We start from the raw sequence: 48,905 nt of genomic DNA on the forward strand, positions 1-48,905 counted from the left end.
CTGCATACGAGCCAGTGCGTGTATTGCAGTACGCACTACCTTGTGGCTAGGTTCGCCTTCTATGTGGGCGATCAGGCCGAAACCACAGTTATCCCTCTCAAGGGATTTATCGTACAACATATCGTGAACCTCCCCCAGGCTCTGCGGGAACCCCACTACCGAACCGCTGCGCACGGGCACAGAAAGAGCATGGCGACGGGGTTTGCGTTTCATACGCTTACCTCGCATTCGCCCCCTTTTTTGTCCTTTTCGCATCAGTTAATACGGTGAAGAGGGGAACTCAATTACTGCATAAATATGATGAGCAGGCTGCTCATCCAGAAAGCTTCCAGCGGATTTCCAACTTATCGGGAAAGCTGATACAGGTCAAATGGCAAGCTTATTGGTCTGGAAATGTGCTTTAGCGCAAAAATCTTTATTAAGATATTGAAATTAAACTAAATTTGTTATTCTTAATTAATGGAAAGAGAAAAAGGAAAACGTTGAGTGCCTGACTACTTTAGCGGCGAGTTAACCCTTATCCTGCCTTGAATTGACGTTTGAAGCAGTGTTTTATACTGCCTTAAGAGGAAAAGGCATTTCATGCTACTGTTTTTGTTTAAAATCCATTAGCGGATAAAAAAATCCGACGCAAGATAAGCAAAAGTAATTTATGTGCTATTGCATTAAATTTCAGTAATTGTGATTTATTATGCAGTTGGTATAAGCAGGTCGGGACGATTGATCCAGGTCATCGCCGAATTGAGCTAAAAATGGCAGGCTTTGGCCTCTTTTCAAGGCGCGGTCTATCAGATTATGCAGTTACAGAAATTAGTCAATATGTTTGGTGGGGATCTTACCCGTCGTTACGGGCAAAAGGTGCATAAACTGACGCTGCATGGCGGTTTTAGCTGCCCGAATCGTGACGGAACCATCGGACGCGGCGGATGCACATTCTGTAATGTTGCTTCGTTTGCCGACGAAGCGCAGCAACACCGCTCCATTGCTGAACAGCTGGCGCATCAGGCGAATCTGGTTAACCGTGCGAAACGCTATCTGGCCTACTTTCAGGCTTATACCAGCACCTTTGCGGAAGTTCAGGTGCTGCGTTCCATGTATCAACAGGCGGTGAGCCAGGCCAATATTGTCGGTTTGTGTGTTGGTACGCGCCCGGACTGCGTGCCGGATGCGGTGTTGGATCTGCTTTGTGAATATAAAGACCAGGGCTACGAAGTGTGGCTGGAGCTGGGGTTGCAAACCGCGCACGACAAAACACTGCATCGCATCAATCGCGGACATGATTTTGCCTGCTATCAGCGCACGACCCAGCTGGCGCGTCAGCGTGGGCTTAAGGTGTGTTCTCACTTAATTGTCGGCCTGCCTGGCGAAGGGCAAGCGGAATGTTTGCAAACACTGGAGAGAGTGGTTGAAACCGGCGTGGACGGCATAAAGCTGCATCCCCTGCATATCGTAAAAGGCAGCATTATGGCGAAAGCCTGGGAAGCGGGGCGTTTGAACGGTATTGAACTGGAGGATTACACGCTCACTGCCGGAGAAATGATTCGCCATACGCCACCGGAAGTGATCTACCACCGCATTTCCGCCAGCGCCCGTCGCCCGACGCTGCTTGCTCCGCTGTGGTGCGAAAATCGATGGACGGGAATGGTCGAGCTGGATCGCTATCTGAATGAACATGGCGTACAGGGATCGGCGCTGGGACGTCCGTGGCTACCTCCAACGGAGTAGGTCATTGAGGGGGATTCCGCATTTCTCACACAATTTATAACGTAACTGTCAGAATTGGGTATTATTGGGGCAGGTTGTCGTGAAGGAATTCCCTAATGAAGCAAATTCGTCTGCTGGCGCAGTATTATGTTGACCTGATGATGAAGTTAGGTCTGGTGCGCTTCTCAATGTTGTTGGCGCTGGCCCTCGTCGTTCTTGCCATTGTGGTACAAATGGCGGTAACCATGGTGCTGCATGGTCAGGTCGAAAGTATTGATGTTATTCGTTCTATCTTCTTTGGTCTGCTGATTACGCCGTGGGCGGTCTACTTTCTTTCGGTGGTCGTTGAGCAACTGGAGGAGTCACGACAACGTCTGTCACGGCTGGTGCAAAAACTGGAGGAGATGCGCGAGCGCGATCTGAGCCTCAACGTTCAGTTAAAAGACAATATTACCCAGCTTAATCAGGAAATCGCCGTTCGTGAAAAAGCTGAAGCTGAATTGCAGGAAACCTTCGGTCAGCTGAAAATTGAAATCAAAGAGCGTGAAGAGACACAAATTCAGCTCGAACAGCAATCCTCTTTTTTACGTTCCTTCCTTGACGCCTCTCCAGATCTGGTTTTTTACCGTAACGAAGATAAAGAGTTTTCCGGCTGTAACCGTGCAATGGAATTGCTAACCGGGAAGAGCGAAAAACAACTGGTTCACCTGAAACCTGCTGATGTTTACTCGCCGGAAGCCGCCGCGAAAGTTATTGAAACCGATGAGAAAGTGTTTCGTCATAATGTGTCACTGACTTATGAACAGTGGCTGGATTATCCGGACGGACGCAAAGCCTGCTTTGAAATCCGTAAAGTGCCGTACTACGACCGCGTGGGTAAACGGCATGGTTTGATGGGCTTTGGTCGCGACATTACCGAGCGTAAGCGGTATCAGGATGCGCTCGAACGCGCCAGCCGCGACAAAACGACGTTTATTTCCACCATCAGTCACGAATTGCGTACACCTCTGAACGGTATCGTTGGTTTAAGCCGCATTCTGCTGGATACCGAACTTACTGCCGAGCAGGAAAAATATCTCAAAACCATCCATGTTTCCGCCGTCACTTTGGGGAATATTTTTAACGATATTATCGACATGGATAAGATGGAGCGCCGCAAGGTTCAGCTTGATAATCAGCCGGTTGATTTCACCAGCTTCCTTGCCGATCTGGAAAATCTTTCCGCATTGCAGGCGCAACAAAAAGGGCTGCGCTTTAATCTGGAACCGACGCTACCATTACCGCATCAGGTCATTACCGACGGTACGCGTTTACGGCAGATCCTGTGGAATCTCATCAGTAACGCCGTCAAATTTACCCAGCAAGGTCAGGTTACCGTGCGCGTGCGCTACGATGAAGGCGACATGCTGCATTTTGAAGTGGAAGATTCAGGCATCGGCATTCCGCAGGATGAGCTGGATAAAATTTTTGCCATGTATTACCAGGTGAAAGACAGTCACGGCGGTAAACCTGCCACCGGCACCGGCATTGGTCTGGCCGTTTCTCGTCGGCTGGCGAAAAATATGGGCGGCGATATTACTGTTACCAGCGAACAGGGCAAAGGTTCAACCTTTAGGTTGACGATCCACGCACCGTCGGTGGCAGAAGAGGTCGATGATGCGTTTGATGAAGACGATATGCCTTTACCGGCACTAAATGTGCTGCTGGTGGAAGACATTGAACTGAACGTTATTGTCGCGCGTTCTGTACTGGAAAAATTAGGTAACAGCGTTGATGTAGCAATGACCGGCAAGGCGGCGCTGGAGATGTTTAAGCCGGGCGAATACGACCTGGTATTGCTGGATATTCAGTTGCCAGATATGACCGGGTTGGATATCTCTCGTGAACTGACGAAGCGTTATCCGCGCGAAGATTTACCGCCGCTGGTGGCTTTAACTGCCAATGTGCTGAAAGATAAACAAGAGTACCTCAATGCTGGAATGGATGATGTGCTGAGTAAGCCGCTTTCCGTACCGGCGCTAACCGCGATGATCAAGAAATTCTGGGATACCCCGGATGATGAGGAGAGCACGGTGACGACAGAAGAGAACAGCAAATCAGAAGCATTACTCGATATTCCCATGCTGGAACAGTATCTCGAACTTGTAGGACCGAAGCTGATTACCGACGGGTTAGCGGTGTTTGAGAAGATGATGCCGGGCTATGTCAGCGTGCTGGAGTCGAATCTGACGGCGCAGGATAAAAAAGGCATTGTCGAGGAAGGGCATAAAATTAAAGGCGCGGCGGGTTCAGTGGGGTTACGCCATCTGCAACAGCTGGGTCAGCAAATTCAGTCTCCCGACCTTCCTGCGTGGGAAGATAACGTAGGTGAATGGATTGAAGAGATGAAAGAAGAGTGGCGTCACGACGTAGATGTGCTGAAAGCGTGGGTGGCAAAAGCCACTAAAAAATGACCCCGGCTAGACCGGGGTGCGCGAATACTGCGCCAACACCAGGGAAATCTTGGCTGCGCCGTAAATTATTATGATGAGTTACAAGGGCACAGCACTGTTTTTCAGGCCGCACGCAGTTAAGATAGCAAATCTTAAATGATTTGTTACATGAATCAGTTAAATGTGTGATGCGTAGCATTTTTATTAAAAAGATTAATGTGTTTCAGTTAGTTGCGAAAGGATGATCACAATGAAGAAAATTGGCGTAGTTCTGAGCGGGTGCGGTGTTTATGACGGTTCCGAAATTCATGAAGCTGTGTTGACGTTACTGGCGATATCGCGTAGCGGCGCGCAGGCGGTCTGCTTTGCACCGGATAAGCAGCAGGTTGACGTTATCAACCATTTAACCGGCGAGGTGATGACGGAATCGCGCAATGTGCTGATTGAAGCCGCGCGTATTGCGCGTGGTGAGATCCGTCCTCTGGCTCAGGCCGATGCTGCCGAACTGGATGCGTTGATTGTGCCTGGTGGCTTTGGTGCGGCGAAGAATTTAAGCAATTTTGCCAGCCTTGGCAGTGAATGCACTGTTGAGCGTGAATTAAAGGCGCTGGCGCAAGCGATGCATCAGGCCGGTAAACCGCTTGGTTTTATGTGTATTGCCCCGGCGATGCTGCCGAAAATTTTCGATTTCCCACTGCGTTTGACCATCGGTACTGATATCGATACCGCAGAAGTGCTGGAAGAGATGGGCGCAGAGCATGTACCGTGTCCGGTCGATGATATCGTGGTTGATGAAGACAATAAGATTGTCACTACACCGGCTTATATGTTGGCACAGAACATTGCGGAAGCGGCGAACGGCATTGATAAGCTGGTTTCCCGCGTGCTGGTTCTGGCTGAATGAGTAAAAGCCGCTTAACGGCGTTCGGTTTCGTTCGTCGTTTTCTTCTGCGGTTAGTGGTTGTCCTCGCCGTTTTATGGGGCGGGGGCATCGCGTTGTTTAGCATAGCGCCTGTCCCGTTCTCAGCGGTGATGGTCGAGCGACAGGTCAGTGCCTGGCTGCATGGCAATTTTCGTTACGTGGCGCATTCTGACTGGGTCAGTATGGATCAAATCTCGCCGTGGATGGGGTTGGCAGTGATTGCCGCAGAAGATCAGAAATTCCCTGAGCACTGGGGCTTTGATGTCGCTTCCATTGAGAAAGCCCTGGCGCACAACGAGCGCAATGAAAATCGTATTCGCGGCGCATCAACGATTTCTCAGCAGACAGCCAAAAATCTCTTTTTATGGGATGGGCGTAGCTGGATACGTAAAGGGCTGGAAGCAGGTCTGACATTGGGGATAGAAACGGTCTGGAGCAAAAAGCGTATCCTGACGGTTTACCTGAATATCGCCGAATTTGGCGATGGTGTGTTTGGTGTTGAAGCCGCAGCGCAACGCTATTTCCACAAACCCGCGAGCAAACTCACTCAGTCGGAGGCTGCCTCACTGGCAGCGGTACTTCCGAACCCACTACGCTTTAAAGTTTCCGCACCCTCAGGCTACGTGCGTAGCCGTCAGGCGTGGATTTTACGGCAGATGCATCAGTTGGGCGGTGAATCTTTTATGCGACAACACCAGCTGGATTAAGCTTCGCGCGAGGTGAGGGTGAGTTTCTTGTTCTCACTGAGTTGTGCGCCTTTCTTCAGGGCGACCGATAACGCGGGTTGAGCGATAAAACGTTGCCACAAACGCTCTTGCTTACGTAGACAACACCACTTCGACCAGGTCGCCAGCGGAATCCACGTGCTTTCACCAATGTTGTCACAGACGACGGGAATGATTTCTGACTCGCTGATGCGGTGGCAAAGAATATTCTGCGGCTTCAGCGACATCGTCACGATGCGGTTATCCTGCAAATAACGCTTCAGCTGCTTCAGTAACTGACGCAACTGAGCAACATCTTCTTCATAACGGCATTGTCCAGCAAATTCGGTCAATGTAATAGACGGCTTGCCATCAAAATCGGCAATGACATCGTAGACATAACCGGTTCCACAATCCGTCTCAACCGTACCGTGATAGCGTGGAATACCGCTCCAGTCTTTCAAACGACGACCAAGGTGCGCATAGTACTTTAACTCACGGCGGATCTCTTTATCACCACCGTCGCCACGGTGGTAGACAATCTTGATACAGCGTTGGGCATCTTCCGGATGCGCATAACATTTCCGATGTCTTCCGGTGCCCAGGGGACTTTGTTCAGATAAGCGAATCATGCCATCTCCTGGAAATATTTTCTGACAATCTCCAGTATGAGGACTTAACTTAAACAAAACCTAAACAGGACTTTTTAAGGTTTTCTTAATGTTTTGTTCGTACAGAAAAGAGCACAAAATGTACAAGTCGCGAAAAATGAGGACATTTTCCGCTTGTACTTTTTTCACCCCTACGGGCTGAAGGTGTATATCTGGGGGGAATTAAGCGTCAGGGTTATGAAGATTAATCTTCATCGAAACCAGAGTTAAAGAGGGCGATAACGGCGGCCAGTGCTTCCACTTCCTGTGGACCGGTCGCTTCGACTTCAATCTGCCGTCCTTTGGCTGAGTCCAGCATCAGCAGCGCAATAACGCTGTTCGCTTCAGCCTCGGTGCCTTCGTCATTACGTAACAGCACTTCAGCGTCAAAACCCTGCATTAATTCAAAGAGTTTCATGGCAGGCCGGGCATGCATGCCCAGCTTGTTTGTGATTTCAACAGTTTGCTTGACGGTCATGGTTTACGTTTTTCCAGCGTACGATGGCGTGACTGGACGTTTTTACCGCGCGAGCGGAAGTAGTCTGCCAGTTGCTCTGCAATATACACCGAACGGTGCTTCCCGCCGGTACAACCAATAGCGACCGTCAGGTAGCTACGGTTGTTGGTTTCCAGCATAGGTAACCATAGCTCAAGGTAGCTTCGCGTCTGGTAGATAAAATTGTGTACTTCTGTGTGGCGGTCGAGGAACGCGGCGACAGGTTTATCAAGACCTGTCATTGGACGCAGTTTCGGATCCCAGTGCGGGTTCGGCAGGAAGCGCACATCAAAGACGTAATCTGCATCAATAGGAATGCCGTGTTTGAAGCCGAAGGACTCAAAGACCATCGTCAGTTCACGCTCGCGTTTTCCCAGCAAACGGGTACGCAACATTTCTGCCAACTCGTGAACGGACATTTCTGAGGTATCGACAATCAAATCTGCCCGCGAACGCAGTGGCTCCAGCAGATCGCTTTCTTTGTCGATAGCACTTTCCAGCGACAGGTTCTTGCTGGAGAGCGGATGCAGACGGCGCGTATCGCTGTAACGACGAATCAGGGTGTTACGATCAGCATCCAGGAACAGCAGTTGCGGTGAGAAAGCATCAGGCAGGTTACTCATCGCCTGTTCGAATATTTCTGGTGACTCCGGCATATTACGAACATCAATGCTGACGGCGGCAGAAATCTCGCGATCGGCGAGCGTGCGAGCCAGATCGGGTAACAGCACTACGGGAAGGTTATCCACGCAGTAAAAACCCATATCTTCCAGCGCACGCAGGGCGACAGATTTACCTGAGCCTGAACGTCCGCTGACGATCATCAGTACCATGTACTGTTTCTCCTCACAACGTCTAAAAGAGACATTACAGAATAACTACGCTTCATCCGGAGTACCTTCGGTATCCGTAATGATTTGATACAGCTCTTCATCACTCTGGGCTGCACGTAAACGGCGGCAGATGGTTTTGTCCGCCAGACGTTTCGCCACCAGCGAAAGAGTATGCAGGTGCGTTTTAGTTTGGTCAGCCGGCACCAGCAGGGCAAAAAGTAAATCCACCGGTTGGTTGTCGATGGCATCGAAAGCTATAGGCGTTTCGAGCTGAACGAAAACACCAACGGCACGCAGAGTATCTTCTTCCAGTTTGCCATGCGGAATGGCAATGCCATTACCGATACCGGTACTGCCCATTTTTTCCCGCGTCAGAATAGCTTCAAAAACCACCTGAGGCGGCAGGCTGAGTTGTTTCGCAGCCAGTTCGCTGATAATTTCCAGTGCACGTTTTTTGCTCTGACAGTGGACGCGGCTTCGCGTACATTCCCTGTTAAGAACACTGCTAAGCTGTAGAGTTGTATCATTATTTGTCATAATTTCACCTAAGAACCTGACCACTCAAATCGTGGGACAGGTTCGGAGCATTAACTGTACAAATGGCCCGTTGTGTCGCACAACAGGCCGCCATGCACTTGCTAATTGCCCGGACAATTAGTGTTGTTTCAATTTATCTTTATGCTTGGTCAACTGGCGTGCCAGCTTATCAATTAAGCCATCAATGGCAGCATACATGTCCTGACCTTCCGCGCTGGCATGAATTTCGCCACCGTTTACATGCAGTGTTGCATCTGAGGTATGGGTGACTTTCTCCACTTTCAGAACAACATAGACCTGGTTGATTCGGTCAAAATATTGCTCAAGTTTGGCAAATTTTGATGTGACAAATTCGCGCAGGGCCTCGGTGATCTCGACGTTATTTCCGGTAATGTTGAGCTGCATAGTGTCTTCCTTATCGGTTGGGTCAAACGAGCTGTTTACGCTGGTTTGACGGCGGAATGGATAAAGACTCTCGGTATTTCGCAACAGTGCGGCGTGCCACCATGATACCTTGTTCCGACAGCAAAGAGGTTAACTTGCTGTCGCTCAACGGTTTCGCTGGGTTTTCCGCCGCGATTAATTTCTTCACCAGCGCACGAATCGCCGTGGACGAGGCTTCGCCGCCGCCCTCGGTATTGACGTGACTGGAGAAAAAATACTTCAGTTCAAAAATGCCTCGTGGACTATGCAGGTACTTTTGCGTGGTCACGCGAGATATCGTCGATTCATGCATTTCGACGGCCTGGGCGATGTCGGCCAGTACCATCGGTTTCATATATTCTTCGCCTTGCTCAAAGAAGGCTTGCTGCTGTTCAACAATACAGCGACTCACGCGCAGTAGCGTATCGTTACGGCTTTCCAGACTCTTAATCAACCATTTGGCATCCTGCAGATTGCTGCGGATAAACTGGCTGTCGCCATCGTTACGTGTGTTATTGCACATCGAGGCGTAGTGCTGGTTGATTTGCAGACGCGGAATGCTGTCGCTGTTGAGTTCCACCGTCCAGTGGCCGTTATGCTTACGCACCAACACATCTGGAATGACATATTCCGGCTCACCGGTCTGGATCGACTGGCCGGGGCGTGGATCGAGCGACTGGATCAGATTGACGGCTTCTTTCAGCACATCTTCTTTCAGACGCGTGACGCGCATTAAAGTGCGGAAGTCGTGATTGGCTAACAGATCGAGATGATCGCTAATGATCAGCCTGGCCTCTTCCAGCCACGGCGTGGTCTTATCGAATTGGGAGAGTTGGATCAGCAGGCAGTCACGCAGATCTTTCGCCGCCACACCGACCGGGTCAAACCGTTGGATCCGCTTAAGGACGGCTTCAACTTCGTCGATGTCGATCTCTTCATCGCCCATACTTTCGAGAATATCTTCCAGCGGGACAGTCAGATAACCGGTGTCATCAACGGCATCGACGATAGAGGTAGCAATAGCGCGGTCAGTGTCGGAAAACGGTGTCAGCTCGACCTGCCACATCAGGTAATCCTGCAAGGTCTGCGTCGTTTCGCCTTGATAGACCGGCAGTTCGTCGTCAATGTAGTCACCGCTGGTGCCGGACGGCGTACCGGCTGTATAGATGGTGTCCCAACTGGCGTCGAGCGGCAGCTCTTCCGGCATCTCTTTTTGTTCGAGCGCGTCAGCGGTGTCCAGCGTTTCGCTGTCTGGCGTTTCGTGAGTGTCGATTTCATCATGAGTGTCGATTTGCTCAAGCAGTGGATTACTCTCCAGCGCCTGCTGCAGCTCCTGTTGAAGTTCCAGCGTGGACAGCTGCAACAGACGAATTGCCTGTTGTAGCTGAGGCGTCATCGCCAGTTGCTGACTAAGCCTGAGTTGCAAACCTTGCTTCATGTTCAGAATCGTACTCTCCTGCTAAAACGTCGCGAGCTTCTACCCTATCAGAGTCTGAAGTCTTCCCCAAGGTATACACGCTTAACATGTTCGTCTTGTAAGATTTCTGTAGGCGTGCCGTGGGCGATCAAATGCCCCTGACTAACGATATAAGCGCGTTCACAAACTGCCAGTGTTTCACGCACGTTATGGTCGGTGATCAGCACACCCAGGCCGCTGTCGCGCAGGTGCTCAATGATGCGTTTGATGTCGATAACCGAGATCGGGTCAACCCCGGCAAACGGTTCATCAAGCAGAATAAATTTCGGATTCGCAGCCAGTGCGCGGGCAATTTCTACACGGCGACGTTCACCACCGGAGAGCGATTGCCCCATGCTGTCACGCAGGTGCTCAATGTGAAACTCTTCCATCAGCTCGTTCGCACGGTCTTCACGTTGTTCAGCAGACAAATCGTCACGAATTTGCAGTACCGCCATCAGGTTATCGTAAACGCTGAGGCGGCGGAAAATGGAGGCTTCCTGCGGCAGATAGCCGATACCACGGCGCGCGCGCGCGTGTAATGGCAGCAGGCTGATATCGTCATCATCAATAATGATGTTGCCTGCATCGCGCGGCACAATGCCAACAACCATGTAGAAAGTGGTGGTCTTACCGGCACCGTTTGGCCCCAGCAGACCAACAATTTCCCCGGAGTTGACGGTCAGACTGACGTCTTCCACCACGCGGCGACCCTTGTAGGCTTTTGCAAGGTTCTTTGCTGTTAATGTTGCCATAACGAATTAATTACCTTTCTTCTGCGCCGGGGTCTGGCCTTTGTTGTTTTTATCCTGCAACTGCGACGGCACCAGAACGGTGGTTACGCGCTTACCTTTATCGCTGAAGGCCTGCATTTTCTGCTCTTTCACCAGATAAGTGATTTTATCGCCCTTTATATTGCTATCGACCTGCTGCAGATAAGCATTACCGGTCAGAACGACAAAATCTTTCGCCAGTTCGTAATGCATCTGGGAAGCGTGACCTTCGACAGGTTTACCGTTGTCCTGCATCTGATAGAACGTCGCTGGCTTACCGTAGCCATCGATCACTTCTTTGCCCTGCTCGCCGCCCGGACGGGTAACGACCACTTTATCGGCATTAATTTTGATGGTGCCCTGGGTAACGATGACGTTACCCGTGAAGGTGACTACGTTGCCTTGCATATCAAGAGATTGCTGATCCGACTCAATGTGAATCGGCTGGTCAGTGTCTCCGGTAACGGCAAATGCCGGAATACTGGCGGCCAGAAGAGAGCTGGCAAGCACAAGATTAAGGCTGAGTTTGTTTGTTTTGAATTTCATAGGATGTTCTAACCTTTTCAATCAGCTCGGCGTTCTTGCTGCGTAAGTTGCCGCGCATTTTCAGACCGCTGGAGTTAAATGTTGTTCCGTATAACGTGACGAGGTCTTCAGAGGTAACATCCTGCGTCACCAGATTGATCTGCGCGTTATCCGTCGTGATTCTGCGAAGTTGAGAGTCCGGCACGAGTGCGTTGACTTCAACGTGTCCATATAAATAGAGCATCCGATCATTAGTCAGCTTGGCTTTATCCGCTTTTACGGACCATGTCGGGATTTTATCCTTATCAAACGTAGTAAGTACCGGTTGCGTAAACCACGAAACGGCCTGATCGGAATAATATTCAACGTGTTGAGCAATCAATCGATAGCTTAGCGCCCCTTCTGGGTTATAGACGAGCGTGTCCGTATGCTCGCTTTTATAGGTGGGATCATTGTTGTTGACGACCACCTGGGCGGTATCGTCTTTCTCGGTCATGTTAATACCGATCATCACCAGAACCGCCAGTGATAGCACAATGATAACCCAACGTCTGGCTTTACTCATATCGATTGCCCTTTGGCTTCATCCAGTTTGCCCTGCGCCAGGAGTAATAAGTCGCAAACTTCACGCACTGCGCCGCGACCGCCAGCAATGCGAGTCACGTAATCGGCGCGCGGGAGCAACAGCGGATGCGCATCGGCCACGGCTACGCTTAGGCCCACTTTTTCCATTACCGGCCAGTCGATGAGATCATCCCCAACGTAAGCCACGTTTTCCGGGGCGATCGCCAGTTTTTCCAGCAGATCGCTAAAGGCGATAAGTTTATTCGACTGCCCCTGATACAAGTGAGTAATCCCCAATGTGGCACAGCGATCTTCTACCAGTTTAGCCTTTCGCCCGGTAATGATGGCGACTTCAATATCAGAGGTGAGCGCACAACGAATGCCATAACCATCACGAACATTGAACGCTTTAAGTTCTTCGCCGTTGTTGCCCATATAAATCAGGCCATCTGACAGCACGCCATCGACGTCAAGGATCAGCAGACGAATATTTTCTGCTTTTGCCATAACGTCGGCACTGACAGGGCCGTAACAGGTCTCAAGTGACGCACCTGCTTTATTCATTGTTGTTTATCCTTGAATCTTTACACTACGCCAGCACGCAGTAAATCATGCATATGTAACACACCGAGTAAATGGTCGCCATCGGCAACCATTACGGAGGTGATATGGCGGGACTGCATTAAGTTCAGTGCCTCAACGGCCAGAATGCCAGGGCGTACGCGAATTCCCCCCGGCGTCATCACATCGGCAATACTTAATTGACGGACATCCACGCCCATATCGAAGACACGGCGTAAATCACCGTCGGTAAAGATGCCTTCAATCATCATATTGTCATCGCAAATGACGGTCATACCAAGATTTTTGCGGGTAACTTCCAGTAATGCATCGCGCAGGCTGGCGGTTTTTTTGACATGCGGGATCTCATCACCCGTATGCATAATATCGTTTACGCGCAGCAGAAGTTTACGACCCAGTGCGCCGCCGGGATGTGAGAGCGCAAAATCTTCGGCGGTAAAGCCGCGCGCTTTTAACAGAGCAACGGCGAGCGCATCGCCCATAACCAGCGTGGCGGTGGTGCTGCTGGTCGGTGCCAGCCCCAACGGGCAGGCTTCTTTTGCTACTTTAACACACAGATGCACATCTGCGGCACGAGCCATGCTGCTCTCCGGGCGACCGGTAATGCAGATTAACGGCACGTGAAGACGCTTAAGCACCGGAATCAAGGCATTGATTTCGCTGGATTCACCAGAGTTAGAGATAGCTATTACCACATCCTGCGGGGTGACCATGCCTAAATCGCCATGCGCGGCTTCGCCAGGATGGACGAAAAATGACGGAGTACCGGTGCTGGCAAAGGTCGCGGCCATTTTGCGTCCAATGTGTCCCGATTTGCCCATCCCCATAACCACGACTTTACCTTTACACCAAAACATCTTTTCGCAAGCGAGCGCGAAATTCTGATTGATGTATTGATCAAGCTCCGCCAGGCATTCACGTTCAATCGCCAGGACTTCTTTACCTGCTTGCTGAAAGTCAAAACCCGGTTGTAACTCTACGTGCGACATAATGCGTTTCCAGTTATTCAACGAGTATTGGCGATAACCAGTACAACATCGCCAGCCATACGATAAATCCGCCTGTTAATAATACACCTACGCCACGGCCCGGTTGCGGGGAGCGTCGCCAGCACAGCAACGCAAAAATAATGCTTACCAACAACATCACGCTGTAGTCACGGCTGTACGCCAGTGGGTTAATCTCCCCTGGCGTAATCAGCGCCGGCAGACCCAGCACGATGACGATATTAAAAATATTCGCGCCAATGATATTACCGACGGCGATGTCGTTTTCACCTTTGCGAACACCGGCTATCGCGGTTGCCAGTTCCGGCAGACTCGTGCCGATAGCGATTGCCGTCAGACCAATAGTCAATTCGCTGATGGCAAAGTAATTCGCCAGAACGGTGGCGTTATCAATCACCATCCGCGTTGCCACTGGCATGATGATCAGCGCAATGCCAAGCCATAAAAATGCGACGGGTAAACCGCCTTCACGTGGTAGCTCTGCAAGCTGCTCTCTGGTCAGGCTATCGGTTCCCTGACGTTCGGCCTGATGTGCAAGTTTAACAATGAACAGCAGCCATAGCACAGCCAGAAAAAGGAGAAAGATACCATCGCTGCGGCTAAGTTGTCCGTCATAGAGTACGGAACCGGCCACCACGCTGACGAATAACATTAATGGTAACTCGCGGCGCAGAACATCGGAATGGACGGTAAAAGGGCGCACCAGTGCGGTCAGACCGAGGATCAGCAAAATATTGATAATGTTTGAGCCAAGCGCCGTACCGACGGCTAAATCGCGTTGTTCGTGCAGTGACGCGGCAAGCGAAACAATAATCTCAGGAAGCGACGTGCCAATACTGACCACAGTCATGCCAATGATCAGCGGTGGGATGCCAAAAGTGCGGCAAAGAATGGAAGCGGCAAATACCAGACGATCGGCACTGTATACGACCAAAAGTAAACCAACAATTAACAGTGCCGTAGCTAAAAGCATCTAACGTCCTTTCTTCAGGTATACTCGCCGGTCGCTGAAGATTCTCAGAAAGCCGTAACGGATTCTTAATTTTGACTTTATGCGGCTAAAAAGTAAAACAAATGCCAGCTTTAGCTAACCACGGCGGGTAATATTCTGTAAATATGTTGGGTTCAAGGTTAAATTGAGCACCATGCTTAGAAAATCAACGCAAGACGAAGGGTGAATTATGGAGCAGTCTGTGGCGAATTTAGTCGATATGCGCGATGTCAGTTTTACGCGTGGCAATCGCTGCATCTTCGATAATATTTCCCTGACCGTGCCGCGAGGGAAGATCACGGCAATCATGGGGCCATCGGGCATCGGTAAAACGACGCTACTCCGTCTGATTGGCGGGCAAATCGCACCAGATCACGGTGAGATCCTTTTTGATGGCGAGAATATTCCGGCGATGTCTCGTTCGCGCCTGTACACTGTGCGCAAACGGATGAGCATGTTGTTTCAGTCCGGGGCGTTGTTCACAGATATGAACGTATTTGACAACGTTGCCTATCCACTGCGCGAACATACCCAGCTCCCCGCGCCATTGTTGCATAGCACGGTGATGATGAAGCTGGAAGCTGTGGGGCTGCGTGGAGCGGCTAAACTGATGCCTTCTGAGCTTTCCGGCGGGATGGCTCGTCGCGCTGCACTGGCGCGTGCGATTGCCCTGGAGCCGGATCTCATCATGTTTGATGAACCGTTTGTTGGGCAGGATCCGATCACTATGGGCGTACTGGTGAAGCTGATTTCTGAGCTGAACAGCGCGTTGGGCGTGACCTGCGTGGTAGTTTCTCATGATGTGCCGGAAGTCTTAAGTATTGCGGATCACGCCTGGATTCTGGCGGATAAAAAAATTGTCGCTCACGGCAGCGCCCAGGCGTTGCAGGCGAATCCTGATCCGCGCGTACGTCAGTTTCTGGACGGGATAGCTGACGGACCTGTTCCGTTCCGCTATCCTGCCGGCGATTATCACGCTGATCTTTTACCAGGGAGTTAAGCCACTCATGCTGTTAAATGCGCTGGCCTCGCTTGGACATAAAGGGATTAAAACCCTGAGAACGTTCGGACGGGCCGGGTTAATGTTATTCAATGCGCTGGTCGGCAAACCGGAATTTCGTAAACATGCGCCGCTGCTGGTGCGTCAGCTCTATAATGTCGGCGTCCTGTCAATGCTGATTATTGTGGTTTCTGGCGTATTCATCGGAATGGTGCTGGGTCTGCAAGGTTATCTAGTGCTGACCACTTATAGTGCGGAAACCAGTCTGGGTATGCTGGTGGCGTTATCGCTACTGCGTGAACTGGGGCCGGTGGTTGCTGCGTTGCTGTTTGCCGGTCGAGCCGGCTCGGCGTTAACCGCAGAAATCGGCTTGATGCGCGCCACAGAGCAGCTCTCCAGCATGGAGATGATGGCGGTCGATCCGCTGCGTCGGGTTATTTCTCCGCGTTTCTGGGCTGGGGTTATTTCATTGCCGTTGCTGACGATTATTTTCGTCGCCGTGGGGATCTGGGGTGGATCGCTGGTCGGCGTTAGCTGGAAAGGTATTGATAGCGGATTCTTCTGGTCGGCAATGCAAAATGCTGTCGACTGGCGTATGGATCTGGTCAACTGTCTGATTAAGAGCGTGGTGTTCGCTATTACGGTGACGTGGATTTCGTTGTTTAACGGCTACGACGCCATCCCGACTTCTGCCGGGATTAGCCGGGCAACCACTCGCACCGTTGTCCACTCGTCTCTGGCTGTTCTGGGGCTGGATTTTGTGCTGACCGCATTGATGTTTGGGAATTGAGTTCATGCAAACGAAAAAAAATGAAATTTGGGTGGGTATCTTTTTATTAGCAGCACTGCTGGCGGCGCTGTTTGTCTGCCTGAAGGCGGCAAACGTGACGTCCATACGTACTGAACCGACCTACACGCTTTATGCGACGTTCGATAACATTGGCGGCCTGAAAGCGCGCTCTCCGGTCAGCATTGGCGGCGTTGTCGTCGGTCGGGTGGCAGATATTACGCTGGATCCGAAAACCTATTTGCCGCGCGTGACGCTGGAAATTGAACAACGTTATAACCACATTCCTGACACCAGTTCGCTGAGCATTCGTACTTCCGGCCTGCTTGGAGAGCAATATCTGGCGTTAAACGTCGGTTTTGAAGACCCCGAACTGGGTACTGCTATCCTGAAGGATGGCGATTCGATTCAGGACACCAAGTCTGCGATGGTGCTGGAAGATCTCATTGGTCAGTTCCTTTACGGCAGTAAAGGCGATGACAATAAGAATAGTGGCGATGCGCCAGCTGCTGCGCCAGGTAATAATGAAACCACTGAACCTGTGGGTACAACGAAATAATTTCAGGAGAACCGACGCATGTTTAAACGTTTAATGATGGTCGCTTTGCTGGTGATTGCACCGCTGAGTGCGGCAACTGCGGCAGACCAAACCAATCCGTATAAGCTGATGGACGAGGCGGCGCAGAAAACGTTCGATCGCCTGAAGAATGAGCAACCGCAAATCCGGGCCAACCCGGATTACCTGCGTACTATCGTCGATCAGGAACTGCTGCCGTATGTGCAGGTGAAATACGCTGGTGCACTGGTACTGGGTCAGTATTACAAGAGCGCGACCCCAGCCCAACGTGATGCATACTTTGCCGCTTTCCGTGAGTACCTGAAGCAGGCTTATGGTCAGGCGCTGGCGATGTATCACGGGCAGACTTACCAGATTGCGCCAGAACAGCCGCTGGGTGACAAAACTATTGTGCCTATTCGCGTTACTATTATTGATCCGAATGGTCGCCCGCCGGTGCGTCTGGACTTCCAGTGGCGTAAAAACTCCCAGACTGGCAACTGGCAGGCTTACGACATGATTGCCGAAGGCGTCAGCATGATCACCACTAAACAAAACGAGTGGGGAACGCTGCTGCGTACCAAAGGTATTGACGGCCTGACCGCGCAACTGAAATCAATTTCTCAACAGAAAATCACTCTGGAAGAGAAAAAATAATGAGCGAGTCACTGAGCTGGGTGCAGACGGGCAACACTCTGGTATTAACCGGAGAGTTGGATCAAGACGTACTGCTACCGCTTTGGGAAGTGCGTGAAGAAGCGGTGAAGGGAATTACCAGTATCGATCTTAGCCGCGTGTCCCGCGTCGATACCGGTGGACTGGCGCTGCTGCTCCACCTTATCGATCTGGCGAAAAAGCAGGGCAACAGCGTGACGCTTCAGGGGGTAAACGATAAGGTGTATACCCTGGCAAAGTTGTATAATTTGCCGTCTGATGTCCTGCCTCGTTAAATTTTTTCAGGCTGGATAAGGCGTTAACCACCTGTCCGGCAAATCCGCCTGCAAGTCGAGCCTTGTTTGATTTATCAGCAAGGCTTTTTGCTTATTTATGCCAGCGCAACTTTGCTCTAAGATGTTTTGCTGGTTTATTAACTGATGAATGAAGATCCCATGGAAAATAATGAAATTCAGAGCGTGCTGATGAACGCTCTCTCCCTCCAGGAAGTCCACGTTTCCGGCGATGGCAGCCACTTTCAGGTTATTGCCGTGGGTGAGATGTTTGATGGCATGAGCCGGGTTAAAAAACAGCAGACGGTTTATGGTCCGCTGATGGAATATATTGCGGATAACCGCATTCATGCTGTGTCGATCAAAGCGTATACCCCTACGGAGTGGGCGCGAGATCGCAAACTGAACGGCTTTTGAGCTATGGGCGATTTGCCGGTAGCGGATATGAATTGTTAACTGAGAACAAACTAAATGGATAAATTTCGTGTTCAGGGGCCAACGAAGCTCCAGGGCGAAGTCACAATTTCCGGCGCTAAAAATGCTGCTCTGCCTATCCTTTTTGCCGCACTACTGGCGGAAGAACCGGTAGAGATCCAGAACGTACCGAAACTGAAAGACGTTGATACGTCAATGAAGCTGCTAAGCCAGCTGGGTGCGAAAGTAGAACGTAATGGTTCTGTGCATATTGACGCCCGCGACGTTAATGTATTCTGCGCACCTTATGATTTAGTCAAAACCATGCGAGCCTCTATCTGGGCGCTGGGGCCGCTGGTGGCACGTTTCGGTCAGGGACAGGTTTCGCTGCCAGGCGGTTGTACGATTGGTGCGCGTCCGGTTGATTTGCATATTTCCGGGCTTGAGCAATTAGGCGCGACGATCAAACTGGAAGAAGGTTACGTAAAAGCTTCCGTCGATGGGCGTCTGAAAGGCGCGCATATCGTGATGGATAAAGTCAGCGTCGGCGCAACCGTGACCATCATGTGTGCTGCAACCCTGGCGGAAGGCACCACGATTATTGAAAACGCCGCGCGTGAACCGGAAATTGTCGATACCGCGAACTTCCTGATTACGCTGGGCGCGAAAATTAGCGGTCAGGGCACCGATCGTATCGTCATCGAAGGTGTGGAACATTTAGGCGGCGGTGTCTATCGCGTGCTGCCGGATCGCATCGAAACCGGCACGTTCCTGGTGGCAGCGGCAATCTCTCGCGGCAAAATTATCTGCCGTAACGCCCAGCCAGATACTCTTGACGCTGTGCTGGCGAAACTGCGTGACGCAGGAGCGGACATTGAAGTAGGTGAGGACTGGATTAGCCTGGATATGCATGGCAAACGTCCGAAGGCCGTTAATGTCCGCACTGCGCCGCATCCGGCGTTCCCGACCGATATGCAGGCTCAGTTCACGCTGCTGAACCTGGTGGCAGAAGGCACCGGATTCATCACCGAAACGGTCTTTGAGAACCGCTTTATGCACGTGCCAGAGCTGAGCCGTATGGGCGCGCAAGCCGAGATTGAAAGCAATACCGTTATTTGTCACGGTGTCGAAAAACTTTCCGGCGCACAGGTCATGGCGACCGATCTGCGTGCATCAGCAAGTCTGGTGCTGGCTGGCTGTATTGCGGAAGGGACTACGGTTGTTGATCGTATTTATCACATCGATCGCGGCTACGAACGCATTGAAGACAAATTGCGTGCATTAGGTGCGAATATCGAGCGTGTGAAAGGCGAGTAATCGTCTGAAAGCTGGCAGCCCCGTTCGCGGGGCTACCGCCAGACCACTCATTTTTTCGGTTTAGTGTAGCTGCGCATTAACTGCGTTCTGTCGATAAACTCATGGGTCTGCGGATCATGGTAGCGTGATGGCCATATAACCCAGGGGTCAGTACCCAGGGCTTTCGCAATAATCATCTCTCCCTTTGGCCACGGACGCGATAATGCATTTGCCAGCGTCGAGGAACTCAAACCATTTCTGCGAGATTCCGCCGCCATTGACGTTCCCTTCTTGCGCAAACCCGCAATGATGTCAGCGGGATGCCAGTCAATGAAATTATTCTCCATCTTGCCTCACTCCTTAAGTTAGTCGCTTTCATTCAGAACATGTGTTCTATCGAGCATCACTATACTCCTGATGGCGCATTGCTCTAAAAAGTTCATGTAAATAGTGTGAAGATTCAGAATATATAAAGACAAAAAGCTGATTATTCAGATGGTATTGCACTGAATAAGTGTTTTTATGGAACTTACTGGAGTTATCCCGCGCAATGCGCGGGATAAAGGGAAGGAATTAACGATCGCGTTGAACCGCGATATGTGCAAGGCCGATTAACGCCTCTCGCCACGGGGTATCCGGGAGTATCTGTAACGCTTCGATGGCTTTGTCTGCCTCTTCCTCGGCACGCTGACGCGTCCATTCAAGAGATCCACACGCGTTCATTGCTTCCAGAACCGGTTCCAGAAGATGACGCCCGTTGCCTTGCTCAATAGCAGTACGGATCATTTGCGCCTGCTCCGGTGTACCATTATGCATCGCATGTAGCAGCGGCAGCGTCGGTTTACCTTCGTTCAGATCGTCCCCGACGTTTTTACCTAACTGTTCACCATCGGCGCTGTAATCGAGCAAATCGTCGATGAGCTGAAAAGCGGTGCCGAGGTAACGTCCATAATCCTGCAGGCCTTTTTCCTCTTCCGGTGTACATCCTGCCAGAATCCCGGAACACTGCGCAGCAGCCTCAAACAGACGTGCAGTTTTGCTGTAGATAACGCGCATGTAGTTTTCTTCGGTGATATCCGGGTCGTTAACGTTCATCAGTTGCAGAACTTCACCTTCTGCAATGACGTTTACGGCTTCGGACATCACTTCCAGCACTTTGAGCGAGCCGAGGCTGGTCATCATCTGGAACGCGCGGGTGTAAATAAAATCGCCTACCAGCACGCTGGCGGCATTGCCAAACGCGGCGTTGGCGGTAGCTTTACCACGGCGCATATCTGATTCATCCACAACGTCGTCGTGTAGCAGAGTCGCTGTGTGGATAAACTCGATCAGAGCGGCAATGGTGACATGCGCATTTCCCTCATAGCCAACAGCTCGTGCAGCCAGTACAGCAATCATCGGACGAATACGTTTACCGCCGCCGCTGACGATGTAATAGCCTAACTGATTGATCAGTTGGACGTCGGAATTAAGCTGCTCAAGGATTGCCGCATTAACACCCGCCATATCTTGCGCGGTTAACTCATTGATTTTTTCTAAATTCATCGCAAAAGCCGGGCTTTTCGCCCCGATTACCTTACTGTGAACAAAGGCAACTTAGGGTTTATGGTTAGGAATATAGGGTGATTGTACTGAAAAAATGGCACAGATAAACGTTACCGTACAAGTTGTGTTTTTTTTCTTCGTGTATTGACTGTAGCACTTGTCAAAGGCGTGCGTTTTGCGTAATATTCGCGCCCTATTGTGAATATTTATAGCGCACTCTGAATCATTGAAAAGGTGTGCGCGGAAGCGGAGTTTTATATGTACGCGGTTTTCCAAAGTGGTGGTAAACAACACCGAGTAAGCGAAGGTCAGACCGTTCGCCTGGAAAAGCTGGACATCGCAACTGGCGAAACTGTTGAGTTCGCTGAAGTGCTGATGATCGCAAACGGTGAAGAAGTCAAAATCGGCGTTCCTTTCGTTGATGGCGGCGTAATCAAAGCTGAAGTTGTTGCTCACGGTCGTGGCGAGAAAGTTAAAATCGTTAAGTTTCGTCGTCGTAAACACTATCGTAAGCAGCAGGGCCATCGTCAGTGGTTCACTGATGTGAAAATTACTGGCATCAGCGCCTAAGACCTGAGGAGAGATTTCAAATGGCACATAAAAAGGCTGGCGGCTCCACACGTAACGGTCGCGATTCAGAAGCTAAACGCTTGGGCGTTAAGCGTTTCGGTGGCGAATCCGTTCTGGCGGGTAGCATCATCGTTCGTCAACGTGGCACCAAGTTCCACGCTGGCACTAACGTAGGTTGCGGTCGTGACCACACTCTGTTTGCTAAAGCAGACGGTAAAGTGAAATTCGAAGTTAAAGGCCCGAAAAACCGTAAATTTATCAGCATCGAAGCTGAATAAGTTTTTCGCGTCCCGGTAACGGATGAAAGCCCCGCAACACGTTGCGGGGCTTTTTACATTCGATAGCCGGTAAAAATGCGCATCGTGCGGCGTTAATCCGCAAATGCGTTTTGCAGGGAATACGGTATGAAGCAGCAGGCAGGCATTGGCATTCTTTTGGCGCTCACCACAGCAATTTGCTGGGGGGCGTTGCCAATCGCAATGAAGCAGGTGCTGGAGGTGATGGAACCTCCGACAATTGTGTTTTACCGTTTCTTGATGGCGAGTATTGGCCTTGGTGCCATTCTTGCGGTGAAGAAGAAGCTGCCGCCATTACGCGTGTTTCGTAAGCCACGCTGGTTGATATTACTGGCGGTGGCGACTGCCGGGCTGTTTGGGAACTTCATCCTGTTCAGCTCATCCTTGCAATACCTGAGTCCGACCGCTTCGCAGGTGATTGGGCAACTCTCGCCGGTTGGCATGATGGTTGCCAGCGTATTTATCCTGAAAGAGAAAATGCGCAGCACCCAGGTTGTGGGAGCATTGATGCTCCTGAGCGGCCTGGTGATGTTCTTTAACACCAGTCTGGTCGAGATATTTACAAAGCTCACCGATTACACCTGGGGAGTTATCTTTGGGGTCGGTGCGGCGACGGTTTGGGTGAGTTATGGCGTGGCGCAAAAGGTTTTATTGCGTCGGCTGGCCTCACCGCAGATCCTGTTTTTACTGTACACTTTATGTACAATTGCGCTCTTCCCTCTGGCAAAGCCTGGGGTGATAGCGCAGCTTAGCCACTGGCAGCTCGCATGTTTAATTTTTTGCGGACTGAATACATTGGTAGGATATGGCGCCCTGGCGGAAGCGATGGCTCGCTGGCAGGCAGCGCAGGTGAGCGCGATCATCACGCTCACCCCACTGTTTACGCTGTTTTTTTCAGATCTTTTATCACTGGCCTGGCCCGATTTCTTCGCCAGACCGATGTTAAACCTTTTAGGTTATCTCGGTGCGTTTGTCGTGGTTGCGGGCGCGATGTATTCCGCCATTGGTCATCGTATTTGGGGCGGATTACGTAAGCATACAACGGTGGTATCGCAACCCCGCGCAGGCGAATGATTTACGGAGAATAAAATGAAGTTTGTTGATGAAGCATCGATTCTGGTCGTTGCAGGTGATGGCGGTAATGGTTGCGTGAGCTTCCGCCGCGAAAAATATATTCCGAAAGGCGGCCCGGATGGCGGCGACGGTGGTGACGGCGGTGACGTATGGATGGAAGCCGACGAGAACCTGAATACGCTTATCGATTATCGTTTTGAAAAATCTTTCCGCGCCGAGCGTGGTCAGAATGGCGCAAGCCGCGACTGCACCGGTAAGCGTGGTAAAGACGTGACGATTAAAGTACCAGTAGGTACGCGTGTTATCGATCAGGGCACCGGTGAAACCATGGGCGATATGACCAAACACGGTCAGCGTCTGCTGGTTGCTAAGGGCGGCTGGCACGGTCTGGGCAATACTCGTTTCAAATCGTCCGTTAACCGTACACCACGGCAGAAAACCAACGGCACGCCGGGCGATAAGCGCGAGTTGCTGCTGGAGCTGATGCTGCTGGCTGACGTCGGTATGCTGGGGATGCCAAATGCTGGTAAATCGACATTCATTCGCGCTGTTTCGGCGGCTAAACCGAAAGTAGCGGACTATCCGTTTACCACTCTGGTGCCAAGTCTGGGTGTGGTACGAATGGACAACGAAAAGAGCTTCGTTGTTGCCGATATTCCAGGGCTGATTGAAGGCGCTGCGGAAGGCGCAGGTCTGGGGATTCGCTTCCTGAAGCACCTGGAACGTTGCCGCGTCCTGTTGCACCTTATCGATATCGATCCGATTGACGGCACCGATCCGGTTGAAAACGCGCGTATTATTATCAGCGAGCTGGAAAAATACAGTCAGGATCTGGCGGCGAAACCGCGTTGGTTAGTCTTCAACAAGATCGATCTGCTGGATAAAGCGGAAGCCGAAGAGAAAGCGAAAGCGATCGCTGAGGCACTGGGCTGGGAAGATAAATATTATCTGATCTCTGCGGCAAGCGGACTGGGCGTGAAAGATCTCTGCTGGGATGTGATGACCTTTATCATTGAAAACCCGGTCGTGCAGGCCGAAGAAACGAAACAGCCAGAGAAAGTCGAATTCATGTGGGATGATTATCACCGTCAGCAGCTTGAAGAAATTGCTGAAGAGGATGATGAAGACTGGGATGACGACTGGGACGAAGACGACGAAGAAGGCGTTGAGTTCATTTACAAGCGTTAATTACTGATGACAAACGCCAAATAGCCTGATGCGCTACGCTTATCAGGCATAAACAAAGCGCACTTTGTCAATAATCTGAAACCCCGACCATGCGCCGGGGTTTCTTTTTGACTAATTGTTCTGATAAATATCTTTATACAAGCGGCTTTCAAAGCGCACTAACGGAATACGGCGATTACGCTGATCCGCCGGTTCTACTGCATAGCCAGAAAGATATTGCACAAACGCCATTCGTTGCCCGCTCGCTGTGGTAATGAATCCCGCCAGGTTATATACCCCCTGCAACGAACCGGTTTTCGCTGAGACTTTGCCATCCACGCCCGCCTGATGCAGGCCCGCACGGTACTGTAACGAGCCGTCATAACCCGCCAGCGGCAGCATAGAGATAAAGTTAAGCTCATTGTCATGTTGGGCGATATATTGCAGCACCTGCATCATGGTGGCAGGCGCAATCAGGTTATGGCGTGAAAGTCCCGAGCCGTCGGCAATAATCGTGTTGCCAATATCGACACCGGCTTGCTGACGCAGAATTTGGCGCACGGCGTCCGATCCGGCCCGCCATGTTCCAGGCACATTGAAGCGCGCATGGCCTATCATGCGGAAAACCGTATCGGCGATCATGTTGTCTGATTTTTTCAGCATAATCTTAAGCAGATCATGCAAAGGAGCCGATTGTTTACTGGCCACCACCGTTCCCGGTTCGTTAACCTGCGTTTGTCGCAGCAGTGTTCCGCTCCAGGTGATACCCGCTTGTTTTAACTCATCTTTCAGAATCGCCCCGGCATAGCTGGCACCATCTTGCACCGCAAAGGCTAACGGTAGAGGTTCGGAACGTTGTGGCAGGCATCCGGTCAGCGTAAAGCGGTTCAGGTCGCCTGGCACGACATCCAGCTCGCAGTATTGCGCTTCGGCAGAACCACGGGGGAGGGTGCGTACCTGGCTGAACATCGTAACGGGGTAATAAGATGCCACGCGTATAAAAGCCATATCACCGGGTTTTTGGGCGCTGTAGAGCGAGACGGAGAAGCAATTGCGGTCAACGATGGCAGCGGCGGGTGGTGCGCTAAAGCATTGTGTCATGTCATTCCATGGCCAGCCGGGAGCTTTATCATGGCTGGCAAAAATGGAGGTATCTATGAGTACATTACCATCGATTTGTGTGACACCAGATTTTTTCAGAGTCGCGACCATATTGCGAATATCCTGACGTTTTAACGTCGGATCGGCACCAAATCGCGCCACTAAATCGCCTTTAAGCACTCCGTTTTCCACATTACCTTTGGTTTCAAGCGTAGTGGTAAAACGAAAATCGGGGCCGAGTTGAATCAACGCAGCCAGCGCAGTGATTACTTTTTGCGTACTGGCGGGCAGCGCCATCTGCTGACTGTGGTAATCAATCGTGGGGGCAGACGCGCCGACTCTTTGCACCATCAGGGCAAGGTTGGCACCAGCGGGAAGTTGAGTAATGTACTCATCAACATTCGCAGCCTGAACACTGAACGCTATACAGCTGGTCAATCCGATGATAAATCTGGAAAATCGCATAATCTCGCGCTAACAACCTGGAATCGAGCCGTCATACTACGGCGCAACGCCCTATAAAGTAAACGATGACCCTTCGGGAACTTCAGGGTAAAATGATCATCAAAATGTGAATTGTAGCTGACCTGGAACCTGTTTCCGGGTCGGTATTTTTTTGCTTCTGGCCTGGTGAGGAGTTATGCCGGGCTGACCGAACAGCCGGGGTGTGTGGAGACTCGCCCCATCAGGAATATTCAAGAGGTATAACAAATGCAAGCTATTCCGATGACCTTACGCGGCGCTGAAAAATTACGCGAAGAGCTGGATTTTCTGAAATCTGTGCGCCGTCCTGAAATCATTGCTGCTATCGCGGAAGCGCGTGAACATGGCGACCTGAAAGAGAATGCTGAATATCACGCTGCGCGTGAACAGCAGGGCTTCTGCGAAGGCCGTATCAAAGACATCGAAGCCAAGCTGTCGAACGCGCAGGTGATTGATGTCACCAAAATGCCAAACAATGGCCGCGTTATTTTTGGTGCTACCGTAACGGTGTTGAATCTGGATTCTGATGAAGAACAGACTTATCGCATCGTAGGCGATGACGAAGCTGACTTTAAACAAAACCTGATTTCTGTAAACTCACCTATCGCTCGTGGCCTGATCGGCAAAGAAGAAGATGATGTTGTGGTCATCAAAACGCCAGGCGGCGAAGTAGAATTTGAAGTAATTAAGGTAGAATACCTGTAAGAATTACCCAATACTCAAAATGTTGATGTATTGTAAAGAAAGGAAAAAGGCCGCTATGCGGCCTTTTATCAACGAACAGAGCGTGGCATTTTGCTCTCCTGCCTGCGGAAAATCCCTCGTTTTACACAGAAAATGTGTGTAACTTTAGGATAATCTTAGCGTGGCAGCGAGATTTTACGTTCTTTAGTTGGGCGATAAAGCACCAGCGTTTTACCGATGACCTGTACATTACAGGCGCCGGTTTCGCGCACGATAGCTTCCACGATCAAGGTTTTAGTTTCGCGATCTTCTGTGGCGATTTTCACCTTGATGAGTTCATGGTGCTCTAACGCTTGTTCAATCTCGGCCAGCACCCCTTCGGTCAAACCATTACTGCCAAGCAGAACAACTGGCTTGAGCGGATGTGCCAGACCTTTCAGGTGTTGTTTTTGTTTAGTACTTAGATTCATCGTATTTTTTTGCTTACGTTGGGATTGAAAACGGGTCATTCTACCGCCATCTCCCATATATCACCAAACAGGCGCGTAAAAATTTACGCAATTGGTTACGATGAGTTATCCCAATGGGAAAGTTAAATGACAGGTAAGAAGCGTTCTGCCAGCTCCAGCCGCTGGCTTCAGGAACACTTTAGCGATAAATATGTTCAACAGGCACAGAAAAAGGGGTTACGTTCCCGTGCCTGGTTTAAACTTGATGAAATACAGCAAAGTGACAAACTCTTTAAACCGGGAATGACGGTTGTCGACCTTGGTGCTGCCCCGGGTGGTTGGTCACAATATGTGGTCACCCAAATTGGCGGCAAAGGCCGCATCATCGCTTGCGATCTTTTACCTATGGATCCTATCGTTGGTGTGGACTTTCTTCAGGGCGATTTTCGTGATGAACTGGTGATGAAAGCACTGCTGGAGCGCGTTGGCGACAGCAAAGTCCAGGTTGTCATGTCCGATATGGCACCAAACATGAGCGGAACACCGGCGGTGGATATCCCCCGTGCCATGTATCTGGTGGAACTGGCGCTAGAAATGTGTCGTGATGTGTTAGCGCCGGGTGGCAGTTTTGTAGTGAAGGTGTTCCAGGGCGAAGGTTTCGATGAGTATCTAAGGGAAATTCGCTCCCTGTTTACGAAGGTCAAAGTTCGTAAGCCGGACTCTTCTCGTGCACGTTCGCGGGAAGTGTATATTGTAGCGACCGGGCGTAAACCCTAACCGGGAGATTTCAGACGAAAGTTTGAAAGATGCTGGATATAGAGTATCCTGACGCTGTTTTTAACACAGTTGTAATAAGAGGTTAATCCCTTGAGTGACATGGCGAAAAACCTAATACTCTGGCTGGTCATTGCCGTTGTGCTGATGTCAGTATTCCAGAGCTTTGGGCCCAGCGAGTCTAATGGCCGTAAGGTGGATTACTCTACCTTCCTACAAGAGGTCAATAACGACCAGGTTCGTGAAGCGCGTATCAACGGACGTGAAATCAACGTTACCAAGAAAGATAGTAACCGTTATACCACTTACATTCCGGTTCAGGATCCGAAACTACTGGATAACCTGCTGACCAAGAACGTCAAGGTTGTCGGTGAACCGCCTGAAGAGCCAAGCCTGCTGGCTTCTATCTTCATCTCATGGTTCCCGATGCTGTTACTGATTGGTGTCTGGATCTTCTTCATGCGTCAAATGCAGGGCGGCGGCGGTAAAGGCGCGATGTCGTTCGGTAAGAGCAAAGCGCGCATGTTGACGGAAGATCAGATCAAAACGACCTTTGCTGATGTTGCCGGTTGCGACGAAGCAAAAGAAGAAGTTGCCGAACTGGTTGAGTATCTGCGTGAGCCGAGCCGCTTCCAGAAACTGGGCGGTAAGATCCCGAAAGGCGTCCTGATGGTCGGTCCTCCGGGTACGGGTAAAACGCTGCTGGCGAAAGCCATTGCAGGTGAAGCGAAAGTTCCGTTCTTTACCATCTCCGGTTCTGACTTCGTAGAAATGTTCGTCGGTGTGGGTGCATCTCGTGTGCGTGACATGTTCGAACAGGCTAAGAAAGCGGCACCGTGCATCATCTTCATCGATGAAATCGACGCCGTAGGTCGCCAGCGTGGCGCTGGTCTGGGTGGTGGTCATGATGAGCGTGAACAGACCCTGAACCAGATGCTGGTTGAGATGGATGGCTTCGAAGGTAACGAAGGTATCATCGTTATCGCGGCGACTAACCGTCCGGACGTTCTCGACCCGGCACTGCTGCGTCCTGGTCGTTTCGACCGTCAGGTTGTGGTTGGTCTGCCAGATGTCCGTGGGCGTGAGCAGATCCTGAAAGTGCATATGCGTCGCGTACCGTTGGCGCCAGATGTTGATGCGGCAATTATTGCTCGTGGCACACCAGGCTTCTCCGGTGCAGACCTGGCGAACCTGGTGAACGAAGCGGCACTGTTTGCGGCACGTGGCAACAAACGCGTTGTATCAATGGTTGAATTCGAAAAAGCGAAAGACAAAATCATGATGGGTGCGGAACGTCGCTCCATGGTGATGACGGAAGCGCAGAAAGAATCGACTGCTTACCACGAAGCTGGCCACGCGATTATTGGTCGTCTGGTGCCGGAACACGATCCGGTGCACAAAGTAACGATTATCCCGCGCGGTCGCGCGTTGGGTGTGACCTTCTTCCTGCCTGAAGGCGACGCAATCAGCGCCAGCCGACAGAAACTGGAAAGTCAGATTAGTACCCTGTACGGCGGTCGTCTGGCAGAAGAGATCATCTACGGACCAGAACATGTTTCTACCGGTGCGTCGAACGATATTAAAGTTGCGACTAACCTGGCGCGTAACATGGTGACCCAGTGGGGCTTCTCTGAAAAACTCGGTCCGCTGCTGTATGCGGAAGAAGAAGGTGAAGTTTTCCTCGGTCGTAGCGTGGCGAAAGCAAAACATATGTCCGATGAAACCGCGCGTATCATCGACCAGGAAGTGAAGTCACTGATTGAACGTAACTATAATCGTGCGCGTCAGTTGTTGAACGACAACCTGGATATTCTTCATGCGATGAAAGATGCACTCATGAAATATGAGACCATCGACGCACCGCAGATTGATGACTTGATGGCTCGTCGCGATGTACGCCCGCCTGCAGGTTGGGATGAGTCGGGAGCATCTAACAATTCTGACAATAATGGCACTCCAAAGGCGCCGCGTCCGGTTGATGAACCACGTACGCCAAATCCGGGTAACACCATGTCAGAGCAGTTAGGCGACAAGTAAGTTCCCGCATCAGATGACTGTATTTGTACCGAAAACCCCGGGGCGTGCTCCGGGGTTTTTTCTTATCAATTCATACCAGGGATAACACCATGAAACTCTTTGCCCAGGGCACTTCACTGGATCTTAGCCATCCTCACGTGATGGGGATACTCAACGTCACGCCAGATTCTTTTTCTGATGGTGGTACGCATAACTCTCTGATTGATGCAGTGAAACATGCGAATCTGATGATCAACGCTGGCGCGACGATTATCGACGTTGGTGGAGAGTCTACGCGTCCAGGTGCAGCGGAAGTGAGTGTTGAAGAAGAGTTGCAACGTGTTATTCCGGTGGTTGAGGCAATTGCGCAACGATTCGAAGTCTGGATCTCTGTGGATACCTCCAAACCGGAAGTTATCCGTGAGTCGGCGAAAGTGGGTGCTCACATCATTAACGATATCCGCTCCCTTTCCGAACCTGGCGCTCTGGAAGCGGCTGCGGAAACTGGTTTACCCGTATGCCTGATGCATATGCAGGGAAATCCAAAGACCATGCAGGAAGCGCCGAAGTATGACGATGTTTATGCTGAAGTGAATCGCTACTTTATTGAGCAAATAGCACGCTGTGAACGGGCGGGTATCGCAAAAGAGAAATTGTTGCTCGACCCGGGATTCGGTTTCGGTAAAAATCTCCACCATAACTATTCATTATTGGCGCGTCTGGCTGAATTTCACCATTTCAACCTGCCGCTGTTGGTGGGTATGTCACGAAAATCGATGATTGGACAACTGCTGAACGTGGGGCCGTCCGAACGCCTGAGCGGTAGTCTGGCCTGTGCAGTTATTGCTGCGATGCAGGGCGCACACATCATTCGTGTTCATGACGTCAAAGAAACCGTAGAAGCGATGCGAGTGGTGGAAGCCACTCTGTCTGCAAAGGAAAACAAACGCTATGAGTAATCGTAAATATTTCGGGACCGATGGGATCCGTGGTCGTGTTGGGGATGCGCCGATCACCCCTGATTTTGTGCTGAAGCTGGGCTGGGCAGCAGGTAAAGTGCTGGCGCGTCATGGTTCCCGTAAGATCATTATTGGTAAAGACACGCGTATTTCTGGCTATATGCTGGAGTCGGCACTGGAAGCGGGTTTGGCGGCAGCGGGACTTTCCGCACTTTTTACCGGCCCGATGCCAACACCGGCAGTGGCTTATCTGACGCGTACCTTCCGCGCAGAGGCCGGGATTGTGATTTCCGCATCGCATAACCCGTTCTACGATAATGGCATTAAATTCTTCTCTATCGACGGCACCAAACTGCCGGATGCGGTAGAAGAGGCCATCGAAGCTGAAATGGAAAAAGAGATTAGCTGCGTTGATTCGGCAGAACTGGGTAAAGCCAGCCGTATCGTTGATGCTGCGGGTCGCTATATTGAATTTTGCAAAGCCACGTTCCCGAACGAACTTAGCCTCAGTGAACTGAAGATTGTGGTGGATTGCGCAAATGGCGCGACTTATCACATCGCGCCAAACGTGCTGCGCGAGTTGGGAGCGAACGTTATCGCCATCGGTTGTGAGCCGAACGGCGTAAACATCAATGCCGAAGTGGGGGCAACTGATGTTCGTGCGCTACAGGCACGCGTATTGGCTGAAAAAGCAGATCTCGGCATTGCCTTTGACGGCGACGGCGACCGCGTGATTATGGTTGACCATGAAGGCAATAAAGTCGATGGCGATCAGATCATGTATATCATCGCGCGTGAAGGTCTTCGTCAGGGGCAGCTGCGTGGTGGCGCGGTGGGTACATTAATGAGCAACATGGGGCTGGAACTGGCGCTGAAACAGTTAGGCATTCCATTTGCACGTGCGAAAGTGGGCGACCGCTACGTACTGGAAAAAATGCAGGAAAAAGGCTGGCGTATCGGTGCAGAGAACTCCGGTCATGTGATCCTGCTGGATAAAACCACTACCGGTGACGGCATCGTTGCTGGTTTGCAGGTGCTGGCGGCGATGGCGCGTAACCATATGAGCCTGCACGACCTTTGCAGTGGCATGAAAATGTTCCCGCAGATTCTGGTTAACGTGCGTTATACCGCAGGCAGCGGCGATCCGCTGGAGCATGAGTCAGTTAAAGCCGTGACCGCCGAAGTTGAAGCGGCGCTGGGTAGCCGTGGGCGTGTGCTGTTGCGTAAATCCGGCACTGAGCCGTTAATTCGCGTGATGGTCGAAGGTGAAGACGAAGCGCAGGTCACCGAGTTTGCTCACCGTATCGCTGATGCGGTAAAAGCGGTTTAATGCGATAACTAACTGGCTAAAAAGGCGGCGATTGTCGCCTTTGTTTTTCTTATGCACATCTATTTTGCTGTTTTTTTCCGCAGTTGATACAATGCAATAAAATTGCCCTTGCGAAGGTCATTCGCTTTGGTTAGTATTCACACCCGCTTCAGTGGGAAAGATTAAATTCTCCCGCTTTATTGGTTGAAGCATTGGTACGCGGCAACTCCGCAAGGAACAGGTTGATTATGTACGAAGCTCTTTTAGTAGTTTTCCTTATTGTAGCAATTGGCCTTGTTGGTCTGATCATGCTGCAGCAAGGTAAAGGCGCTGATATGGGAGCCTCCTTCGGAGCAGGCGCTTCCGCTACGCTGTTTGGTTCAAGTGGTTCTGGCAACTTCATGACCCGTATGACGGCTGTGCTGGCAACGTTGTTCTTCATCATCAGTCTGGTGCTGGGTAACATCAACAGCAACAAAACCAATAAAGGTAGCGAATGGGAAAATCTGAGTGCTCCGGCGAAAACCGAACAAACTCAGCCAGCTGCTCCGGCTAAGCCGACCAGCGATATCCCGAACTAAGAATAGTATCTGTGCTGAGGTGGTGGAATTGGTAGACACGCTACCTTGAGGTGGTAGTGCCCTAACGGGCTTGTGGGTTCGAGTCCCATCCTCAGTACCAATATTCCAAAAGAAAGACGCTGAAAAGCGTCTTTTTTTGTATCTGTGACCCGTCCTGAATAGCGTTAAACAAAGTTTTCTGCATCATTATTTTCTACAAGCGCAATCGCCCTATGTTGCATAGGTTGTGATTACATAATCGTTGTAGATACCGTTTGAAGAGGCTGAAGATTACCAACAGAGTCCAGCGCATTGATGGATACGCATAAATCAAATTTGTGAGTGCTCACTCTTCCTGCCAAAACCGCAAAATAACGTCAGCAAATTTGTCGGAAATAATCCCCCGACGGGCTGCCGAGCTGAAATGACTGCTTCGTAGCGCCGTTGTCCAGTTTTCTGGCGTTCGGTACGCTGAACCGTAATATCCCGTGATTAAATCGTCCGGATCTTCATCAGGCTCGTTCGTTAGCCCTCGTTCGTCTTGTTGCTGGAAGCCGACAAAAATAATGTTGGTTAAGGCATTCTTTTTGTAATTGCCATAAATAGTTTCGTACGCATGAGGATAATTTTCTTTCCAGTACCAGGTGGTATCGCCGCAGAACCACGGAGCAGCGGAAGTGTTAGTATTCAGAAGCTGAGAACTGTACTGCTTTAAATCCTTACGAAAGGCCTCAACCATATTATTAAAATATTGAGGGTGTAACGCGTAGTCACTCGTCATTAAGTCAAATTCGCCCTGCATCCAGCATACGCCGAGGAATTTATTCTGCGGATTCTTCGCCAGTGCAGCTCGCGTTCTGTTAACTAAATCCTGATACAGCGGAGTATCTGTTCCCCAACGACATGCATCATGGCTGGCTCCGTGCTGTTCTGAATATGTTCCTTCGCAGCCTGCGGTAAAAGCCGATCCGCCACGGCAACAAGGAACGATGAGAACGCCAGCATTATCAGGAATGAAGGGCAATAATTTCCGCGCAATATGCAGTGCCTGTCCAACTGTACCGTATTGTGTTTGATGATTCGTTGCCAGAGGATGGTGATAATCCCGCATATCCTGAATATCGTGTGGGCAGTGAGTCAGTGGAATAATGTCATTAAATTGACATGACGAGCCACCGGGATGCGTCTGTGTAAATCTTGCCAGTTGTTTTATTCTGGGGTGAGGCGCATCTTCACTGTCTGGTAAGGGAAGTCCTTCGCCATATGCCATGGCATTAGATTGTCCGGCAACGGTAAGAACATAGTAATAATCGGGCGATATTATCGTGTTCATATATATGCGTAATTGAAATGACAACAGGTGATGAGCCATTGATCGCAGGGCTCCTTTGCTGGAGCCCTGAAAAGTTAGTTTTGTACAGTAACTTTATTATCTTTCACAGAGAGCAACACTGAATCCGCCACAGCTTTGCCGCCCGTAGTTTCACCGCCAATAATCAATAAATTATTATTCCAGGGCAATGATACTCCGTAGGCCCGACCTTGCGACAGTTCGCCAGATTTCTCCCATTTCCCGTTATGCCAAAGATGAATATCGGCGCTATACGATTTTTTCAGACCTTCATGCGCATAGTTTTTACCGTTCTGGTAATTTTCTCGTGAACCTTTGAATCCGGCTCCCCCGGCAAATATAAGAGAGTCATTGCTAATACCTGCAAAACCGCCAGCTACGCCATCTGGGGAGGAGACGGGAGAAAGTTTATTCCATTTTATGCCATTGCCGGTGAAATCAAGCTCAAATACAGCATCAGTTCGCAGTCCTGGTTTGGCTTCGCCATTAATAAGCCAGGTTTTATCACCTTTATTTACTACCGCTGCACCAGCCGTACCATACCAGGGGGATTCGCCAGTGTAACTCCATTGCTGTGTAGAGGGATCAAAAGACAACAGGAACTTATTGAAGAAATAATCTTCTGCTTTTTTGTCAAAATAGTGGGTGTTGATTTTATCTATAGCCGCTGAATCTTTTCCTGCCTCCTTGAGATCTTCAAAATAGCCATTAAAGATATTTTGGTTAACGCCGCCAGTAATATAGGCTTTGCCGTTGTGTACAAAGGTCACATGACCTGCCATGCCCATCGGTGCGTGCGACATTAATTTAACCCAAGTATTGGTTTTGGGATTATATTTGTGTACGTCGTTGAATACCTGAGTTAACCCCTCACTGTTTTTACCAACACCGCCAAATACATACAAATTACCATCAATAAAGGCAGAGGTTGCTTGATCTCTCGGGCCAGCGGGGAATTCCGCCAGAGCTATCCATTTTTTATCTTTGGCTTGCGTATCCAGCTTGTACCACGCCGTACCTGCGCTACCTAAACCAATGTAGACAGTGTCGTTATCAATTACACCAGTACCACTTTTAAATGGCACAGGAGTTTCTGGTAATACCGACGCGTTTGCGGCACATGAAGCCATCATGATAGCAAGTGCCGTTATTGTTTTATTCATTGTGACTGTCTCCTGTCTACTACAGTTTAAATGACACACCAATGCGATAACTGTTTTCCGATAAATTATCTCTACCGTTGTAAACACCCTGACGGTCAAGGTAGTCATATTCTATGTATGGCGTAATATCGGGCGTCATATGGTATTGTAGAACAAATGCATTTTCCGTCGCCCATTTCTTATGGTTTGCATAGCGATAATCGTTTTGTTTGCTGTACAGCGTCGTTTGCCATGCGAAGGTGAAATCACTATTAATATTGTAAGTGACATATCCATCCCAACGATGAACGTTATCACGAGACATATCACCAGATAAGTCTTGTTGTCGGTAAGCTTTCCAGTCGTAACGATAGCGAATGCCAAAATTGAGATCTTTTGTCGCATCCCATGACAGTTTTACGTAAGGTCCATAGCGTGTGCCATTGCTGCTAAAATGGGTTAACATTCCTGGGCGCACGGTCCATTGATCATCAAGTTTAATCGCGTAATTAACTTCAACCTGAACATCATTTAATGCGGCATTTTCCTTTTTATTATCATGAATGGTATTCCAGGTATTACTTTCCATACTTGCCCACCATCCATTTTTCCACCCCTCACTGACTTTGAGTCGAGTTTCATAGGCATGGCTTCCACTACGATATCCACCACGCACATCCAGTGTTGCAGCCTGAGAAATTAATGGTGACGAAAAGCAGAGTAATAATACGCCAGAAAGTATTTTAGCCTTTTTCATAAATTTCACTCATTTGTAGAATACAGAAAGTAATACGAAGTCCGAATAAACAAATAGCATTTATGTTATGTGCTCTTTTTTGCTAGGCTTATAGCGTCATTGGCCACGGATAATTATGTTTTATTTTTTTTGTATAATGCCTCCTGTGAGAAATTGCTTTCCACATAATTTAAGATAAACCGAGATCTGGATTAAATACCTGAGTATTAAATCTATTCGGATGTTTATTTGATTTTAGTGTTCGTAAGCTATTTCACTTACTAAATCCATTTTTAGCCAGTGTCATAAAATGGATTGTTTGTTGATCTCATTTTCATACTCCTTTCAGACTGAAGTGCTCTTTCATCACCCGATAAGAGAGGACGCCAGGGATGTTTGTATTAGATTGCGATATGAGTCGTCTTATTTATCTCTTGTGTGTACCTTTATACCTGTTATACCAGATCAAAAATCACACAATCCATACAACAAAACCAGATTTGCAATTCGCGTCACAAAATATGTCGATATTTTTCGAAGGTAAAGATGTTATGTAAGGCCAGATGGTCATTGTCGACTGCCTTCATGAAACTGAAGTTTTGTTATTAACTAATTGTTTATAATGTATTTTTAATGATTTTCGGCAGTGCCGGGTTTACACGCTAACTCCTCAGGTATGGTGAAAATGAGTGTTTATCCGCTATCAGATTGACAATAATTCTCATCATAAAATATGTTTTAACGTTCTGAGACTAAGGGCAACCTGGTATGTAGTAGAGGAGTTTCTGATCCTGTCCAGGGCTGGCTCGTTGATGTTCAGCACACTTCAGGATGGGGGGGAATCGGTTATTTGCCGTATCGCCAGTAAATAGTAGTGAGTAAGAAAAGATTAAGTTGAAGTAACCACACCATATTTAACACGAATGTAGATGAAAAAAGGTGCGTGCAGACTTCCCCCCATATCTTTGGACAATACACGGTCTGGAAAGGAATATAACAATCTCACTGCATGAATTTACAAACCAAATGGTAATAATGGCTAGGGAACTAAGCATTAGCATGATAATAGCCACTTAAAAATTAAGGAATCTCATGAAATAGCAATTTTGAGGAAAATGGAGTTGACTAATAATGTTATATGTGAGATAGCGCGTTGAACAAAAAATTAAATTTTGCTGAATTTTTTTATGTTGATTTTACTTGTTACAGAACATATCACGTGATATATAGATAAGATTAGTTACATTGATGATGAGGGTTATTATTAGATTCGTCTCAGATTGAAAATATATAAAAGAACATAGCATGCAAGAGCATAGCGTTGTATGGCAAAGTTATTATAAGTAGCTATCGCCATTCTATTTAAGTTCATTCAAAAGAGCTAGTCCACTTGCGTTAGTCATTAAGCAAATATTCGCTTTTATAAACATAATCAGGATTACAATGTTGGATTATTGCTAACCCAGCACAGCTAGTGCGCGTCTGTAATAATAAGGGAAAACGATGAAGAATAAGGCTGATAACAAAAAAAGGAACTTCCTGACCCACAGTGAAATCGAGTCACTCCTTAAAGCAGCAAATACCGGGCCTCATGCTGCACGCAATTATTGTCTGACTTTGCTTTGTTTTATTCATGGCTTTCGGGCGAGTGAAATTTGCCGATTGAGAATTTCGGATATTGATCTGAAGGCAAAGTGCATATATATCCATCGATTAAAAAAAGGTTTTTCAACGACGCACCCGCTATTGAACAAAGAAGTTCAGGCTTTAAAAAACTGGTTGAGTACGCGTACTTCTTATCCACATGCTGAGAGTGAGTGGGTATTTTTATCACGCAAAGGGAATCCGCTTTCTCGTCAACAGTTTTACCATATTATCTCGACTTCAGGTGGTAATGCCGGGCTATCACTGGAGATTCATCCGCACATGTTACGCCATTCGTGTGGTTTTGCTTTGGCGAATATGGGAATAGATACACGACTTATCCAGGATTATCTTGGGCATCGTAATATTCGTCATACCGTCTGGTATACCGCCAGCAATGCAGGGCGTTTTTACGGCATCTGGGACAGACCCAGAGGTCGACAGCGTCACGCTGTTTTATAAAGATGGATGAGATACCAGGGATGGTGTTAAAACCTACATTATTCTTACGATATATCAATAATAATTAACCATTTATTAATTGATGTTATTGTTGGTGTAATTCTTAATTATCATAATAAACATTAGCTTAACCATACCCATACAAAATACAATGGTTTATTTTATTCGAAATAAACAAACAAAAGCATTCATAAATTTACATATCACTTAGATCCTTCTCTTTCTGCACTTTTTTCTTTATTTTTTAAGCAACTGGGAGTTAATCAGGTGCTATCTATTGTTATATTGAATTAAATCAATGAAAATAGATGTTGTCACATCAGTGATATTTTATTTTTGTATGATGTTTAATGTAATTGACTGATAACCACATAACTTTATGTGTGATTATCTTTTTATCTATTGGGCTAATTTTGACCGTTTGAGGTTTCCTATAGGTATTCATTCAAATATATCTCAGTCAGGAGTACTACTATTGTGAGTAAACGTCGTTATCTTACCGGTAAAGAAGTTCAGGCAATGATGCAAGCGGTTTGCTATGGGGCAACGGGAGCCAGAGATTATTGTCTTATTCTGTTGGCATATCGGCATGGGATGCGTATTAGTGAGCTGCTTGATTTGCATTATCAAGATCTTGACCTTAATGAAGGTCGAATAAATATTCGCCGACTGAAGAACGGATTTTCTACAGTTCACCCATTACGTTTTGATGAGCGTGAAGCTGTAGAACGCTGGACCCAGGAACGTGCTAACTGGAAAGGCGCTGAGCAGACCGACGCCATATTTATTTCCCGTCGTGGAAGTCGACTTTCTCGTCAGCAGGCCTATCGCATCATTCGTGATGCCGGTATTGAAGCTGGAACCGTGACGCAGACTCACCCTCATATGTTAAGACATGCTTGCGGTTATGAACTGGCGGAGCGTGGTGCTGATACCCGTTTAATTCAGGATTATCTGGGGCATCGAAATATTCGCCATACTGTGCGTTATACCGCCAGTAATGCAGCACGTTTTGCCGGATTATGGGAAAGAAATAATCTCATAAACGAAAAATTAAAAAGAGAAGAGGTTTGATATAACTTATTGATAAGAAAATGAAAAAATAAAGAAATACAAGACAATTGGGGCCAAACTGTCCATATCATAAAAAAGTTTCGTATTTTTTCTCAAGCATAAAAACATCAAAAAACGACAAAAATCAACTAACTGTTTGATATGTAGACTATTTCTATTGTAAATTAATTTCACATCACCTCCGCTTTACGTAAAGATAACGTCTCTCTTTCTCGAAGCAACTTCCTCATTCTTCTCTCCAAAAACCACCTCATTCAATATAAAAATCTATAAATAAATATAATCACAGAACATAAAGCTAACAAATAAACTGAAAAAGTTCGTGCGCGATGCTTTCCTCTATGAGTCAAAATGGCCCCAAATGTTTCATTTTTTGGGGGGAAACTGTGCAGTGTTGGCAGTCAAACTCGTTTCCAAAACAAAGTGTACAGAACGACTGCCCATATTGATTTATACGTAGATTTAAAAAGGAAAGCAGCATGAAAATTAAAACTCTGGCAATCGTTGTTCTGTCGGCTCTGTCCCTCAGTTCCACAGCGGCTTTGGCCGCTGCTACGACGGTAAATGGTGGGACAGTTCACTTTAAAGGGGAAGTTGTTAACGCCGCTTGTGCGGTTGATGCAGGCTCTGTTGATCAAACTGTTCAGTTAGGTCAAGTGCGTACCGCTTCGTTGGCACAAGAAGGTGCAACCAGTTCTGCTGTCGGTTTTAACATTCAGCTGAATGATTGCGATACCACTGTTGCAGACAAAGCAGCCATTGCCTTCCTTGGCACAGCAATTGATGGAAATCATACCAACGTACTGGCTCTGCAGAGTTCAGCTGCGGGCAGCGCAACAAATGTTGGTGTGCAGATCCTGGACAGAACGGGTACTGCGCTGGCGCTGGACGGTGCGACATTTAGCGTACAAACAACCCTGAACAACGGAACCAACATCATTCCGTTCCAGGCACGTTATTTTGCAACCGGTGCTGCAACCCCTGGTGCTGCTAATGCGGATGCGACCTTCAAGGTTCAGTATCAATAACCTACTCAGGTTTAGGGACGTCATTATGGGCAAGGATGCCCACTCCTTGTGCGATAAGAATAATGATGAAAAGGACGAGATTATTTCTAGTAGCGTTGTTGCTGCCGATGTTTGCTCTGGCCGGAAATAAATGGAACACCACGTTGCCCGGCGGAAATATGCAATTTCAGGGCGTCATTATTGCGGAAACTTGCCGGATTGAGGCCGGTGATAAACAAATGACGGTCAATATGGGGCAAATCAGCAGTAACCGGTTTCATGCGGTAGGGGAAGATAGCGCACCGGTGCCTTTTGTTATTCATTTACGGGAATGTAGCACGGTGGTGAGTGAACGTGTGGGCGTGGCTTTTCACGGTGTCGCGGATGGTAAAAATCCGGATGTGCTTTCTGTGGGAGAGGGGCCAGGGATAGCAACCAATATTGGTGTAGCGTTGTTTGATGATGAAGGAAACCTCGTACCGATTAATCGTCCTCCTGTGAACTGGAAACGGCTTTACTCTGGCTCTACTTCGCTACATTTCATCGCCAAATATCGTGCTACCGGGCGTCGGGTTACTGGCGGCATCGCCAATGCCCAGGCCTGGTTCTCTTTAACCTATCAGTAATTGTTCAGCAGACAATGTGATAACAGGAACAGGACAGTGAGTAATAAAAACGTCAATGTAAGGAAATCGCAGGAAATAACATTCTGCTTACTGGCAGGTATCCTGATGATCATGGCAATGATGGTTGCCGGACGTGCTGAAGCGGGAGTGGCCTTAGGTGCGACACGCGTAATTTATCCTGCAGGGCAAAAACAAGTGCAACTTGCCGTGACAAATAATGATGAGAATAGCACCTATTTAATTCAATCATGGGTAGAAAATGCCGATGGTGTAAAGGATGGTCGTTTTATCGTGACGCCACCTCTGTTTGCGATGAAGGGAAAAAAAGAGAATACCTTGCGTATTCTTGATGCCACAAATAACCAATTGCCGCAGGATCGGGAAAGTTTGTTCTGGATGAATGTCAAAGCGATTCCGTCAATGGATAAATCAAAATTGACCGAGAATACGCTACAGCTCGCAATTATCAGCCGCATTAAACTGTACTATCGCCCGGCTAAATTAGCGTTGCCACCCGATCAGGCCGCAGAAAAATTAAGATTCCGTCGCGGCGCAAATTCTCTGACGTTGATTAACCCGACACCCTATTACCTGACGGTAACAGAGTTAAATGCCGGAACACGGATTCTTGAAAATGCATTGGTGCCTCCAATGGGCGAAAGCACGGTTAAATTGCCTCCTGATGCAGGAAGCAATATTACTTACCGAACAATAAATGATTATGGCGCACTTACCCCAAAAATGACGGGCGTAATGGAATAACGCAGGGAGAATTTTTCGCCTGAATAAAAAGAATTGACTGCCGGGTAATTTTAACCGGAGGAATAATGTCATATCTGAATTTAAGACTTTACCAGCGAAACACACAATGCTTACATATTCGTAAGCCTCGTCTGGCTGGTTTTTTTGTCCGACTCTCTGTTGCCTGTGCTTTTGTCGCACAGGCACCTTTGTCATCTGCCGAACTCTATTTTAATCCGCGTTTTTTAGCGGATGATCCCCAGGCTGTGGCTGATTTATCGCGTTTTGAAAATGGGCAAGAGTTACCGCCGGGGACGTATCGCGTCGATATCTATTTGAATAATGGTTATATGGCGACGCGTGACGTCACGTTTAATACGGGTGACAGTAAACAAGGGATTGTCCCTTGCCTGACTCGCGCTCAACTCGCCAGTATGGGGCTGAATACAGCTTCTGTCTCCGGTATGAATCTGCTGGCGGATGATGCCTGCGTGCCATTAACCACAATGATCCATGACGCTACTGCGCATTTAGATGTTGGTCAGCAGCGACTCAACCTGACGATCCCTCAGGCATTTATGAGTAATCGCGCGCGTGGTTATATTCCTCCTGAGTTATGGGATCCCGGTATTAATGCCGGATTGCTCAATTATAACTTCAGTGGAAATAGTGTGCAGAATCGGGTTGGGGGTAACAGCCATTATGCATATTTAAACCTACAGAGTGGGTTAAATATTGGTGCATGGCGTTTACGCGACAATACCACCTGGAGTTATAACAGTAGCGACAGTTCATCAGGTAGCAAAAATAAATGGCAGCATATCAATACCTGGCTTGAGCGAGACATCATTCCGTTACGTTCCCGGCTGACGCTGGGTGATGGTTATACCCAGGGCGATATTTTCGATGGTATTAACTTTCGCGGCGCACAATTGGCCTCAGATGACAATATGTTACCCGATAGCCAAAGAGGATTTGCCCCGGTGATCCACGGTATTGCGCGTGGTACTGCACAGGTCACTATTAAACAAAATGGGTATGACATTTATAATAGTACGGTGCCACCGGGGCCTTTTACCATCAACGATATCTATGCCGCAGGTAATAGTGGTGACTTGCAGGTAACGATTAAAGAGGCTGACGGTAGCACGCAGATCTTTACCGTACCCTATTCGTCAGTCCCGCTTTTGCAACGTGAAGGGCATACACGTTATTCCATTACGGCAGGAGAATACCGTAGTGGAAATGCGCAACAGGAAAAACCCCGCTTTTTCCAGAGTACATTACTCCACGGCCTTCCGGCTGGCTGGACAATATATGGTGGAACGCAACTGGCGGATCGTTATCGTGCTTTTAATTTCGGTATCGGGAAAAACATGGGGGCACTGGGCGCTCTGTCGGTGGATATGACGCAGGCTAATGCCACACTTCCCGATGACAGTCAGCATGACGGGCAATCGGTGCGTTTTCTTTATAACAAATCGCTCAATGAGTCAGGCACGAATATTCAGTTAGTGGGTTACCGCTATTCGACCAGCGGATATTTTAATTTCGCTGATACAACATACAGTCGAATGAATGGCTACAACATCGAAACACAGGATGGTGTTATTCAGGTTAAGCCGAAATTCACCGACTATTACAACCTCGCTTATAACAAACGCGGGAAATTACAGCTCACTGTTACTCAGCAACTCGGGCGCACATCAACACTGTATTTGAGTGGTAGCCATCAAACTTATTGGGGAACAAGTAATGTCGATGAGCAATTCCAGGCTGGATTAAATACTGCGTTCGAAGATATCAACTGGACGCTCAGCTATAGCCTGACGAAAAACGCCTGGCAAAAAGGACGGGATCAGATGTTAGCTCTTAACGTCAACATTCCTTTCAGCCACTGGCTGCGTTCTGACAGTAAATCTCAGTGGCGACATGCCAGTGCCAGCTACAGCATGTCGCACGATCTCAACGGTCGGATGACCAATCTGGCTGGTGTATACGGTACGTTGCTGGAAGACAACAACCTCAGCTATAGCGTGCAAACCGGCTATGCCGGGGGAGGCGATGGTAATAGCGGAAGTACAGGCTACGCCACGCTGAATTATCGCGGTGGCTACGGCAATGCCAACATCGGTTACAGCCATAACGATGATATTAAGCAGTTCTATTACGGAGTCAGCGGTGGGGTATTGGCTCATGCCAATGGCATAACGCTGGGGCAGCCGTTAAACGATACGGTGGTGCTTGTTAAAGCGCCTGGCGCAAAAGATGCAAAAGTCGAAAACCAGACGGGGGTGCGTACCGACTGGCGCGGTTATGCCGTGCTGCCTTATGCCACTGAATATCGCGAAAATAGAGTGGCGCTGGATACCAATACCCTGGCTGATAACGTCGATTTAGATAACGCGGTCGCTAACGTTGTTCCCACCCGTGGGGCAATTGTGCGAGCAGAGTTTAAAGCGCGCGTTGGAATAAAACTGCTCATGACGCTAACCCACAATAATAAGCCGCTGCCGTTTGGGGCGATGGTCACATCAGAGAGCAGCCAGAGTAGCGGCATTGTTGCGGATAATGGCCAGGTTTATCTCAGCGGAATGCCTTTAGCGGGAAAAGTTCAGGTGAAATGGGGAGAAGGGGAGAATGCTCACTGTGTCGCCAATTATCAACTGCCACCAGAGAGTCAGCAGCAGTTATTAACTCAGCTATCAGCTGAATGTCGTTAAGGGGGCGTGATGAAAAGCAAACCTTTTTATCTTCTCTGCGTTTTTTTGTGGCTGGTTGTCAGTCACGCCAGAGCCGCAGATAGCACAATTACTATTCGCGGCTATGTCAGGGATAACGGCTGTAGTGTGGCCGCTGAATCAACCAATTTTACCGTTGATCTGATGGAAAACGCGGCGAAGCAATTTAGCAACATTGGGGCGACGACTCCAGCCGTTCCTTTTCGTATTTTGCTGTCACCCTGTGGTAATGCCGTTTCCGCCGTAAAGGTTGGGTTTACCGGTGTTTCAGATAGCCACAATGCCAACCTGCTTGCACTTGAAAATACGGTGTCAGCGGCCGCAGGGCTGGGAATACAGCTTCTGAATGAGCAACAAAATCAGATACCCCTTAATGCCCCATCGTCCGCGATTTCGTGGACGACCCTGACGCCGGGTAAACCAAATACGCTGAATTTTTACGCCCGGCTAATGGCGACACAGGTGCCTGTCACTGCGGGGCATATCAATGCCACGGCAACCTTTACTCTTGAATATCAGTAACTGGAGATGCTCATGAAATGGCGCAAACGTGGGTATTTATTGGCGGCAATGTTGGCGCTCGCAAGTGCGACGATACAGGCAGCCGATGTCACCATCACGGTGAACGGTAAGGTCGTCGCCAAACCGTGCACAGTTTCCACCACCAATGCCACGGTAGATCTCGGCGATCTTTATTCTTTTAGCCTGATATCTGCCGGAGCGGCATCGGCCTGGCATGATGTTGCGCTTGAGTTGACTAATTGTCCGGTGGGAACGTCCAGGGTCACCGCCAGCTTCAGCGGGGCAGCCGACAGCACCGGATATTATAAAAACCAGGGAACCGCGCAAAATATCCAGTTAGAGCTACAGGATGACAGCGGCAACACATTGAACACCGGCGCAACCAAAACTGTTCATGTGGATGATTCCTCACAATCAGCGCACTTCCCGTTACAAGTCAGAGCATTGACGGTAAATGGCGGTGCCACTCAGGGAACCATTCAGGCAGTGATTAGCATCACCTATACCTACAGCTGAACCCGAAGAGATGATTGTAATGAAACGAGTTATTACCTTGTTTGCTGTACTGCTGATGGGCTGGTCGGTAAATGCCTGGTCATTCGCCTGTAAAACCGCCAATGGCACAGCTATCCCAATTGGCGGTGGCAGCGCCAATGTCTATGTCAGCCTTGCGCCCGCCGTGAATGTGGGGCAAAACCTGGTCGTGGATCTTTCGACGCAGATCTTTTGCCATAACGATTACCCGGAAACCATTACAGACTATGTCACACTGCAACGAGGTTCAGCTTATGGCGGTGTGTTATCTAATTTTTCCGGAACCGTAAAATATAATGGTAGTAGCTATCCTTTCCCGACCACCAGCGAAACGCCGCGCATTGTTTATAATTCGAGAACGGATAAGCCCTGGCCGGTGGCGCTTTATCTGACGCCTGTCAGCAGTGCGGGTGGCGTTGCGATTAAGGCAGGCTCATTAATTGCCGTGCTTATTTTGCGACAGACCAACAACTATAACAGCGATGATTTCCAGTTCGTCTGGAATATTTACGCCAATAATGATGTGGTGGTGCCCACTGGCGGCTGTGATGTTTCCGCTCGTGATGTCACCGTTACACTGCCGGACTATCCCGGTTCGGTGCCGATTCCTCTTACCGTTTATTGTGCGAAAAGCCAAAACCTGGGGTATTACCTTTCAGGCACAACAGCAGATGCGGGCAACTCGATTTTCACCAATACCGCGTCGTTTTCGCCAGCACAGGGAGTCGGCGTACAGTTGACGCGCAACGGAACGATTATTCCAGCGAATAGCACTGTGTCATTAGGGGCAGTAGGGACTTCGGCGGTAAATCTGGGATTAACGGCAAATTACGCACGTACTGGAGGGCAGGTGACTGCAGGTAATGTGCAGTCGATTATTGGTGTTACTTTTGTTTATCAATAAAGAAATCACAGGGCTTGCTAATGCTGGTACGTAATATTACGTGATGCGCCAGGCTACCTGCAAAACCTGCATGTTAGCCCTTTGTAGGCCAGATAAGACGCGCCAGCGTCGCATCTGGCATAAACAAAGCGCACTTTGCTGGTCTGTTCCCCTCACCCTAACCCTCTCCCCGGAGGGGCGAGGGGACTGTCTGGGCACATTTTTAGACTTTGTCATCAGTCAGAGCCTGCCATTGGCAGGCTCTGGTGTTCTTTTACGCTACCATGCTGATAATCAACACAATAATCAGCCCAACCACGGAGTTGACCAGTTCCAGCAGACCCCAGGTTTTTAACGTGTCTTTTACCGACAGGTCAAAATAACCCTTAAACAACCAGAAAGATGCATCGTTAATGTGGGTGAGGGTGTTGGAACCCGCAGCCGTCGCCAGCACCAGCAGCGCCGGATTCACGCCAACCAGTTGACCGGTTGCCGGATCAAGGATTGCAGCACTGATAATCCCGGCGGCAGTCATCGCCGAAACCACACCCTGACCGGTCGCCAGACGAATCAGTACGGTGATCAGCCACGCCATGATGTAGGGCGAAATATTGCCATGCGACATCAACATGCCGATGGTGTCACCAATGCCGGTGTCGATGATGGTCTGCTTCAGTACGCCGCCAGCACCGATGATCAGAATCACCATCGCAATGCTTTTTACTGCGCTTTCAAAGGCGTTCATCACCCACTGCATATCGTGCCCGCGCGCGGTGCCAAAGAGTACGAACGCAACAACCATCGCAATAAACATCGCAATCGGCGAGGAACCAATAAAGTTAACCACTTCCCACGCAGGCGTGTCTTTTACCAGCCAGATATTGGCGATGGTGGTGGAGATCATAATGATCGCCGGGATCAGCGGCACCAGAATCGAAACACCGAAAGAAGGCAGATTGTTCATATCTACCGGTTGATCTGCTTTCAGAAATGACGGCGTTGGGCGTTCCAGATTACCGAGGAACTTCGGCAGGATCAGACCTGCGCAGATTACACTTGGGATCGTCACCAGTACGCCATAGATATAAACCATCCCCATATCCGCGCCATAAGCGTTCACCAGCGCCACCGGACCCGGCTGCGGTGGGAACAATGAATGTGCGGTAGTGGCAGCTGCTACTGCCGGAATAGCCAGTTTCAGGAACGGGATTTTAGCTTCGGCTGCAATCACGATCACCAGCGGTGCCAACATGATAAAGGCCACTTCATAGAACATCGCCAGACCGAAAATCAGGCCGATGATAATCACCGATATCTGAACATAGCGCAGACCGAGACGCGCCAGCAGCGTGTGCGCTATCTGGTGCGCCGCGCCCGAGTCGACCATCAATTTACCGATGACCGCACCGAATACCACGATGATCGCCAGTTCCCCCAGCGTGTTGCCGAAGCCCGCTTTCATGGTGTGAAGCAGCGACATCAAGTCCATACCCGCCAGCATCCCGACGGACAGCGCCGCCACTAGCAAAGCCACCATTGAATTGATTTTGAACTTCAAATTCAGTACCAGCATCAGGCCAATGCCGAATACCACCCAGAGAATGTTAAGCACATGCATAACGTTTTACCTTACCTGGTTGAACCGTTGTTATTTTGGGCGACATGTTATGCAAATTGGTCAACCATTGTTGCGATGAATATCACATACCCTGATCAATAACCGTTGTTTACCCTTTGCTGTAATTTGCAACAACCGGCAGGAGAGTAGATTTCTTGTGATGTGGTTAACCAATTTTAGAATCCGGGTTGACATGTCTTACCAAAAGGTAGAACTTATACGCCATCTCATCCGGTGCGACGCCACGGCTGTGGTCTGGTTGTTCATCCGGATACCTAAACAACTCCGGGGTTCCGCGTCTCTTCGCTGTGGAACCCACTATGTGAAAGAGGAAAAATCATGGAACAGACCTGGCGCTGGTACGGCCCAAACGATCCGGTTTCTTTAGCTGATGTCCGTCAGGCGGGCGCAACTGGCGTGGTTACCGCGCTGCACCATATCCCGAACGGCGAAGTATGGTCCGTAGAAGAGATCCTCAAACGCAAGGCGATCGTTGAAGATGCTGGCCTGGTGTGGTCTGTCGTAGAAAGCGTGCCAATTCACGAAGATATCAAAACCCATACCGGCAACTATGAGCAGTGGATCGCTAACTATCAGCAGACCCTGCGCAACCTTGCGCAGTGCGGTATTCGCACTGTGTGCTACAACTTCATGCCTGTGCTCGACTGGACCCGTACTGACCTCGAATACGTACTGCCGGACGGCTCCAAAGCCCTGCGTTTCGACCAGATCGAATTTGCTGCGTTTGAAATGCATATCCTGAAGCGTCCAGGCGCGGAAGCGGATTACACCGAAGAAGAAATTGCTCAGGCTGCTGAACGCTTCGCCACTATGAGCGACGAAGACAAAGCTCGTCTGACCCGTAACATCATTGCTGGTCTGCCGGGCGCGGAAGAAGGCTACACCCTCGACCAGTTCCGTAAGCACCTGGAGCTGTACAAAGATATCGACAAAGCGAAGCTGCGCGAAAACTTTGCGGTCTTCCTGAAAGCCATTATTCCGGTTGCCGAAGAAGTTGGTGTGCGTATGGCTGTTCACCCGGACGATCCGCCGCGCCCGATCCTCGGCCTGCCGCGCATTGTTTCCACCATTGAAGATATGCAGTGGATGGTTGATACCGTAAACAGCATGGCGAACGGTTTCACCATGTGCACCGGTTCTTACGGCGTGCGTGCTGACAACGATCTGGTTGATATGATCAAGCAGTTCGGTCCGCGTATTTACTTCACCCATCTGCG

General features: G+C 49.3%; 52 protein-coding genes and 1 tRNA gene (1 of these 53 only partly in view). 32 read left to right on the forward strand and 21 right to left on the reverse strand.

Going from position 1 to position 48,905, the window contains the following annotated elements:
* Window positions 1-120 carry the 5' end (the start) of a glutamate synthase large subunit gene (gene gltB / locus FC814_RS08155; RefSeq protein ID WP_032226595.1) on the reverse strand. Its footprint begins 4,341 nt before the window's first position, so 120 of the gene's 4,461 nt are visible here — the first part of the coding sequence; its start codon is at window positions 118-120; its stop codon lies off the left edge, out of view.
* Window positions 121-795: 675 nt separating this feature from the next.
* Between gltB and FC814_RS08160 the strand changes: the two genes are divergently transcribed.
* The 4 genes from FC814_RS08160 (at window position 796) to mtgA (ending at window position 5,765) form a co-directional block, all read left to right on the forward strand.
* The gene (locus FC814_RS08160; RefSeq protein ID WP_001299745.1) at window positions 796-1,725 is read left to right on the forward strand and encodes a TIGR01212 family radical SAM protein; all 930 of its coding nucleotides are present in this window, start codon (window positions 796-798) and stop codon (window positions 1,723-1,725) included.
* A gap of 95 nt (window positions 1,726-1,820) precedes the next feature.
* On the forward strand, window positions 1,821-4,157 hold the full coding sequence (arcB, locus tag FC814_RS08165; protein ID WP_000809801.1) for an aerobic respiration two-component sensor histidine kinase ArcB: 2,337 nt from the start codon (window positions 1,821-1,823) through the stop codon (window positions 4,155-4,157).
* A 229-nt stretch (window positions 4,158-4,386) separates the two neighbouring features.
* On the forward strand, window positions 4,387-5,040 hold the full coding sequence (gene elbB, locus FC814_RS08170; RefSeq protein WP_137325791.1) for an isoprenoid biosynthesis glyoxalase ElbB: 654 nt from the start codon (window positions 4,387-4,389) through the stop codon (window positions 5,038-5,040).
* Window positions 5,037-5,765 carry a monofunctional biosynthetic peptidoglycan transglycosylase gene (gene mtgA / locus FC814_RS08175; RefSeq protein ID WP_137325792.1) on the forward strand — a complete coding sequence of 243 codons (729 nt, stop codon included), beginning with the start codon at window positions 5,037-5,039 and terminating at the stop codon, window positions 5,763-5,765. The genes elbB and mtgA overlap by 4 nt, the downstream gene beginning before the upstream one ends.
* On the opposite strand, the gene yrbL is transcribed toward mtgA, so the two are convergent.
* The 12 genes from yrbL to FC814_RS08235 all read right to left on the reverse strand — a co-directional run bounded on the left by yrbL (window position 5,762) and on the right by FC814_RS08235 (window position 14,581).
* Window positions 5,762-6,394 (reverse strand): PhoP regulatory network protein YrbL, encoded by a 633-nt coding sequence (gene yrbL, locus FC814_RS08180; protein WP_000620414.1) that lies wholly within the window; start codon window positions 6,392-6,394, stop codon window positions 5,762-5,764. The two genes, mtgA and yrbL, sit on opposite strands and share 4 nt — an antisense overlap.
* Window positions 6,395-6,617: 223 nt before the next feature.
* Window positions 6,618-6,890, reverse strand: a complete 273-nt coding sequence (npr, locus tag FC814_RS08185) for a PTS phosphocarrier protein NPr (RefSeq protein ID WP_000216792.1) — start codon at window positions 6,888-6,890, stop codon at window positions 6,618-6,620.
* Complete coding sequence (rapZ, locus tag FC814_RS08190; protein ID WP_000243741.1) at window positions 6,887-7,741, reverse strand: RNase adapter RapZ; 855 nt, start codon at window positions 7,739-7,741, stop codon at window positions 6,887-6,889. The genes npr and rapZ overlap by 4 nt, the downstream gene beginning before the upstream one ends.
* Window positions 7,742-7,786: 45 nt before the next feature.
* A complete protein-coding gene (ptsN, locus tag FC814_RS08195; protein WP_000183676.1) occupies window positions 7,787-8,278 on the reverse strand; it encodes a PTS IIA-like nitrogen regulatory protein PtsN in 492 nt (163 codons plus the stop codon).
* Between the two features lie 117 nt (window positions 8,279-8,395).
* Window positions 8,396-8,683 carry a ribosome hibernation promoting factor gene (gene hpf / locus FC814_RS08200; RefSeq protein ID WP_001176602.1) on the reverse strand — a complete coding sequence of 96 codons (288 nt, stop codon included), beginning with the start codon at window positions 8,681-8,683 and terminating at the stop codon, window positions 8,396-8,398.
* Between the two features lie 22 nt (window positions 8,684-8,705).
* Entirely contained in the window at window positions 8,706-10,139 is a 1,434-nt protein-coding gene (rpoN, locus tag FC814_RS08205) for an RNA polymerase factor sigma-54 (protein WP_000809026.1), read from the reverse strand.
* 47 nt (window positions 10,140-10,186) lie between these two features.
* Entirely contained in the window at window positions 10,187-10,912 is a 726-nt protein-coding gene (gene lptB, locus FC814_RS08210) for an LPS export ABC transporter ATP-binding protein (protein WP_000224099.1), read from the reverse strand.
* A gap of 6 nt (window positions 10,913-10,918) precedes the next feature.
* Window positions 10,919-11,476: a lipopolysaccharide ABC transporter substrate-binding protein LptA gene (gene lptA, locus FC814_RS08215; RefSeq protein ID WP_000669785.1), complete on the reverse strand. Its 558-nt coding sequence runs from the start codon at window positions 11,474-11,476 to the stop codon at window positions 10,919-10,921.
* The gene (gene lptC / locus FC814_RS08220) at window positions 11,445-12,020 is read right to left on the reverse strand and encodes an LPS export ABC transporter periplasmic protein LptC (RefSeq protein WP_000030542.1); all 576 of its coding nucleotides are present in this window, start codon (window positions 12,018-12,020) and stop codon (window positions 11,445-11,447) included. Before lptC ends, lptA begins: the two co-directional genes overlap by 32 nt.
* On the reverse strand, window positions 12,017-12,583 hold the full coding sequence (gene kdsC, locus FC814_RS08225; protein ID WP_001030165.1) for a 3-deoxy-manno-octulosonate-8-phosphatase KdsC: 567 nt from the start codon (window positions 12,581-12,583) through the stop codon (window positions 12,017-12,019). The genes lptC and kdsC overlap by 4 nt, the downstream gene beginning before the upstream one ends.
* A 20-nt stretch (window positions 12,584-12,603) precedes the next feature.
* Window positions 12,604-13,590, reverse strand: coding sequence for an arabinose-5-phosphate isomerase KdsD (gene kdsD, locus FC814_RS08230; RefSeq protein ID WP_010346512.1), 987 nt, complete (start codon window positions 13,588-13,590; stop codon window positions 12,604-12,606).
* 13 nt (window positions 13,591-13,603) lie between these two features.
* Window positions 13,604-14,581, reverse strand: coding sequence for a calcium/sodium antiporter (locus FC814_RS08235; protein WP_000922894.1), 978 nt, complete (start codon window positions 14,579-14,581; stop codon window positions 13,604-13,606).
* A gap of 208 nt (window positions 14,582-14,789) precedes the next feature.
* Here FC814_RS08235 and mlaF point away from each other — a divergent pair, with 208 nt between their 5' ends.
* From mlaF to murA, 7 genes are all read left to right on the forward strand, one after another.
* Window positions 14,790-15,599 (forward strand): phospholipid ABC transporter ATP-binding protein MlaF, encoded by an 810-nt coding sequence (gene mlaF / locus FC814_RS08240; protein ID WP_000438245.1) that lies wholly within the window; start codon window positions 14,790-14,792, stop codon window positions 15,597-15,599.
* A 7-nt stretch (window positions 15,600-15,606) separates the two neighbouring features.
* The gene (mlaE, locus tag FC814_RS08245; protein ID WP_000925792.1) at window positions 15,607-16,389 is read left to right on the forward strand and encodes a lipid asymmetry maintenance ABC transporter permease subunit MlaE; all 783 of its coding nucleotides are present in this window, start codon (window positions 15,607-15,609) and stop codon (window positions 16,387-16,389) included.
* 4 nt (window positions 16,390-16,393) lie between these two features.
* Window positions 16,394-16,945 carry an outer membrane lipid asymmetry maintenance protein MlaD gene (gene mlaD / locus FC814_RS08250; protein ID WP_016159478.1) on the forward strand — a complete coding sequence of 184 codons (552 nt, stop codon included), beginning with the start codon at window positions 16,394-16,396 and terminating at the stop codon, window positions 16,943-16,945.
* Between the two features lie 18 nt (window positions 16,946-16,963).
* Window positions 16,964-17,599: a phospholipid-binding protein MlaC gene (gene mlaC / locus FC814_RS08255; RefSeq protein WP_000476484.1), complete on the forward strand. Its 636-nt coding sequence runs from the start codon at window positions 16,964-16,966 to the stop codon at window positions 17,597-17,599.
* Window positions 17,599-17,892, forward strand: coding sequence for a lipid asymmetry maintenance protein MlaB (gene mlaB / locus FC814_RS08260; RefSeq protein WP_105281058.1), 294 nt, complete (start codon window positions 17,599-17,601; stop codon window positions 17,890-17,892). Before mlaC ends, mlaB begins: the two co-directional genes overlap by 1 nt.
* Window positions 17,893-18,051: 159 nt before the next feature.
* The gene (gene ibaG / locus FC814_RS08265) at window positions 18,052-18,306 is read left to right on the forward strand and encodes a BolA family iron metabolism protein IbaG (RefSeq protein WP_010346509.1); all 255 of its coding nucleotides are present in this window, start codon (window positions 18,052-18,054) and stop codon (window positions 18,304-18,306) included.
* A 54-nt stretch (window positions 18,307-18,360) separates the two neighbouring features.
* Entirely contained in the window at window positions 18,361-19,620 is a 1,260-nt protein-coding gene (murA, locus tag FC814_RS08270; RefSeq protein WP_000357255.1) for a UDP-N-acetylglucosamine 1-carboxyvinyltransferase, read from the forward strand.
* A gap of 47 nt (window positions 19,621-19,667) precedes the next feature.
* Here murA and sfsB read toward each other — a convergent pair whose 3' ends face one another.
* Together sfsB and ispB are read right to left on the reverse strand one after the other, a co-directional pair.
* The gene (gene sfsB, locus FC814_RS08275; RefSeq protein ID WP_000429727.1) at window positions 19,668-19,946 is read right to left on the reverse strand and encodes a DNA-binding transcriptional regulator SfsB; all 279 of its coding nucleotides are present in this window, start codon (window positions 19,944-19,946) and stop codon (window positions 19,668-19,670) included.
* Between the two features lie 226 nt (window positions 19,947-20,172).
* Complete coding sequence (gene ispB, locus FC814_RS08280; RefSeq protein WP_010346507.1) at window positions 20,173-21,144, reverse strand: octaprenyl diphosphate synthase; 972 nt, start codon at window positions 21,142-21,144, stop codon at window positions 20,173-20,175.
* Between the two features lie 258 nt (window positions 21,145-21,402).
* On the opposite strand from ispB, the gene rplU reads away from it, so the two are divergent.
* From rplU to cgtA, 4 genes are all read left to right on the forward strand, one after another.
* Window positions 21,403-21,714, forward strand: a complete 312-nt coding sequence (rplU, locus tag FC814_RS08285) for a 50S ribosomal protein L21 (protein WP_000271401.1) — start codon at window positions 21,403-21,405, stop codon at window positions 21,712-21,714.
* A 20-nt stretch (window positions 21,715-21,734) separates the two neighbouring features.
* Window positions 21,735-21,992 (forward strand): 50S ribosomal protein L27, encoded by a 258-nt coding sequence (gene rpmA, locus FC814_RS08290; protein WP_000940596.1) that lies wholly within the window; start codon window positions 21,735-21,737, stop codon window positions 21,990-21,992.
* Window positions 21,993-22,118: 126 nt separating this feature from the next.
* Window positions 22,119-23,084: a DMT family transporter gene (locus FC814_RS08295; protein ID WP_000813014.1), complete on the forward strand. Its 966-nt coding sequence runs from the start codon at window positions 22,119-22,121 to the stop codon at window positions 23,082-23,084.
* A 15-nt stretch (window positions 23,085-23,099) separates the two neighbouring features.
* Complete coding sequence (gene cgtA, locus FC814_RS08300) at window positions 23,100-24,272, forward strand: Obg family GTPase CgtA (protein WP_000673562.1); 1,173 nt, start codon at window positions 23,100-23,102, stop codon at window positions 24,270-24,272.
* A gap of 111 nt (window positions 24,273-24,383) precedes the next feature.
* On the opposite strand, the gene dacB is transcribed toward cgtA, so the two are convergent.
* A complete protein-coding gene (gene dacB / locus FC814_RS08305; protein ID WP_001212645.1) occupies window positions 24,384-25,817 on the reverse strand; it encodes a serine-type D-Ala-D-Ala carboxypeptidase in 1,434 nt (477 codons plus the stop codon).
* Window positions 25,818-26,063: 246 nt separating this feature from the next.
* Between dacB and greA the strand changes: the two genes are divergently transcribed.
* Window positions 26,064-26,540, forward strand: coding sequence for a transcription elongation factor GreA (gene greA / locus FC814_RS08310; RefSeq protein ID WP_001148001.1), 477 nt, complete (start codon window positions 26,064-26,066; stop codon window positions 26,538-26,540).
* A gap of 155 nt (window positions 26,541-26,695) precedes the next feature.
* On the opposite strand, the gene yhbY is transcribed toward greA, so the two are convergent.
* Window positions 26,696-26,989 carry a ribosome assembly RNA-binding protein YhbY gene (gene yhbY, locus FC814_RS08315; RefSeq protein ID WP_001054420.1) on the reverse strand — a complete coding sequence of 98 codons (294 nt, stop codon included), beginning with the start codon at window positions 26,987-26,989 and terminating at the stop codon, window positions 26,696-26,698.
* A gap of 126 nt (window positions 26,990-27,115) precedes the next feature.
* Here yhbY and rlmE point away from each other — a divergent pair, with 126 nt between their 5' ends.
* From rlmE to FC814_RS08345, 6 genes are all read left to right on the forward strand, one after another.
* Complete coding sequence (gene rlmE / locus FC814_RS08320) at window positions 27,116-27,745, forward strand: 23S rRNA (uridine(2552)-2'-O)-methyltransferase RlmE (RefSeq protein WP_000145975.1); 630 nt, start codon at window positions 27,116-27,118, stop codon at window positions 27,743-27,745.
* A 99-nt stretch (window positions 27,746-27,844) separates the two neighbouring features.
* Window positions 27,845-29,779, forward strand: a complete 1,935-nt coding sequence (gene ftsH / locus FC814_RS08325; RefSeq protein ID WP_001107477.1) for an ATP-dependent zinc metalloprotease FtsH — start codon at window positions 27,845-27,847, stop codon at window positions 29,777-29,779.
* 89 nt (window positions 29,780-29,868) lie between these two features.
* The gene (gene folP, locus FC814_RS08330; protein ID WP_000764735.1) at window positions 29,869-30,717 is read left to right on the forward strand and encodes a dihydropteroate synthase; all 849 of its coding nucleotides are present in this window, start codon (window positions 29,869-29,871) and stop codon (window positions 30,715-30,717) included.
* A complete protein-coding gene (gene glmM / locus FC814_RS08335; protein ID WP_000071137.1) occupies window positions 30,710-32,047 on the forward strand; it encodes a phosphoglucosamine mutase in 1,338 nt (445 codons plus the stop codon). The genes folP and glmM overlap by 8 nt, the downstream gene beginning before the upstream one ends.
* Window positions 32,048-32,274: 227 nt before the next feature.
* Window positions 32,275-32,607 (forward strand): preprotein translocase subunit SecG, encoded by a 333-nt coding sequence (gene secG, locus FC814_RS08340; protein ID WP_001517162.1) that lies wholly within the window; start codon window positions 32,275-32,277, stop codon window positions 32,605-32,607.
* Between the two features lie 13 nt (window positions 32,608-32,620).
* Window positions 32,621-32,707: transfer RNA gene (locus FC814_RS08345), tRNA-Leu, on the forward strand.
* A 225-nt stretch (window positions 32,708-32,932) separates the two neighbouring features.
* On the opposite strand, the gene FC814_RS08350 is transcribed toward FC814_RS08345, so the two are convergent.
* The 3 genes from FC814_RS08350 to nanC form a co-directional block, all read right to left on the reverse strand.
* The gene (locus tag FC814_RS08350) at window positions 32,933-33,919 is read right to left on the reverse strand and encodes a sialate O-acetylesterase (RefSeq protein ID WP_137325793.1); all 987 of its coding nucleotides are present in this window, start codon (window positions 33,917-33,919) and stop codon (window positions 32,933-32,935) included.
* A 74-nt stretch (window positions 33,920-33,993) separates the two neighbouring features.
* On the reverse strand, window positions 33,994-35,100 hold the full coding sequence (gene nanM, locus FC814_RS08355; RefSeq protein WP_024212370.1) for an N-acetylneuraminate epimerase: 1,107 nt from the start codon (window positions 35,098-35,100) through the stop codon (window positions 33,994-33,996).
* A 19-nt stretch (window positions 35,101-35,119) separates the two neighbouring features.
* Window positions 35,120-35,836, reverse strand: coding sequence for an N-acetylneuraminic acid outer membrane channel NanC (gene nanC, locus FC814_RS08360; protein ID WP_016159471.1), 717 nt, complete (start codon window positions 35,834-35,836; stop codon window positions 35,120-35,122).
* Window positions 35,837-37,318: 1,482 nt separating this feature from the next.
* Here nanC and fimB point away from each other — a divergent pair.
* The 9 genes from fimB (at window position 37,319) to fimH (ending at window position 46,070) form a co-directional block, all read left to right on the forward strand.
* Window positions 37,319-37,921, forward strand: a complete 603-nt coding sequence (gene fimB / locus FC814_RS08365; protein WP_000790591.1) for a type 1 fimbria switch DNA invertase FimB — start codon at window positions 37,319-37,321, stop codon at window positions 37,919-37,921.
* 477 nt (window positions 37,922-38,398) lie between these two features.
* Complete coding sequence (gene fimE, locus FC814_RS08370; protein WP_000044716.1) at window positions 38,399-38,995, forward strand: type 1 fimbria switch DNA invertase FimE; 597 nt, start codon at window positions 38,399-38,401, stop codon at window positions 38,993-38,995.
* 479 nt (window positions 38,996-39,474) lie between these two features.
* Entirely contained in the window at window positions 39,475-40,023 is a 549-nt protein-coding gene (fimA, locus tag FC814_RS08375; protein WP_137325794.1) for a type 1 fimbrial major subunit FimA, read from the forward strand.
* A gap of 65 nt (window positions 40,024-40,088) precedes the next feature.
* A complete protein-coding gene (locus FC814_RS08380; RefSeq protein WP_077629697.1) occupies window positions 40,089-40,628 on the forward strand; it encodes a fimbrial protein in 540 nt (179 codons plus the stop codon).
* Window positions 40,629-40,664: 36 nt separating this feature from the next.
* Window positions 40,665-41,390 (forward strand): type 1 fimbria chaperone FimC, encoded by a 726-nt coding sequence (gene fimC / locus FC814_RS08385; protein ID WP_085460270.1) that lies wholly within the window; start codon window positions 40,665-40,667, stop codon window positions 41,388-41,390.
* A gap of 65 nt (window positions 41,391-41,455) precedes the next feature.
* Window positions 41,456-44,092, forward strand: a complete 2,637-nt coding sequence (gene fimD, locus FC814_RS08390) for a fimbrial usher FimD (RefSeq protein WP_137325795.1) — start codon at window positions 41,456-41,458, stop codon at window positions 44,090-44,092.
* 9 nt (window positions 44,093-44,101) lie between these two features.
* Window positions 44,102-44,632: a type 1 fimbria minor subunit FimF gene (gene fimF, locus FC814_RS08395; protein ID WP_137325796.1), complete on the forward strand. Its 531-nt coding sequence runs from the start codon at window positions 44,102-44,104 to the stop codon at window positions 44,630-44,632.
* Window positions 44,633-44,644: 12 nt separating this feature from the next.
* On the forward strand, window positions 44,645-45,148 hold the full coding sequence (fimG, locus tag FC814_RS08400) for a type 1 fimbria minor subunit FimG (protein ID WP_032226541.1): 504 nt from the start codon (window positions 44,645-44,647) through the stop codon (window positions 45,146-45,148).
* Between the two features lie 19 nt (window positions 45,149-45,167).
* Window positions 45,168-46,070 carry a type 1 fimbria D-mannose specific adhesin FimH gene (gene fimH / locus FC814_RS08405; protein WP_137325797.1) on the forward strand — a complete coding sequence of 301 codons (903 nt, stop codon included), beginning with the start codon at window positions 45,168-45,170 and terminating at the stop codon, window positions 46,068-46,070.
* Window positions 46,071-46,323: 253 nt separating this feature from the next.
* Here the strand turns inward: fimH and gntP are convergent, their stop codons facing one another.
* Window positions 46,324-47,667: a gluconate permease GntP gene (gene gntP, locus FC814_RS08410; RefSeq protein ID WP_000558243.1), complete on the reverse strand. Its 1,344-nt coding sequence runs from the start codon at window positions 47,665-47,667 to the stop codon at window positions 46,324-46,326.
* Window positions 47,668-48,006: 339 nt separating this feature from the next.
* Here gntP and uxuA point away from each other — a divergent pair.
* Window positions 48,007-48,905: mannonate dehydratase (uxuA, locus tag FC814_RS08415; protein ID WP_137325798.1), on the forward strand; the 899-nt coding region annotated here is incomplete at its 3' end.

Source organism: Escherichia sp. MR, from assembly GCF_005280595.1.
GTDB lineage: Bacteria > Pseudomonadota > Gammaproteobacteria > Enterobacterales > Enterobacteriaceae > Escherichia > Escherichia ruysiae.

Coding starts and splice junctions, on each gene's coding strand:
- FC814_RS08160 (WP_001299745.1), top strand. CDS start 796: ATGCAGTTACAGAAATTAGTCAATATGTTTGGTGGGGATCTTACCCGT.
- arcB (WP_000809801.1), top strand. CDS start 1,821: ATGAAGCAAATTCGTCTGCTGGCGCAGTATTATGTTGACCTGATGATG.
- elbB (WP_137325791.1), top strand. CDS start 4,387: ATGAAGAAAATTGGCGTAGTTCTGAGCGGGTGCGGTGTTTATGACGGT.
- mtgA (WP_137325792.1), top strand. CDS start 5,037: ATGAGTAAAAGCCGCTTAACGGCGTTCGGTTTCGTTCGTCGTTTTCTT.
- yrbL (WP_000620414.1), bottom strand. CDS start 6,394: ATGATTCGCTTATCTGAACAAAGTCCCCTGGGCACCGGAAGACATCGG.
- npr (WP_000216792.1), bottom strand. CDS start 6,890: ATGACCGTCAAGCAAACTGTTGAAATCACAAACAAGCTGGGCATGCAT.
- rapZ (WP_000243741.1), bottom strand. CDS start 7,741: ATGGTACTGATGATCGTCAGCGGACGTTCAGGCTCAGGTAAATCTGTC.
- ptsN (WP_000183676.1), bottom strand. CDS start 8,278: ATGACAAATAATGATACAACTCTACAGCTTAGCAGTGTTCTTAACAGG.
- hpf (WP_001176602.1), bottom strand. CDS start 8,683: ATGCAGCTCAACATTACCGGAAATAACGTCGAGATCACCGAGGCCCTG.
- rpoN (WP_000809026.1), bottom strand. CDS start 10,139: ATGAAGCAAGGTTTGCAACTCAGGCTTAGTCAGCAACTGGCGATGACG.
- lptB (WP_000224099.1), bottom strand. CDS start 10,912: ATGGCAACATTAACAGCAAAGAACCTTGCAAAAGCCTACAAGGGTCGC.
- lptA (WP_000669785.1), bottom strand. CDS start 11,476: ATGAAATTCAAAACAAACAAACTCAGCCTTAATCTTGTGCTTGCCAGC.
- lptC (WP_000030542.1), bottom strand. CDS start 12,020: ATGAGTAAAGCCAGACGTTGGGTTATCATTGTGCTATCACTGGCGGTT.
- kdsC (WP_001030165.1), bottom strand. CDS start 12,583: ATGAATAAAGCAGGTGCGTCACTTGAGACCTGTTACGGCCCTGTCAGT.
- kdsD (WP_010346512.1), bottom strand. CDS start 13,590: ATGTCGCACGTAGAGTTACAACCGGGTTTTGACTTTCAGCAAGCAGGT.
- FC814_RS08235 (WP_000922894.1), bottom strand. CDS start 14,581: ATGCTTTTAGCTACGGCACTGTTAATTGTTGGTTTACTTTTGGTCGTA.
- mlaF (WP_000438245.1), top strand. CDS start 14,790: ATGGAGCAGTCTGTGGCGAATTTAGTCGATATGCGCGATGTCAGTTTT.
- mlaE (WP_000925792.1), top strand. CDS start 15,607: ATGCTGTTAAATGCGCTGGCCTCGCTTGGACATAAAGGGATTAAAACC.
- mlaD (WP_016159478.1), top strand. CDS start 16,394: ATGCAAACGAAAAAAAATGAAATTTGGGTGGGTATCTTTTTATTAGCA.
- mlaC (WP_000476484.1), top strand. CDS start 16,964: ATGTTTAAACGTTTAATGATGGTCGCTTTGCTGGTGATTGCACCGCTG.
- mlaB (WP_105281058.1), top strand. CDS start 17,599: ATGAGCGAGTCACTGAGCTGGGTGCAGACGGGCAACACTCTGGTATTA.
- ibaG (WP_010346509.1), top strand. CDS start 18,052: ATGGAAAATAATGAAATTCAGAGCGTGCTGATGAACGCTCTCTCCCTC.
- murA (WP_000357255.1), top strand. CDS start 18,361: ATGGATAAATTTCGTGTTCAGGGGCCAACGAAGCTCCAGGGCGAAGTC.
- sfsB (WP_000429727.1), bottom strand. CDS start 19,946: ATGGAGAATAATTTCATTGACTGGCATCCCGCTGACATCATTGCGGGT.
- ispB (WP_010346507.1), bottom strand. CDS start 21,144: ATGAATTTAGAAAAAATCAATGAGTTAACCGCGCAAGATATGGCGGGT.
- rplU (WP_000271401.1), top strand. CDS start 21,403: ATGTACGCGGTTTTCCAAAGTGGTGGTAAACAACACCGAGTAAGCGAA.
- rpmA (WP_000940596.1), top strand. CDS start 21,735: ATGGCACATAAAAAGGCTGGCGGCTCCACACGTAACGGTCGCGATTCA.
- FC814_RS08295 (WP_000813014.1), top strand. CDS start 22,119: ATGAAGCAGCAGGCAGGCATTGGCATTCTTTTGGCGCTCACCACAGCA.
- cgtA (WP_000673562.1), top strand. CDS start 23,100: ATGAAGTTTGTTGATGAAGCATCGATTCTGGTCGTTGCAGGTGATGGC.
- dacB (WP_001212645.1), bottom strand. CDS start 25,817: ATGCGATTTTCCAGATTTATCATCGGATTGACCAGCTGTATAGCGTTC.
- greA (WP_001148001.1), top strand. CDS start 26,064: ATGCAAGCTATTCCGATGACCTTACGCGGCGCTGAAAAATTACGCGAA.
- yhbY (WP_001054420.1), bottom strand. CDS start 26,989: ATGAATCTAAGTACTAAACAAAAACAACACCTGAAAGGTCTGGCACAT.
- rlmE (WP_000145975.1), top strand. CDS start 27,116: ATGACAGGTAAGAAGCGTTCTGCCAGCTCCAGCCGCTGGCTTCAGGAA.
- ftsH (WP_001107477.1), top strand. CDS start 27,845: ATGGCGAAAAACCTAATACTCTGGCTGGTCATTGCCGTTGTGCTGATG.
- folP (WP_000764735.1), top strand. CDS start 29,869: ATGAAACTCTTTGCCCAGGGCACTTCACTGGATCTTAGCCATCCTCAC.
- glmM (WP_000071137.1), top strand. CDS start 30,710: ATGAGTAATCGTAAATATTTCGGGACCGATGGGATCCGTGGTCGTGTT.
- secG (WP_001517162.1), top strand. CDS start 32,275: ATGTACGAAGCTCTTTTAGTAGTTTTCCTTATTGTAGCAATTGGCCTT.
- FC814_RS08350 (WP_137325793.1), bottom strand. CDS start 33,919: ATGAACACGATAATATCGCCCGATTATTACTATGTTCTTACCGTTGCC.
- nanM (WP_024212370.1), bottom strand. CDS start 35,100: ATGAATAAAACAATAACGGCACTTGCTATCATGATGGCTTCATGTGCC.
- nanC (WP_016159471.1), bottom strand. CDS start 35,836: ATGAAAAAGGCTAAAATACTTTCTGGCGTATTATTACTCTGCTTTTCG.
- fimB (WP_000790591.1), top strand. CDS start 37,319: ATGAAGAATAAGGCTGATAACAAAAAAAGGAACTTCCTGACCCACAGT.
- fimA (WP_137325794.1), top strand. CDS start 39,475: ATGAAAATTAAAACTCTGGCAATCGTTGTTCTGTCGGCTCTGTCCCTC.
- FC814_RS08380 (WP_077629697.1), top strand. CDS start 40,089: ATGAAAAGGACGAGATTATTTCTAGTAGCGTTGTTGCTGCCGATGTTT.
- fimD (WP_137325795.1), top strand. CDS start 41,456: ATGTCATATCTGAATTTAAGACTTTACCAGCGAAACACACAATGCTTA.
- fimF (WP_137325796.1), top strand. CDS start 44,102: ATGAAAAGCAAACCTTTTTATCTTCTCTGCGTTTTTTTGTGGCTGGTT.
- fimG (WP_032226541.1), top strand. CDS start 44,645: ATGAAATGGCGCAAACGTGGGTATTTATTGGCGGCAATGTTGGCGCTC.
- fimH (WP_137325797.1), top strand. CDS start 45,168: ATGAAACGAGTTATTACCTTGTTTGCTGTACTGCTGATGGGCTGGTCG.
- gntP (WP_000558243.1), bottom strand. CDS start 47,667: ATGCATGTGCTTAACATTCTCTGGGTGGTATTCGGCATTGGCCTGATG.